At 42.1% G+C, this 57,671-nt stretch carries 57 protein-coding genes, 1 other RNA gene and 2 pseudogenes (1 of these 60 running past the window's edge); 41 read left to right on the top strand and 19 right to left on the bottom strand.

Translation table 11 applies throughout. The features are described from left to right. The 7 genes from CVN76_RS17375 to CVN76_RS17345 form a co-directional block, all read left to right on the top strand. Positions 1–539: the 3' portion of an NUDIX domain-containing protein gene (locus CVN76_RS17375; protein WP_100532304.1), read on the top strand. The gene continues 226 nt to the left of window position 1, outside the view; only the last 539 of its 765 coding nucleotides appear in the window; its start codon lies beyond the left edge, outside the window; its stop codon occupies positions 537–539. Between the two features lie 16 nt (positions 540–555). Next, on the top strand, positions 556–1,110 hold the full coding sequence (locus CVN76_RS17370) for a cysteine hydrolase family protein (protein ID WP_100532303.1): 555 nt from the start codon (positions 556–558) through the stop codon (positions 1,108–1,110). A 57-nt stretch (positions 1,111–1,167) separates the two neighbouring features. Then, positions 1,168–2,637, top strand: a complete 1,470-nt coding sequence (locus CVN76_RS17365) for a nicotinate phosphoribosyltransferase (protein ID WP_100532302.1) — start codon at positions 1,168–1,170, stop codon at positions 2,635–2,637. 35 nt (positions 2,638–2,672) lie between these two features. Continuing rightward, positions 2,673–3,503: an ammonia-dependent NAD(+) synthetase gene (gene nadE, locus CVN76_RS17360; RefSeq protein ID WP_198512591.1), complete on the top strand. Its 831-nt coding sequence runs from the start codon at positions 2,673–2,675 to the stop codon at positions 3,501–3,503. 150 nt (positions 3,504–3,653) lie between these two features. After that, the gene (locus tag CVN76_RS17355; RefSeq protein WP_100532300.1) at positions 3,654–4,679 is read left to right on the top strand and encodes a serine hydrolase domain-containing protein; all 1,026 of its coding nucleotides are present in this window, start codon (positions 3,654–3,656) and stop codon (positions 4,677–4,679) included. A gap of 52 nt (positions 4,680–4,731) precedes the next feature. Next, positions 4,732–4,911, top strand: a complete 180-nt coding sequence (locus CVN76_RS17350; RefSeq protein ID WP_100532299.1) for a DUF3951 domain-containing protein — start codon at positions 4,732–4,734, stop codon at positions 4,909–4,911. A 145-nt stretch (positions 4,912–5,056) separates the two neighbouring features. Continuing rightward, positions 5,057–5,353: a hypothetical protein gene (locus CVN76_RS17345; RefSeq protein ID WP_100532298.1), complete on the top strand. Its 297-nt coding sequence runs from the start codon at positions 5,057–5,059 to the stop codon at positions 5,351–5,353. 73 nt (positions 5,354–5,426) lie between these two features. Here CVN76_RS17345 and CVN76_RS17340 read toward each other — a convergent pair whose 3' ends face one another. Beyond that, positions 5,427–5,837: a hypothetical protein gene (locus CVN76_RS17340; RefSeq protein WP_061141446.1), complete on the bottom strand. Its 411-nt coding sequence runs from the start codon at positions 5,835–5,837 to the stop codon at positions 5,427–5,429. Between the two features lie 264 nt (positions 5,838–6,101). On the opposite strand from CVN76_RS17340, the gene CVN76_RS17335 reads away from it, so the two are divergent. Then, entirely contained in the window at positions 6,102–6,350 is a 249-nt protein-coding gene (locus CVN76_RS17335; RefSeq protein ID WP_100532297.1) for a hypothetical protein, read from the top strand. A 194-nt stretch (positions 6,351–6,544) separates the two neighbouring features. Then, a complete protein-coding gene (locus tag CVN76_RS17330; RefSeq protein WP_100532296.1) occupies positions 6,545–6,973 on the top strand; it encodes a YwqH-like family protein in 429 nt (142 codons plus the stop codon). Between the two features lie 535 nt (positions 6,974–7,508). On the opposite strand, the gene CVN76_RS17320 is transcribed toward CVN76_RS17330, so the two are convergent. Next, positions 7,509–7,754 carry a hypothetical protein gene (locus tag CVN76_RS17320; protein ID WP_100532294.1) on the bottom strand — a complete coding sequence of 82 codons (246 nt, stop codon included), beginning with the start codon at positions 7,752–7,754 and terminating at the stop codon, positions 7,509–7,511. A 199-nt stretch (positions 7,755–7,953) separates the two neighbouring features. Here CVN76_RS17320 and CVN76_RS17315 point away from each other — a divergent pair, with 199 nt between their 5' ends. Further along, positions 7,954–8,160 carry a hypothetical protein gene (locus CVN76_RS17315; protein ID WP_198512590.1) on the top strand — a complete coding sequence of 69 codons (207 nt, stop codon included), beginning with the start codon at positions 7,954–7,956 and terminating at the stop codon, positions 8,158–8,160. Positions 8,161–8,317: 157 nt separating this feature from the next. Next, on the top strand, positions 8,318–10,000 hold the full coding sequence (locus CVN76_RS17310) for a hypothetical protein (RefSeq protein WP_157805698.1): 1,683 nt from the start codon (positions 8,318–8,320) through the stop codon (positions 9,998–10,000). Here the strand turns inward: CVN76_RS17310 and CVN76_RS17305 are convergent. Continuing rightward, positions 9,987–10,295, bottom strand: coding sequence for a hypothetical protein (locus CVN76_RS17305; RefSeq protein ID WP_100532291.1), 309 nt, complete (start codon positions 10,293–10,295; stop codon positions 9,987–9,989). The genes CVN76_RS17310 and CVN76_RS17305 overlap by 14 nt on opposite strands. A gap of 255 nt (positions 10,296–10,550) precedes the next feature. Here CVN76_RS17305 and CVN76_RS17300 point away from each other — a divergent pair, with 255 nt between their 5' ends. Next, the gene (locus CVN76_RS17300) at positions 10,551–11,525 is read left to right on the top strand and encodes a peptidoglycan-binding protein (protein ID WP_442857583.1); all 975 of its coding nucleotides are present in this window, start codon (positions 10,551–10,553) and stop codon (positions 11,523–11,525) included. A gap of 768 nt (positions 11,526–12,293) precedes the next feature. Continuing rightward, positions 12,294–13,586 carry an MFS transporter gene (locus tag CVN76_RS17295; protein WP_100532289.1) on the top strand — a complete coding sequence of 431 codons (1,293 nt, stop codon included), beginning with the start codon at positions 12,294–12,296 and terminating at the stop codon, positions 13,584–13,586. Positions 13,587–13,849: 263 nt separating this feature from the next. On the opposite strand, the gene CVN76_RS17290 is transcribed toward CVN76_RS17295, so the two are convergent. The 4 genes from CVN76_RS17290 to CVN76_RS17275 form a co-directional block, all read right to left on the bottom strand. Then, positions 13,850–15,238, bottom strand: coding sequence for a PTS mannitol transporter subunit IIBC (locus CVN76_RS17290; RefSeq protein ID WP_157805697.1), 1,389 nt, complete (start codon positions 15,236–15,238; stop codon positions 13,850–13,852). Beyond that, complete coding sequence (locus tag CVN76_RS17285) at positions 15,235–17,334, bottom strand: BglG family transcription antiterminator (protein WP_198512589.1); 2,100 nt, start codon at positions 17,332–17,334, stop codon at positions 15,235–15,237. The genes CVN76_RS17290 and CVN76_RS17285 overlap by 4 nt, the downstream gene beginning before the upstream one ends. A gap of 48 nt (positions 17,335–17,382) precedes the next feature. Then, positions 17,383–18,867, bottom strand: coding sequence for a xylulokinase (gene xylB, locus CVN76_RS17280; RefSeq protein WP_100532286.1), 1,485 nt, complete (start codon positions 18,865–18,867; stop codon positions 17,383–17,385). Positions 18,868–18,961: 94 nt separating this feature from the next. Then, complete coding sequence (locus tag CVN76_RS17275) at positions 18,962–19,975, bottom strand: zinc-dependent alcohol dehydrogenase family protein (protein ID WP_100532285.1); 1,014 nt, start codon at positions 19,973–19,975, stop codon at positions 18,962–18,964. Positions 19,976–20,253: 278 nt separating this feature from the next. On the opposite strand from CVN76_RS17275, the gene CVN76_RS17270 reads away from it, so the two are divergent. Beyond that, positions 20,254–20,802: a DinB family protein gene (locus CVN76_RS17270; RefSeq protein ID WP_232732305.1), complete on the top strand. Its 549-nt coding sequence runs from the start codon at positions 20,254–20,256 to the stop codon at positions 20,800–20,802. Beyond that, a complete protein-coding gene (locus CVN76_RS17265; RefSeq protein ID WP_100532284.1) occupies positions 20,799–21,023 on the top strand; it encodes a hypothetical protein in 225 nt (74 codons plus the stop codon). The genes CVN76_RS17270 and CVN76_RS17265 overlap by 4 nt, the downstream gene beginning before the upstream one ends. Before the next feature lie 299 nt (positions 21,024–21,322). Here the strand turns inward: CVN76_RS17265 and CVN76_RS17260 are convergent, their stop codons facing one another. Then, positions 21,323–22,723: an MFS transporter gene (locus tag CVN76_RS17260; RefSeq protein ID WP_100532283.1), complete on the bottom strand. Its 1,401-nt coding sequence runs from the start codon at positions 22,721–22,723 to the stop codon at positions 21,323–21,325. A 311-nt stretch (positions 22,724–23,034) separates the two neighbouring features. On the opposite strand from CVN76_RS17260, the gene ssuD reads away from it, so the two are divergent. The 3 genes from ssuD (at position 23,035) to CVN76_RS17245 (ending at position 26,215) form a co-directional block, all read left to right on the top strand. Then, positions 23,035–24,168 (top strand): FMNH2-dependent alkanesulfonate monooxygenase, encoded by a 1,134-nt coding sequence (ssuD, locus tag CVN76_RS17255; RefSeq protein ID WP_100532282.1) that lies wholly within the window; start codon positions 23,035–23,037, stop codon positions 24,166–24,168. A gap of 239 nt (positions 24,169–24,407) precedes the next feature. Beyond that, a complete protein-coding gene (locus tag CVN76_RS17250; protein WP_100532281.1) occupies positions 24,408–24,863 on the top strand; it encodes a GNAT family N-acetyltransferase in 456 nt (151 codons plus the stop codon). A gap of 212 nt (positions 24,864–25,075) precedes the next feature. After that, positions 25,076–26,215, top strand: a complete 1,140-nt coding sequence (locus tag CVN76_RS17245; RefSeq protein WP_100532280.1) for an Ig-like domain-containing protein — start codon at positions 25,076–25,078, stop codon at positions 26,213–26,215. Positions 26,216–26,450: 235 nt separating this feature from the next. Here the strand turns inward: CVN76_RS17245 and CVN76_RS17240 are convergent, their stop codons facing one another. Next, the gene (locus CVN76_RS17240; RefSeq protein WP_100532279.1) at positions 26,451–27,512 is read right to left on the bottom strand and encodes a DUF3900 domain-containing protein; all 1,062 of its coding nucleotides are present in this window, start codon (positions 27,510–27,512) and stop codon (positions 26,451–26,453) included. Between the two features lie 484 nt (positions 27,513–27,996). On the opposite strand from CVN76_RS17240, the pseudogene CVN76_RS32435 reads away from it, so the two are divergent. Continuing rightward, positions 27,997–28,554 (top strand): annotated as a pseudogene (locus CVN76_RS32435) (protoglobin domain-containing protein); the annotation flags it as partial. Between the two features lie 288 nt (positions 28,555–28,842). Continuing rightward, positions 28,843–29,313 (top strand): annotated as a pseudogene (locus CVN76_RS32430) (methyl-accepting chemotaxis protein); the annotation flags it as partial. Positions 29,314–29,546: 233 nt separating this feature from the next. Here CVN76_RS32430 and tatA read toward each other — a convergent pair. Further along, entirely contained in the window at positions 29,547–29,753 is a 207-nt protein-coding gene (gene tatA, locus CVN76_RS17230; protein WP_100532277.1) for a twin-arginine translocase TatA/TatE family subunit, read from the bottom strand. 210 nt (positions 29,754–29,963) lie between these two features. On the opposite strand from tatA, the gene ssrS reads away from it, so the two are divergent. Both ssrS and CVN76_RS17220 read left to right on the top strand, forming a co-directional pair. Further along, positions 29,964–30,151, top strand: a non-coding RNA gene (gene ssrS, locus CVN76_RS17225) — 6S RNA. Positions 30,152–30,415: 264 nt separating this feature from the next. Beyond that, on the top strand, positions 30,416–30,604 hold the full coding sequence (locus tag CVN76_RS17220) for a hypothetical protein (protein WP_100532276.1): 189 nt from the start codon (positions 30,416–30,418) through the stop codon (positions 30,602–30,604). Positions 30,605–30,716: 112 nt separating this feature from the next. Here CVN76_RS17220 and CVN76_RS17215 read toward each other — a convergent pair whose 3' ends face one another. Beyond that, entirely contained in the window at positions 30,717–31,043 is a 327-nt protein-coding gene (locus CVN76_RS17215; RefSeq protein ID WP_100532275.1) for a YnfA family protein, read from the bottom strand. Between the two features lie 341 nt (positions 31,044–31,384). Here CVN76_RS17215 and CVN76_RS17210 point away from each other — a divergent pair, with 341 nt between their 5' ends. Beyond that, positions 31,385–32,338: a DMT family transporter gene (locus CVN76_RS17210; RefSeq protein ID WP_100532274.1), complete on the top strand. Its 954-nt coding sequence runs from the start codon at positions 31,385–31,387 to the stop codon at positions 32,336–32,338. A gap of 35 nt (positions 32,339–32,373) precedes the next feature. Here CVN76_RS17210 and CVN76_RS17205 read toward each other — a convergent pair whose 3' ends face one another. Further along, positions 32,374–33,459, bottom strand: coding sequence for an MBL fold metallo-hydrolase (locus CVN76_RS17205; protein WP_100532273.1), 1,086 nt, complete (start codon positions 33,457–33,459; stop codon positions 32,374–32,376). A gap of 239 nt (positions 33,460–33,698) precedes the next feature. Here CVN76_RS17205 and CVN76_RS17200 point away from each other — a divergent pair, with 239 nt between their 5' ends. Both CVN76_RS17200 and CVN76_RS17195 read left to right on the top strand, forming a co-directional pair. Further along, positions 33,699–34,448 carry a type II toxin-antitoxin system SpoIISA family toxin gene (locus tag CVN76_RS17200; protein WP_100530072.1) on the top strand — a complete coding sequence of 250 codons (750 nt, stop codon included), beginning with the start codon at positions 33,699–33,701 and terminating at the stop codon, positions 34,446–34,448. Beyond that, on the top strand, positions 34,449–34,628 hold the full coding sequence (locus CVN76_RS17195; RefSeq protein ID WP_061141938.1) for a hypothetical protein: 180 nt from the start codon (positions 34,449–34,451) through the stop codon (positions 34,626–34,628). 297 nt (positions 34,629–34,925) lie between these two features. On the opposite strand, the gene CVN76_RS17190 is transcribed toward CVN76_RS17195, so the two are convergent. After that, complete coding sequence (locus tag CVN76_RS17190; RefSeq protein WP_100532272.1) at positions 34,926–35,858, bottom strand: sensor domain-containing diguanylate cyclase; 933 nt, start codon at positions 35,856–35,858, stop codon at positions 34,926–34,928. Positions 35,859–36,304: 446 nt separating this feature from the next. On the opposite strand from CVN76_RS17190, the gene CVN76_RS17185 reads away from it, so the two are divergent. After that, the gene (locus CVN76_RS17185; protein ID WP_100532271.1) at positions 36,305–38,875 is read left to right on the top strand and encodes a DEAD/DEAH box helicase; all 2,571 of its coding nucleotides are present in this window, start codon (positions 36,305–36,307) and stop codon (positions 38,873–38,875) included. Between the two features lie 94 nt (positions 38,876–38,969). Here the strand turns inward: CVN76_RS17185 and CVN76_RS17180 are convergent, their stop codons facing one another. Further along, a complete protein-coding gene (locus CVN76_RS17180; protein ID WP_100532614.1) occupies positions 38,970–39,176 on the bottom strand; it encodes a YqaE/Pmp3 family membrane protein in 207 nt (68 codons plus the stop codon). 196 nt (positions 39,177–39,372) lie between these two features. Between CVN76_RS17180 and CVN76_RS17175 the strand changes: the two genes are divergently transcribed. Next, on the top strand, positions 39,373–40,059 hold the full coding sequence (locus tag CVN76_RS17175) for a hypothetical protein (protein WP_100532270.1): 687 nt from the start codon (positions 39,373–39,375) through the stop codon (positions 40,057–40,059). A 63-nt stretch (positions 40,060–40,122) separates the two neighbouring features. Here the strand turns inward: CVN76_RS17175 and CVN76_RS17170 are convergent, their stop codons facing one another. Then, entirely contained in the window at positions 40,123–40,434 is a 312-nt protein-coding gene (locus tag CVN76_RS17170) for a hypothetical protein (protein WP_100532269.1), read from the bottom strand. A gap of 356 nt (positions 40,435–40,790) precedes the next feature. On the opposite strand from CVN76_RS17170, the gene CVN76_RS17165 reads away from it, so the two are divergent. Together CVN76_RS17165 and CVN76_RS17160 are read left to right on the top strand one after the other, a co-directional pair. Next, positions 40,791–41,177 (top strand): DUF948 domain-containing protein, encoded by a 387-nt coding sequence (locus CVN76_RS17165; RefSeq protein ID WP_061141933.1) that lies wholly within the window; start codon positions 40,791–40,793, stop codon positions 41,175–41,177. 93 nt (positions 41,178–41,270) lie between these two features. After that, a complete protein-coding gene (locus CVN76_RS17160; RefSeq protein ID WP_100532268.1) occupies positions 41,271–41,636 on the top strand; it encodes a DUF948 domain-containing protein in 366 nt (121 codons plus the stop codon). Between the two features lie 179 nt (positions 41,637–41,815). Here the strand turns inward: CVN76_RS17160 and CVN76_RS17155 are convergent, their stop codons facing one another. After that, complete coding sequence (locus tag CVN76_RS17155; RefSeq protein ID WP_100532267.1) at positions 41,816–42,007, bottom strand: DUF3934 family protein; 192 nt, start codon at positions 42,005–42,007, stop codon at positions 41,816–41,818. Between the two features lie 178 nt (positions 42,008–42,185). Next, positions 42,186–43,517, bottom strand: coding sequence for an oligosaccharide flippase family protein (locus tag CVN76_RS17150; RefSeq protein ID WP_100532266.1), 1,332 nt, complete (start codon positions 43,515–43,517; stop codon positions 42,186–42,188). A 343-nt stretch (positions 43,518–43,860) separates the two neighbouring features. On the opposite strand from CVN76_RS17150, the gene CVN76_RS17145 reads away from it, so the two are divergent. Beyond that, entirely contained in the window at positions 43,861–44,145 is a 285-nt protein-coding gene (locus CVN76_RS17145; RefSeq protein ID WP_100532265.1) for a hypothetical protein, read from the top strand. A gap of 196 nt (positions 44,146–44,341) precedes the next feature. Here CVN76_RS17145 and CVN76_RS17140 read toward each other — a convergent pair whose 3' ends face one another. Beyond that, a complete protein-coding gene (locus CVN76_RS17140; protein ID WP_100532264.1) occupies positions 44,342–45,778 on the bottom strand; it encodes an amino acid permease in 1,437 nt (478 codons plus the stop codon). A 362-nt stretch (positions 45,779–46,140) separates the two neighbouring features. Further along, a complete protein-coding gene (gene rocF / locus CVN76_RS17130; protein ID WP_100532262.1) occupies positions 46,141–47,094 on the bottom strand; it encodes an arginase in 954 nt (317 codons plus the stop codon). A 929-nt stretch (positions 47,095–48,023) separates the two neighbouring features. On the opposite strand from rocF, the gene CVN76_RS17125 reads away from it, so the two are divergent. From CVN76_RS17125 to CVN76_RS17085, 11 genes are all read left to right on the top strand, one after another. Beyond that, entirely contained in the window at positions 48,024–48,917 is an 894-nt protein-coding gene (locus tag CVN76_RS17125) for a hypothetical protein (RefSeq protein WP_100532261.1), read from the top strand. After that, positions 48,904–49,056 (top strand): hypothetical protein, encoded by a 153-nt coding sequence (locus tag CVN76_RS31105; protein ID WP_157805695.1) that lies wholly within the window; start codon positions 48,904–48,906, stop codon positions 49,054–49,056. Before CVN76_RS17125 ends, CVN76_RS31105 begins: the two co-directional genes overlap by 14 nt. A 103-nt stretch (positions 49,057–49,159) precedes the next feature. Then, on the top strand, positions 49,160–50,779 hold the full coding sequence (locus tag CVN76_RS17120) for an amidohydrolase (protein ID WP_100532260.1): 1,620 nt from the start codon (positions 49,160–49,162) through the stop codon (positions 50,777–50,779). Between the two features lie 102 nt (positions 50,780–50,881). After that, a complete protein-coding gene (locus CVN76_RS17115) occupies positions 50,882–52,114 on the top strand; it encodes a Zn-dependent hydrolase (RefSeq protein ID WP_100532259.1) in 1,233 nt (410 codons plus the stop codon). Between the two features lie 125 nt (positions 52,115–52,239). Beyond that, complete coding sequence (locus CVN76_RS17110) at positions 52,240–52,440, top strand: DUF3311 domain-containing protein (RefSeq protein WP_100532258.1); 201 nt, start codon at positions 52,240–52,242, stop codon at positions 52,438–52,440. Beyond that, entirely contained in the window at positions 52,437–53,921 is a 1,485-nt protein-coding gene (locus tag CVN76_RS17105) for a sodium:solute symporter family protein (protein WP_100532257.1), read from the top strand. Before CVN76_RS17110 ends, CVN76_RS17105 begins: the two co-directional genes overlap by 4 nt. A gap of 61 nt (positions 53,922–53,982) precedes the next feature. Further along, positions 53,983–54,843 (top strand): nitrilase-related carbon-nitrogen hydrolase, encoded by an 861-nt coding sequence (locus CVN76_RS17100; protein WP_100532256.1) that lies wholly within the window; start codon positions 53,983–53,985, stop codon positions 54,841–54,843. Between the two features lie 83 nt (positions 54,844–54,926). Beyond that, complete coding sequence (locus CVN76_RS32425; RefSeq protein WP_157805694.1) at positions 54,927–55,148, top strand: DUF3870 domain-containing protein; 222 nt, start codon at positions 54,927–54,929, stop codon at positions 55,146–55,148. A gap of 271 nt (positions 55,149–55,419) precedes the next feature. Next, complete coding sequence (locus tag CVN76_RS32130) at positions 55,420–55,620, top strand: NlpC/P60 family protein (RefSeq protein ID WP_332850649.1); 201 nt, start codon at positions 55,420–55,422, stop codon at positions 55,618–55,620. Continuing rightward, positions 55,607–55,822 (top strand): hypothetical protein, encoded by a 216-nt coding sequence (locus CVN76_RS32125; RefSeq protein WP_332850648.1) that lies wholly within the window; start codon positions 55,607–55,609, stop codon positions 55,820–55,822. The genes CVN76_RS32130 and CVN76_RS32125 overlap by 14 nt, the downstream gene beginning before the upstream one ends. 68 nt (positions 55,823–55,890) lie before the next feature. After that, the coding region (locus CVN76_RS17085; RefSeq protein WP_100532254.1) for a S9 family peptidase at positions 55,891–57,671 on the top strand (1,781 nt) is incomplete at its 3' end.

The raw sequence follows: 57,671 nt of genomic DNA, 5'->3' as shown, positions 1-57,671 counted from the left end.
ATGAAGCCGCCAAACGAGAATTGAAGGAAGAAACGGGTGTAGCGGGATTCCATGTCGAACATTTCGGTGTTTATGACCGGCCAGGACGCGATCCGAGAGGGTGGATCATTTCCAACGCCTTTTATGCCATCGTGCAGGAAGAGTTTCTCCATCATAGAAAAGCGAGTGACGATGCGGCGGAGGTTGAATTGTTCACGGTGCAGGAAGCTTTGCAATTGGAGCTTGCATTCGACCATGAGTCGATCATCCATGATGCGATGAACTTATTGAAAAAGGAAATGGTGCAAACGACGATAGCACAAAAGTTCCTGCCAGAAGAATTTACTCTATCTGAACTGCAGCGGGTCCTGCTGACAGCAAGAGATGATGCGAAGATTAGCGCGGATTCGCTTTTTTATGCCAAGGCGCCTAAACTTCCGTTTTTGGAGAAAGTTTTGGATGAAAAAGGCATGCAGAAGAAAACAAAACGCAATTCATATCGGCCATCACAGCTTTACCGATTTAATGCAGAGGTTGTCACCGACTCCATTTATTATTAAAGGGGGAATACCTGTAATGGGAAAAAAGGCATTGATCAATATCGATTATACGTATGACTTTGTGGCGGATAAGGGAGCATTGACCTGCGGGAAACCAGGCCAGGATATCGAGGAGGTACTTGTCGGTATAACCAAGGAATTCATCAAAAATGGCGACTACACCGTATTTGCCATTGACTTGCATGATGAAGGAGACCGCTTACATCCTGAAACGAATTTGTTTCCACCGCATAATATTAGCGGTACAATGGGTAGGGACTTATATGGGAAGCTAAAAGAAGAATATGAAGCAAATAAAAATCGAAGTAATGTTCATTATATAGATAAAACACGTTATTCGGCATTTGCAGGAACGGAACTTGATATCCGTCTAAGGGAGCGGCACATTACCGATGTGCATTTAGTCGGGGTGTGCACAGATATTTGCATTTTGCACACGGCAATCGATGCTTACAATCTAGGCTATAATACCTTCGTATATGAACATGCAGTGGCTTCGTTCAACGATAATGGCCACGAATGGGCGCTTGGTCATTTTAAAGGATCTCTTGGCGCAACCATTCTATCATAGCCAACATGCAACAGAATAGAAGGGAAGTATACGCTTCTCTTTTGGGAGGAACTATCCATGGAAAAAAAGTATAACGACGACAGTTACGCCTTACACACCGATCTATACCAAATTAATATGGCCCAAACATACTGGCAAGATAAAACTCATGAGCGAAAGGCCGTTTTTGAGATATTTTTCAGGAAGCTTCCATTTAACAGCGGCTATGCGATTTTTGCCGGTCTTGAAAAAATCGTTCATTACCTTCAAAACTTCTGCTTCTCTGAAAGTGATATCGACTATTTGAAAAACGAGCTGCATTATGATGAAGAGTATTTGGATTATTTGCAAAACATAAGTTTTACAGGGACGATTCGCTGCATGAAGGAGGGAGAGCTCGTCTTTGGCAATGAACCGATTTTACGTGTGGAAGCACCTCTTGGTGAAGCCCAGCTGATTGAAACGGCTTTACTGAACATTGTGAACTATCACACACTCGTAGCTACGAAAGCTTCGCGCATTAAACAAGTCATTGGTGATGAGTCCGCCCTTGAATTCGGTTCAAGAAGGGCACAAGAAATGGATGCGGCCATTTGGGGAGCGAGAGCCGCCTATCTTGCTGGTTTCGATTCCACAAGCAATGTCCGTGCGGGTAAACTGTTTGGCATCCCAGTTTCAGGAACGCATGCCCATTCCATGATCCAGGCTTATAAAGATGAATATACGGCATTCCATAAATATGCCGTTTCCCACAAGGATTGTGTTTTCCTCGTCGATACGTATGACACTTTGCGCTCAGGCATCCCAAATGCAATCCGGGTCGCCAAGGAGCTGGGGAATAAAATCAATTTCATCGGCGTCCGCCTTGACAGCGGCGATTTAGCTTACCTATCGAAGGAAGCGAGGCGAATGCTCGATGCTGCTGGTTTCCATGATGCGAAGATTGTCGCATCCAATGATTTGGATGAATATACGATCATAAACTTGAAGCAGCAAGGCGCCAGAATTGACATCTGGGGCATCGGAACCAAATTGATCACAGCTTATGACCAGCCAGCATTGGGCGCGGTCTATAAAATGGTTTCAATAGAGGGCGAAGATGGGAATATGAGAGATACCATCAAAATTTCTTCAAACCCTGAAAAAGTTACGACACCTGGCTTGAAGCGGGTATACCGGATCATCAATAAAGTGAACCACCACGCTGAAGGCGACTATTTGGCCATGGAATATGAAAAGCCGCAGGATCAGGAAAAACTAAAAATGTTTCACCCGGTCCATACCTTCCTTAGTAAATTCGTCACCGATTTCGATGCGGTCGATCTGCATGAGGATATTTTCCAGGACGGCCGTTTGATCTACGATTTGCCATCCATTGATGAAATAAAGGCTTTCACGAAAAAGAATCTTCAAGTACTATGGCCAGAATACCTTCGTGCACTCAATCCTGAAGAATATCCGGTGGACCTTAGCCAGGATTGTTGGGATAATAAGATGAGGAATATTGATGAAGTCAAAGCAAATGTAGAGAGAATGCTTAAGAAATGATCAATCAATTTTACTAAGAAAGAGGGTCTATGCGAATGCGTCCATTACAAAAAGAAATCGTAACGAAATTGCTAGTTCAACCAACGATCGATCCTGAAGTTGAATTCAGGAAAAGCGTGGATCTTTTGAAAGGATATTTGAAGAAAAATACATTTCTGAAAAGCTTTATACTTGGCATATCCGGAGGGCAGGATTCGACTCTGGCTGGTTATATCGCCCAGATAGCTGTCAATGAATTGAATGAAGAAACGAACGGAAATGAATATAAGTTTGTCGCTGTAAGCTTACCATATGGTGTCCAGGCCGATGAGGATGATAGGCAGCTGGCATTGAAATTCATCAAGCCAAGCCAAACGGTCACCGTCAACATCAAGGCTGCCGTCGATGCATCCGTTCAGGCTGTGGAAGACGCTGTGTCCGAAAAACTATCGCATTTCTTAAAGGGCAACGTCAAGGCACGCGAACGGATGAAGGTGCAGTATGATTTAGCCGGCTTATATAAAGGTGTCGTGCTTGGCACAGACCATGCAGCTGAAGCCATCACAGGTTTCTTCACGAAACACGGAGATGGCGCTGCCGACCTGATCCCATTATACCGATTAAACAAAAGGCAAGGAAAGGAAATCCTGAAATTCGTCGGTGCTCCTGAGCGCCTATATACGAAAGTTCCAACTGCCGATTTGGAGGATGACAAACCGCTGATTCCGGATGAGGTGGCATTGGGCATCAGCTATGACGAAATCGATGATTATCTTGAAGGGAAAGAAATCAGGACGGAAGCTGCCGAAATCATTGAAGGATGGTATACTAAAACCGAACATAAACGCAATGAAGCGATTAACGTTTACGATACTTGGTGGAAATGAAGGCTAGATGAAGCCGGGAATCATCTCCGGCTTCATTGGATGAATATGAAAATCCCGCATCTGTTTTTTTGATACGGGATTTTTTTAGGCACACACCTTCACTAAAACATCAGTATTGAAAAATAATGTACCGACAAAGGGGTGTATTACATGTCCAGCGCTAATAAGGAACTATCTACATTGATTAACAAAGCTAGCAAGGAACTGGAATTCTCGGGTGTAATTGGCGTGAAGGCGGAAGATAAGCTAATCTATTGTTCGGCACACGGTTATTCCAATCGATCGGACGAAATCATGAATACGACGGAAACAAGGTTCGGAATCGCTTCAGGCTGCAAGCTGTTCACCTCGATCGCGATTTGCCAACTGATTCAAAATGGCTTACTCAAATTGGACTCACGATTAAATGAATGTCTATCGTTCGAGTTTCCACATTTTCCCCCACATATAACGATCCATCATCTTTTGACACATACTGCCGGTATTCCTGATTACTTTGATGAAGCTGTGATGGAGGACTTTGAAGAGCTATGGCAGAAAAATCCGATGTACCATATAAAAAAATTAACGGATTTCCTGCCAATGTTTCAGGATAAGGAGATGATGTTCAAGCCAGGGGAAAGATTTCATTATAATAATGCCGGCTATATCTTATTAGGATTGATCGTAGAGCAACAGTCACGACTTGAATTTTCCGAATATATCGATAAATTCATTTTTCAACCCTGTGATATGAAAGGTTCCGGTTACTTCTCCCTGGACAGCCTGCCTAAAAACACGGCACTCGGGTACATAGACGAAGCGGACGGAACATGGAGAACGAATGTATATTCGCTTCCGATCAAAGGCGGGGCGGATGGTGGGGCGTTCATTACGGCAGCGGATATGTTCAAATTTTGGGAAGGTCTCTTTTCCAATCGATTGCTGAATCGAGAATATACCCATGTATTATTGCAGCCCCACATATCGACGGACGCTAAAGGAAATTACTATGGTTATGGGATATGGATCAGCAAGAAAAATGGCGAGACATTCAAATATCACATTATGGGATATGACCCTGGTGTAAGTTTCCATTCAGCCGTCTATCCGGCCCACCGTCTCACCACCGTGATTTCTTCGAATGAAAGCAGCGGCCCATACGATATAGCTTGCTTGATCGAGAATGAACTATAACGGGAGGAAGATTTATTTTTCATATGCATGGGTATTAGGGGGGGGGAAGAGCATGCTGCCTGCTTTATTTTCGATTGCTATAGTTGGCCTTGTCGGGCTCGTTGGCTTTAGAATGGTTTTCAAAAAGAAATCGCCTTCTAACGGGTATACACCTTACGATGATATGGTGATGGGGAGAAAAGATGAAGGAAAAAGAGACCAGCGGGCACAAAATTCAAACCTTGGAGAATGAAGGGCTGGCTGTTTTAAGTAGGCCCCTTGCTATAAAGATGGAAAGGACCGATCAAAGAATTTGTATAGTTAAATAGCTTGAAGTAGAGTATATTTAATATACATGAATCTAACTGGTAGTTTAGGGTGGAGGGTCTTTTTACGTTATGAAGGCAAGATATGAACTGGCAAACATGAACTTAACATTAAGTAATGTAACTTTGCGCAATGCAGCGGATAGTTATGTTCTTTTGAAAGCGGCAGATGAGCAAAAGAATGAAATTACGATTAAGCTTTCCCACGCTCAAGCTGAATTTTTAGAAGCGGAATTACGGGAAGTGAACCGCCGTCGCCGTGAAAATGGTCCTGACCTATCAGGGTACGATCGGGAACATATTGATGACGACGATTCGTTTAATTTATTCAGTATTGATATATTTAATGAAACTGAACCGAAGGAATGAACACGATTATTTCGCCTGAAACCTGTTTTTGGTGTTCATAATCGCCGATAAAGCTAAACAAGGTGACACTTCGTTACCTTGTTTTTGATTGCGTGAGGAACTTTTTTAGCACAAGGAATATCGATGAGGCGACAGCAAAAAACAGGAAAAATACGATAAAGCCCCAAAGGCCTACTGCAGCATCTTGAAATTCCATATTTCCCCTGCTGGTAAGGGCTTGCTGTATTTCGATCGCGAACACCAACACGACCATGACGGTAAAAGTATATAGAAAAGAAAGTATTGTAATCCCAAAGCGCATCCGGGAAATGATGGTCGATAAAATGAATACGAACAAAAAGATGATGATACCGATGATTCCCATGATCCAAAAATGGAGATCTTTGTCCGTTGCATTCGAATGTAACGTGTCACTCACAAAAAATAGGATGAAATCGTGAAGATTATTAACGATTTCTGCTAATATCTCGATGAATTCTTTCATTTTTTACACCTCCAATCCTTAGATTATAGCAGGTTATAAAACTATATAGAAGTGGAAGGTCATGTCATGAAAAAAGCAAGCTGAAATGTTAAACCGCAGTCGATTTGTCTTGGCAGCCAATACATAGTAGAAAGTAGGTGTTTCCTATGAACAATATAATCATGCCCATAGTGATATTAGCGTTACTCGTTTTGGTGGGTGTTTTTATTTATAAGATTATAAAAAAATGAGTGGTGGATAAATTTCAGCGTTGGAGGATAAGAAATGAATGACAAACATATTCATGATGTAACGATAATCGATTTTATGAAAACGGGACATAATACTTGTTTTGTTAAGGTATCCGGTTTTGATGCTGGAATTGAAAAAAAATTTGAAGGCGAAGTAAAGTTTGTCGGTGATGTGCCCTATGGAGATTTGTTACATCCTCAAAGGTCACATTTGTCTGGAAGCTGCAGGGAATTCGTGCGGAGCGTTTTAATGCACAAGTATCATCAAGGGAAGTTCGAATAAACCTTTGATTAAGATTGACAATAAAACGCGTATGAATATGGGGAGCTTTGATGGATATGAAGCCAAATTCCTCTGTCAACCGTCAAAATAGGATATTTTTCCCTATTTAACTCCTGAACTTTAATACTTTATAATCTAACATAAGGAAAATATATAGGTGATAGAAGAAATACACTATTTACGAGGTGAGTTTCATGATTTATGCAGATATTTTGAGTCAAATGCATTCTGCTATCTCCAGTAAAAAGGCTAGTATAAATGAAAAAATTGACCGTCTAGTAAAGGCAAAACACGAAATTATGGAAGAACAAAGTATGTGCCTTAACGAAATCAGGAAAATAAAAACTCCCGAGCTAGGAAAAAGCTGGACAGGGGAGCGCTCGGATAAATTTGAGGAAGCCCGTCAGGACGCTTATCAGGTGATGTTTGGTGTCATACATGACGATTATGATGATTATCAATGGAAAATCGAAGCGATGATCACCAAGCTCAATGCCGAGAATACGCTTCTGAGTATAGCAGGGAATATAGCCCAAGAAGCCGACCACCTTTTAAACAAAGGAGAAGAAGCATTCGAGCAGGTGGAAAGTAAAATTGCCGATTTAAAAAGGCGGTTGTTCTAACAGAATATCGTAGAAAAATTCGCCATATTGATTGATGAACCTCAAAAATCGTAGAAACGCGCCGAATTGGTTGATAAATCTCAAAAATCATAGATAATACTGCCAACTAGGTTCAAATATCCTGAATTTCGGGGTTGAAACGACAGTTTGAGCGATAACATTCCATTTCAGGGATAAACAGCAAGTACCGAAAAAAGTATTTTTAAAATTATGGCTACTTGTCCACACCTTCCATCAGTCCAAGCATATACAATAGTAAGGAGGGTGTTAGGATGAAGACAAATTGTTGTTATGTAGAGAAATGTTATGAGAAAAATGATCCATGTACTGTATGGGTTCCTAGAAAATGCTGCAAATGCAATAAGTGCAAAAACAAACACCGGTATTAATGATAATTGGGTGAAGCAACTGTGTAAAGCAGTTGTGAAGCAGGGACTGTCCGAGAGACTGTCCTTTTTTTATTATGAATCAGGAAAAATGGACGATATCATATGAAGAAGAAAAAACACCCAACCGTGATGACTGAGTGTTTTTTCTAATCTTTTTTTAAGATTTCCTTGCTTTGTTGAATGATCTCTTTATTTTTGTTAATGGCTTCCACATTGTTTAGCTTGACATGGTCGGTGATCAATTCGTTATCTTCCATATATTCAAGCAGCAGTTCGACTGATTTATCCAATAATCTTTCCAAAGGTATATCCCTTTCTTCTGCCAAACGAGTGAGCCTGATATGTAAATGAGTTGCAAGTGATGAAGCGAGAGGATCTCTACCTTGGTCCATGTGCATTCCCCCTTACCATTACTAGTTCCATTATATGACGTCGAGAGCTGGAAGGCAAAGTAAAGTCATTGATCAAAGCTTATTCATATTACGGAGTGGAATTAAGGGGAATGGAATAAGCTTATTAAGATGCAAGGATCTCCTTTTGAAAGATAAATAATGTATAATTAAGGTATGTTTTACATTAGGAGGAATTAAAGTGGACCATGCCAATAGTTGGATAGGGCTTTTTGCAATCATCCCGATATTGTTTTATTTAGGACTTCTTGTTCTCAGTATTTATTTTGTTATAAAGATAATAAAATTCATCAATGCCAAAACTAAATTGGATCAGCAAAGAAATGAGAAGCTGGATGAGCTGATCAAGGTTATGGGCAACAGTAAGGAGGATCGAACAAAACCTTGATAACAGAACGGGAGCACAATCCATAATAGGATTGTGCTTTTTTTAAACCCTATATTGCCAAACTTTATCACTTCCGTTGACTATATAGCGGATGATGAAATAGAATAAATAGGAGTTTTTTAATAATTTTGACAGAGTGAAAGAAGGGATGAGGTCTTTGATTGAATTAAAACTGCAAAATATTTTAAAGCACGTAAAGAGTGAAAATCCCGAAAAAAGGTACGAGGCCCTAAACCAGCTTTTTGAATATAAGCAACAGGATGGGATTGAAGTTCAAATAGGTGTTATTAAGGAAATAATTAAGACAGCGGCATCTGATTTTCCTGAACGTGTTGATCAATGGGACAATCCTTCCTATTATCTTATTGATTTTGTCTGCGATTTTCCGATGCCTGAGGTTGTTGATGGCCTTATTATGCATTTTGACGGACTTGACCTGCACGCAAAAGAACGCGCCATTAATTTTTTACTATCTACAGAAGATGAAGGTATTTTTTACTTTCTTGAAGAGAAGATTATCAGCTTGATAGAGACAGGCGATTTCGTTATACCGATTAAAGAATTATCGTCTTACCCACTCCTTATTAAAAGAATACTGGATCATACATTAGAAAAGCTGCATTCAGACCATTATAAATTCATGATTTATGATCTACTATTGTCACTTAATGTTGCCGGCTATGAACAAGGATATAAAAAAGAAAAGATCCTTGCCTCCCTGCTTAAAGACTATCGAACTGAGAAACAAGAATACTTGAAGTTTGATCAAGAATATTCAACAAAGTTTGTTTATACTGCATGGAAAGACAGCTACTTTGTTGTCCGCAACAGGATGAAGCTGTTCATTGGCTTAATGCAATATTATTATTCACCGGAAATTGGTCTCGAGCTAAAGCAAGCATTGGAGTTCATCGATCCGGTGATTAAGACGCAAGCCTTGCTTGTTTGTGCGGGAAAAAATCTCCCGTATGATGAAGACACAATAGCAGCATGTGCAGACCATATCGAGAGTGCAGAAATGACCTATTGGGAATTGACAGAAAGGAATCTAGAGCACCTGTACCCAATCACTGAAAGTAAACAGCCTCATTTAGCGAAATCAAGACTATTCTTTGCGATTACTAATCTTCCTGAGGAAGATGATGAGATAACCCGCTATCCTGAGGACATTCAGATCATCGATAAAGTGGAGGTAACAAATGCTTACGGGCAGCCTGTCCGCTACTATCTAATGAGTTTTAGTGAACATAATACTGTCTATGCCGGCTGGGCCGGTGGCTATGCACTTGAAGATGGCGATGATACAGCAGAACTATGGGACGGTACATATACCGATTTTGTTGAATTTCATTCAGCAAGCATAGAAAAGCATAAGGAAGAATTCTTTAATAAAAGAGCGGAAGAAAAACACGAACATGAAAACAGTGTTTATTTTGAAAGTTCGCCAAAGCTTAGCATGGGCGCATGGTTCTTTTTGGCGCTTTTAATCACGCATTGGATTAGGGAGGCTTTCAATGGTTTTGAGGGCTCAATCCTGCCTTCCATTTTCTTCACTGTCGCTGGGGGAGCTTTATGCATCTATGAGATGATCAGGAATAAGAAACGAAGAATTTCTATTTTCGGACTGCAGCTTGTGAAAAAAGATGGAGCTAAACAATACAGCATTGGCTTAGATAAAATTAAAAAAATAGAATACAACAAGAAGCATGTCCTCGTCTTCAACAAGAAAAATGATCTCGTTTTCAAATTCCCGCTCAAATGGGTACGCTACGAACTGTTTCACCTCCATATGATGGAACATACCGCTCATTTGAAGGACAGACCTTTTATTCAAACATAAAAAAGATAATGGGAGTGTTGTTGGTTATTAAGCCCGCGGTAATTCCATGCCAAGAGCCAAATAGAAAATGATTTTGCATAAACGCTTCTGGCACTCTCAAACTAACTCCTTGTTCATACGGATAATGGACAAATGGCTCTTGCGCTACCGGATCGTATATAATACATTGCGGCCTATTCCTTACTTTTATACTCAAAATTAATTGCTTTAATATAACACGCAACGAAAAAAAGATCTTCAAGCGAAGATCTTTTTTTTTGCCGTGAATTTTATCGCTTATGTTGACTACTTCCATTTTAAGTATCTCTATAACTTACTTACAAGTTCATTAAAAAGGAAGTCTTATAGAGTTTGCTTTAGAGGGAGGGGATATCGTACGATTTTCCAACCCTATTGTGTATGATGAAAAGCTCGGTCTTTATTTATACATTCATCCTGGAAAAACCAATTGTAAGGATTGATCTGAAGGTAATGGGCATACCCGTGGTTTGAAAATCGTTTTTTTAAAATGTACAAGCATTTCCTGATATGCACCATAACATATTGGGAGGTGATTGGATTGACAGTCAAATTGGAAACATTATTGGAACGATCGGAAAAGAACATGGGCAGAGGAATACACCCAGTCGTCAAGGAATCAGCATTGGAAATGATTAAACGGGCATACAAAGAAGGCATTTTTGTGCAAATCAGTGCCGGCTATCGCTCAATGGAAGAGCAAGCGAAGTTGTATGGTCAAGGTCGCCTAGGATATCGCTTCGGTGGTTTGAATTATAGTGATTTATCAAAACCGGTAGTGACTAATGCGCTGCCAGGTCAATCCTACCACAATTATGGACTGGCCATCGATTTCTTCATCGTAAGCGATGATGGCAAAAATGCGATCTGGACTGTTGATGAAAAATGGAGGCGGGCAGGGGCAATCGGTAAATCATTGGGCTTTGCGTGGGGCGGGGACTGGTCAAGTTTTAAAGATTATCCACACCTGGAAATGACCGGTGGGCTCTCGTATACTCAGCTTCAGGCAGGCTTAAAGCCTAATTTGACATCAAAGGTGAGTGGGACCACACCATCACCAGGGTCAAGTGTGAAACCGGATGTCATCGAAAAAGATCCGCCTGAAAAGGACAGTGGAGATCCAACCATTAAGTCCATCCAAACCACATTGAATAAGCGGTATCAAGCAAAAATCGCGGTGGATGGTTATTATGGGCCGAATACGAAGAACGCGCTGATCAAGGGGTATCAAACGGAATTGAATAAACAATATGGGGCAAAGCTTACTGTCGATGGATTATGGGGACCGCGAACAAGAGCTGCCTCACCTAATGTGAGGGAAGGAGCCCAAGGCAATATCACCTATATCCTTCAAGCGGCACTTTATATGGAAGGCTTCAACCCAAGGGGGATAGACGGTATCTTTGGGAGTGGAACGGAATCGGCAGTGAAAGCATTTCAAAGGTCTGTTGGAATATATGCAGATGGCATTGCAGGAGAAAATACATTTGCCAAATTATTCGGGTGATTTGAGTTCGATTGGTGCCGATCATGCTTATAGTTTATCAAAAAAGTCCATTAGAGGGCTTTTTTGCTGAAGGTTAGGCGGGAAGAGTGCAGGAGCTAAAAGCAAGTGCTGATTAGCTACTGGAATTAGGGGTATGGAAATGACGCTTACCAAGCAAAATAGGCACATGCCGGCTAGAGGTAAATCGATAAAGAAAATGATCGTAAGGCACTATCCGTACCTGAAACAGTGTAAACATCATTCCTAAAAGGTACATACAGAAAAAAGAGTTTTTTGTAGAGGAGGTGGAGGTTGTATCAATTGAACCATATACAAAGGAAGCGCTTTCATTTAAAATGATGTTAATAAAAGTGAAGCCGAGAGGTGTGTGCAATATGGTGAATAAGGACGAAGGAAATTTTTTAAAAGGTCTTTTGTTTGGTACATCTTTAAGCATACCGTTATGGGTCTCTTTTTTTGGATGGATTAAGATAATAATTACCAGATTATTTTAGAGCCTAATGGCTCTTTTTATTTTGTTTCAGGATGTGAATCGGCTTAGTTTTTTCCTTTTCCAAAACCTTGAGTCTTTTTCTGAGAGAGGAAGATTCAGGGTTTTATTTTGGGGAATATCGGAAATGGTCACTTTCGAAATAGTTAAATTTTGTCATGGGAAAAGCGCCAAAGTTGAGAGAAGTGGCGCCTCAATTTCCCTTTGAACGATGCTATACTGATGGAAATGATGGAAGCGCAATCATGCATTTAAATGATTAGGAAAAGGGGATGTTTATGGGTACTGTTAACGGAATGAACCTGACATTTTTAGATAAAATCGGCATTACGAAGTCGCTCGCTTGGGGATACCTTGGAATCCTGATTTTCATGATGGGTGATGGTTTGGAAATAGCTTGGATGAGTGCTTATTTGCAAGGACGTGGAATGAGCGTCGAACAAACCGCTTCTCTTTACACGGCGTATGGAGTTACCGTTACCATTGCTTCCTTTCTATCTGGAGTGCTTGCTGAAGCTTTCGGTCCTAGAAAAATCATGTTTACGGGTTTATTAGTTTACATAATCGGAACCAGTTCTTTCATAGCTTTTGGCCTTTCCGAGTTGAATCAGGGCATGATGCTGCTCACTTATGCTCTCCGTGGGTTCGGATATCCTCTTTTTGCCTATAGCTTCATGGTATGGATCAATTACCGGAGTCCTAAAAATAAGCTGGGAGCGGCAGTGGGGTGGTTTTGGTTTGTTTTTACAGGCGGATTGAATGTGCTGGGTGCTTATTATTCGATATGGGCGATTGAACGATTCGGGCATATTGGCACTCTATGGACATCGATATTCTGGGTATGTGTTGGAGCAATGTTTGCCATTGTCATGAATCGTGACAAATTGGAACTTAAAAGCAGCGGCATGAGTACCCGAGCAAAATTAAAGGAATTGACAAAGGGCTTTACAATCTTAAAAAGGGAACCAAAGGTTGCGATTGGAGGGGTTGTCCGAACCATCAATACGACTTCCCAATTTGCCTTTCCGATTTTCCTGCCGATTCACATGGCCAATTACGGAATTTCCATCAATACATGGCTGACCATGTGGGGGATGATTTTCACGAGCAACATCGTATTCAATGTGATATTTGGAATAGTCGGTGACAAACTAGGATGGCGTAATACGGTAATTTGGTTTGGCGGGGTTTTTGCAGGGATTTCCACACTGTTGTTATTTTATATGCCAATATGGACGAACGGTAATCTTGTATTCGTTTTTATAGCCGGAATGTTCTGGGGGGCTTCGCTTGCAGGTTATGTACCATTATCTGCTTTGGTACCTTCGCTTGTAAAAGAAGACAAAGGAGCGGCTGTTTCTGTATTGAATCTAGGGGCAGGGCTTCCCGTATTTGTCGGCCCGGCGCTTGTAGGTGTTTTATATGAACCGATGGGTGCAAGTGGTTTAATCTGGATGCTTGCGATTTTATATTTCATCAGTGCCATATTGACCGTATTTATCCAATTGCCGGAAAAGGAAAAAGATGAAGCGGAAAAGGTAAACTTGGAAGCAATAGAAAAAACCGTCTAATTCATTCAAACGGCTAAGTAAGTGGACCAAAAGGGGTTCGAAATGGAAGGATTCGGAACCTCTTTTGGGTTTTACGCGTCCATCAGGATAGGCATGGGAATTGTTGGCTCAACAGTTGGACTAAGATAACAATCAAAGTATTTCTCGGATACAACGTCATGATAGCGTTGTTCGAGCACGTGTATACGGTGAGACCGGCAGGCTTTGTCTGATGAAAATGTAGCAGGTCATCGACGTTTTTATAAACTGCATTCGTGGCGCTATTAATATGATTGATTTCTGTTTTTAATGAGTAAAACGATATCATCATATTCCAGTAAGTTAGATAATGAATTCACCCCTATGATCAGAGTGGATTGATGCATCTGGTTCATTCTTTTTTTTAGTTGGTGCTGAATAATGATCAAATCGGTTTCGGTTGGGATATCATCGATGGAACGGTGTTCGATTTGGATATTCGGCAGCCTGGCTTCCTTCACTTTCCGTCTTAGGATGGCAGCTCCCATTGCGCTTGAAGCCATCCCTCCGTCACAGGAAATCGTAACATGCCGGATGGGTGAAAGGCTATATGGCTGTTCATCAAGAATCATGATGCTTGGACGTTCATTTTTTTCACCAAGCGGAAAGGTGAGGGACTCCATAGGTGCCCCGCTCCGTTTGGCATGGGATCGCACGAGAATAAAGTGAGCAACGATGCATGATACCACGGCCGATAACCCGACTCCTGCTAAAATGATTAATATATCTTTTTGCGGAGCTAGAAACAAGATCAATAGAATGCTGCCGGGAGAAGCTGTGGAAACGAGTCCAACATCAAAAATCTGAAAAAATGAAATGCCAGTGAATCCTCCGGCAATTACTGCAAAGAATAAGGCAGGCTTCATTAATATGTATGGAAAATACACTTCGTGAATTCCTCCAAAAAGCTGAATTCCGGCGGTTCCTCGGATTGATGGCTTTTCTTCCTTGCTTGAAGTCATCAAATAAGCTAGCAGGACACCGAAGCCTGGTCCAGGATTCGCCTCTACTAGAAAGATGATGCTTTTCCCGAGTTCGCGTGCCTGTTGAATACCGAATGGCGCGACGATCCCATGGTTTATGAGATTATTTAAAAACATCACCTTGGCAGGCTCGATGACCAAGGATAAAAAGGGAAGCCACGCTGATCCGACCAGCATGACCAACCCACTATTTATATGCTTGAGAACATCGTTCATCAGGGAGCCAACCAAGTAATAACCGGCTAACATCAAACCTATGCCAAGCAACGCATCAATAAGATTGGCAATCAGAAGTTCACTGCCAATCGGAATATAATCCTGTGTTCGCCGTTCCAACCATGCCGAAAGCCAACCGATTGGCGGACTGAATATTATCGCTCCAATGATCATTGGCATATCGGAAGCCATGATGAGCCCGATCATGGCAACATTAGCAACAATGCCCCCGCTATGGCCGCCATATAGTTTCCCACCTGAATAGGCAAGCATGAGTGGCAACACATATCGATAAATCGGATCGATAAATTGACTCAGGACAGCATCGGGCTTCCATCCATTTGGCCCAAACAAAATATTCAAGATGCCGGCAGCGATTATGATGGAGATATTCTGAAAAACAATTGAACTATATATGCGTCCTATGCGATTCATCTTTGTTTTCCTCTTGCATAAGATAAAATCCTTTCCTGGTAAGCTTGCTGAAAATGCTCTCGCACGGCAATAAGAGCCCATTCCTTGTTGCCGGAAGAGATGGCTCCTGCTAGCTCATCATCAAGAAGGCCGCTTATTAACTCCCCTAAAAGCGGAAAATGCTCACGCGGTGCATCGGGCGGTGCTGCCAATAATAACAAGGTATCGACGACTTGCTTTTTTCCATTTTCAGTATGCCACGGCATTGCTTCCTTCAACGAAATAATGTTGACGAAAAGGGTCCTGACAGCAGCCGTACGGCTATGCAAGATCCCAATTGAACCTATGGCAAAGCTGCCTTTCCGCTCTCTTTCCTCAAATGCTTCAATCAGCCCTTCGGGGGAGATGACGGCATGCGATCTTGCGACAAAGGCATGAAGCCACGCAAGCTTCTCCTTTGTTGGAATCGCCTCCATCCATGATAATCCTCTCATCACTTGCGCGAAGGCCTCTCCATAGTGAGCGATTCCCCTAAGAGAAGAGTTTTCTGACGGATGATCATCTAATCGAGGCCTTTGTGTGCTGCTTTGTTGTTTTTTCAATTTCCCTTTTATTTTTTGAACATCATTGTCGCTTAAAATGGGAGATACGACGACAAGGCGTTCTTCCGTGATGCCGGGTATTTGTATCGTTGATACGATTGCATCGACTTTCCAGTTGTTTTCCAGCCAACCCGGCAGTTCACTAAGCGACAAAACCTCTGACACCTGAAGGCCAGGGATTTCTTGCTTTAATCGGGATGCAAGTAAGCGGGAGGTGCCAAATCCACTGGCACAAACGACTGCGACGCGCCCTTTTAGATTTTGCTGATTTATTAGTGCTGCACCCACGTGTATGGCCATATAAGCAATTTCAGCGGGAGGTATCGTAACGCCAAGGTAATTCGAAAGTGATTCAGCACTTTTCCGGCTTGCTTCATAGACATCGGGATAATCTCTTTGAATTTGGGAAAGAAGCGGGTTATGAATGGGCAGACCGTTGCGTATCCGGTTTAGTGCAGGGTAGAAGTGCTTGAGCAGTCCTTCACTTAACATCGGATCCGTCAATGGCTCATTTAGTTCCGCTTTCACACCTTCGATGAAGATCCTGATTAAATGTGTGGTTTCCTCTTCTTGAAACTGTTCAAGCGGGAGATTAGGCTGGACCCCGTATAAATGAAGGATCAAATAATTTATTTCCTCTTCCGGTAGCTGGATATCCAGTAATTCCTTTAATCTTTCTGCTATAAAATAAGAAGAAGGGTACAACTCGATTAGCTTACGGTCGGCCACCACATGATCATTGTTATTGTCCTTGTGACGCTCGACAGCAAGGGCTAAGTGAAGGGAAACACTGATCCGGTCCCGTTCGTTTGAAAACAGGGAAGGATGACGTTCAGCTGCTTCCGTTAGCACTTTCCCGACTGCATGAAGAATATCCAAATCCAACAGGTCCAAATACATGGATGGGATATGTTTTTCAATCTGCCAATCTTCTTTTTTTCCTGATTTCAATAAATCAAACACGGCCAGCCAATTCTCTGGCAGTGTTTGATTATTTACCATCGCAGTAATGGCAGCTCGTAATTGCTTGTCCTCCCCAGATATGAAAATACCGAGCCCAGGCTTACGAACCAATGTCAAATGAAATTGGTTCAACCAGCCTTCCAGCTCTTGTAAATCATGGCCGATCGTCGCTTCCGTCACATGATACTTTTGGCTGAATACGAACATTTTGGTTGGTGTCTGATCCCGTAACAAGTCACAGATAATTCCGAGCTGCCTATCTTTTGGAGAAAAGGAGGTCGATTGATGGGCCTTCACCAGTTCTTCTGCAAGAACCCCTTTACATTCCTCATCCCCAACCAAGCATATTCCGCTTCGAAACTGTTTCATGATCTTCAGTCCATATGACCGTACAATCGGCTTTAACTGGGCTATCTCACGCTGGCAAGTCCGTAAACTGATATCGAGTTCCTCAGCCATATCTTTCGGCATTATCGGAAAGTCGCTTTCAAGTAGACGGTCGATTATCATCTTTTGGCGGCTGCTAATAAATATTTGCGTTTTCTCTGCCATCCTTAACACCTCATTTCTCATCAAGCATGTCCCAGCAATTTATATGTACTAAAACAAAGGATTCATCGCGTGTGCAATGGATTGATAGCGGGCAAATTGGGCGTCGTACACATGTTGGTTTTCCCGATTGCATGCAATCCGATTGACAACCTGATCAAGCATGGGTAAATCGGTGACCGCCTTCCATACTCCGTTGCCAAGTCCAGCCAGAATGGATACACCATAAGCCGGGCCTTCACGTTCCACATGAACCTGAAGATGCTTCTGGTATACGTCAGCAAGCACTTTTGTCCAAATGGGGTTTTTAATGGCACCGCCCGTGACCGTCCAATCCGCCACCTCGATCCCAGCTTTCTCCATCATATCCAATACATCTCTTAAACTATAACAAACACCTTCTATCACGGCACGTGCCATGTTTTTGCGATGATGTCCATATGTTAACCCGAAGAAAACGCCTTTCGCCTGGGGGTTATTCAATGGTGACCGTTCTCCATTCAAATAGGGGAAGAACAATAATCCATCTGCACCAGCTTCAACTTGCTCAACACCATCAAGCAAATCGTCATAGTTTTGCTTTTCAAAAGTATCTCGCAGCCACTTTAAAGACATGCCTGCCGATAATGTCGTACCCATCGCATGCCACATTCCAGGCAAGCAATGACAAAACAAGTGGAGGGTGCCGGCTTGATCTCTTGCCAGGTCGGGCAATTCGTTCAGGGGAACGAAAACGGTCCCTGATGTTCCGATACTGATGCTCCCTTTTCTTTCCGTTATAATTCCATTTCCCAGGGCAGCGGCTGCATTGTCACCGGCTCCGGCTACCACCGGGATTCCGATTGGCAATCCAGTTACCCGTGAAGCTGTTTCGCCAATGGTTCCGACCACTTCCTGACTTTCCGATACAGGAGGAAACCATTCCGAAGAAAAGCCAAGGTCTTTGATTATGTCCCAAGCCCATTCTCTTTTCTGGACATCCAGCAAACATGTCCCACTAGCATCGGTCACATCAGCTGAAAACTCTCCGGTCAATTCATGGACGATATAATCTTTTGGCATTAAGACCTTCTTTATCCGGGAATATTGATGGGGTTCATTTTTTTTGAGCCATAATAGCTTTGGGGCAGTAAAACCAGGTAGAATCGGATTTCTCGTCGTAGTAAATAAGCGATCAGACCCGATGATTTCTTCGATTTCGCCGCATTCTTTTAAAGTTCTTCCATCATTCCATAAAATCGCTGGCCGGATAGGCTGATTCCGTTCATCTAAAATGACCAGGCTATGCATTTGCCCAGCTGCGCCCACCGCCCGAATGTCTGCCGGATCAACGCCGTTTTTCCATAACCTATGCAAGCAGGCTATGACGGACTCCCACCAAAGGGAGGGAGATTGCTCACACCAGCCGGGTTGAGGACTTTCAAACGAATAAGATACATCGGCCGAAGAGACGACATGTCCCTTATCATCAATCACCACAGCCTTCGCTCCTTGCGTGCCAATATCAATGCCTAATAATAATGTTGGATTCATCATTTTTTTCCTTTCCGCTGTTTAGTGAAAAGCCGGTCAGCATCGTTTGGGCAAGCAGAGATGAACTGCCCAAACGATGGCAAGGACCGGCATGTCGTTATTTATCAATTTCTACCTGGACTTTAAATTGACTGCTGCTGCGATTTCCTTGTAAATAATCAATCGTTTCCTCAAGCGACAGCTGATCGGAAATAAGGGGCTTTAATTGGATCCGGCCTTCCTTGACCCAGTGGAAAGCAGGGATGAAAGTGTAGTTGATTGCCATGGAACCTAAAATCGTCCAATCATTATTATACAATTTAAATGGATCGAGGGAGACCTTGGCATCTTGGGCAGTCACGCCAAACTGAAGGTATTTACCGGTTTTTCCGATGTAGTCAAATGCCCGTTCGATGACGGAAGGGATTCCGGTAGCATCAACAACAACATCGAAACCATGCGGGTATTTTTCTTGATTAAGCTCTGTTTCCATTTCGTGGCTGAGAACCCCTTTTGTAGCTCCCCACTCGATTCCCATATCCAACTTTGCCTGATCAAGATCGACGACGACAAGCTCTGAAGCACCGGCCATCTTCAAGGATTGAATCAATTGTTGTCCCATTGCGCCAGCTCCAAATAATAAAACGCGTTCCCCCACCTGGAGATCGAGCCGGTTCATGGCATGCACGACACAGGCCATCGGCTCGATGAAGGCAGCTTCTTCAAATGAAAGGGAATCAGGTAATTTGACGACATTTCGAGCCGGGACTTTTACATATTCAGCCATGCTGCCATCAGTGGTATTTCCGAGGGCGCCCCAATTAGTACACTGATTACCGCGATGGGTTAAGCAATATTCACATTCGCCGCAAAATAAAGAAGGATCAGCGGTTACGCGTTCCCCTACATGAAAGCCTTTTACATTTTCTCCGATTTCATGAATGACACCAGAAAATTCATGTCCTGGAATGATCGGATAGGGAGACAGGAATTCCCCTTTGTAAATATGGATATCGGTGCCACATATACCGGTATGCTTCACTTTGATCGTTACCTCGCCGGAATGCGGTACAGGATAAGGAACTTCCTTCACGACTGCTTTATAAGGCTCTTCAATCACTAATGCTCTCATTTTCTTTCCTCCTAAAATGTTTTAAAGATAATTGATGTTGATGTAACATGAATCCGTTTTCATATTATCATTCTAGCAATCTTGTCCATCGGATTGCACAAGAAGATTCCATAAGTTTGTCACTTGTAAATGGACAAATTTTATATAATGCCCAGCAAAGGAGACAAAAAAATCATACACCTACTTCATGAAACATATATGATAAATGGATAATTGTGTTAATCTTGAAGTAGCTATGGAACAATTTCCGTAAATTATAGGTGAAAGGAGAGAGGAGTTTGGGAGCATCGGAAATGATAGAAGCCTATAAAAGTGATGTGCAAAACTATTCCATCGAGCAACTGCAATATATAAATGCCAAGGGGGTTTGGTCCATCTGTCAGATGTACGACCATTTAATAGCCGTCGCCCATGAGTATCTTGATAACGTTGAACTTTGTGCGAAAGCGGAAGCGGAGCAGGCGCTCGGGAAAACGGAATTTGGTGAGCTGTTATATCAAAATGGCGGCTTTCCTCCGATTAAGATCAAGTTACCGTATGAAATGAGCGCCCCGCCAAATAATCAAGATAGTATGGAAAGGCTTACAACAAGGCTGGATCATGTAAGACACAGATTGCAGGAATGGGAATGGAAGGTGGGTGCGATCAACCCAAACCTCAAAGTGAAGCATGGGGGCTTCGGCTGGCTGAATGCGCAGGAATGGCATGATTTGGTCGGCATGCATTTCCGTCATCATTTGCGCCAAAAGGCCGAACTGGAACTCAATATTGAAAATGGAAAAAAAGAGAATATACAAAACATTGATAGCGAGGATGGGCAGCAATGAATATACAAACGAATCAACTATCCATTAAACTAAAGATTAAAAACAGGCGGAATTTTAACCTTCAATCTCATTTACATGAAATGTGCGATTACAGCAAGGAATATGAGCATGATATCGTGGAGGTTCAAAAGGTCAAGATGATAAACGGAGGGAATTATGAAATTATCATCAGTATTACAAGAGATCTGGATTGCCTAGGTGAACCAATGGATCGTTATTAAGCCTATATAGACATAATAGGCGGGCGGAAGGTGGAGGATGAAACAAAGGAAAAAGCCAAGGCGCTCCTCTTACCGTGGCCTAAAAGGTTAGATAGAATGAATAATGTAAGTATACCCCCTCCAAGGTTCAAGATGATTCATAAGTGAATGGTTTTTTGCACCGAACGAATTTTGGGGGAAAGGTGAGGAAAAGGTGCGTCCACAAATTTTTCCTCACCTCTTTTATACAGGAAGTGCACCTATTGGATATTCGAACTTTATGGAAAATAAGACAAATAGAATCAAGTTTAAAAGAATAACTACAAGGAAACATTATTTTTACGTTCACTAAGATCTTTAATAATACGATTGTATTTTTCGTCCGAAAGTTTATAGAATAATGCGACAACTGCAATGGTAGCCATGGCCAGAGTGCTTGGATAGATAAACATTAACCCTCTAATACTTTGCTGTACATCTGCAGATTGAACCGCATTTGGCACATAACCGACCAAACCTAATACAAGCCCGGGAACGAAGCCTGCAATTGCTTGAGAAAGCTTACGACAGAAGGTGAAGAACGAATAAACAACGCCCTCGGATCTGTTACCGGTTTTCCATTCTCCATATTCGACAGCATCAGAAACTAAAGCCCAGTTTAAACTGTTTACAAATGAACTTCCAAAAAAAGCAAAGCAGGCTAGGATAATGAAAATCACGGCGTTATCTGCAAAAATATAAGCTGAAATGTCTCCTACGGCCCATATGGCGCAACCTACTATATATGTAAACTTCTTACCAACTTTTTTGACCATGAAAGGGACGAGTGCAACGCCAAAGAACACGCATCCAATACTAAAAAAGCCCATATAAGGTACAATAGAAACGTTTTTCAATACATACTGACAAAAATAAACCTGAACAGCAAGTTTGACGTTAAAAGCTGAAAAGGTAAATAAATTTACTAAGCACAGAACAAGTAAAGGAGTATTTTTTAGTAAGCCTTTATAACTGTCAATCAACTTGACCTTTGTTTTCTTTGGTTTTTCGTGCACATATCTTTCTTTTACATTGGCATAACCGTAAATTTGCAATAAGACACCTAAGAAGGCAAAAACGGATACAGCCACTACATAACCAGTAGATTCACTATTGAACATGAATACAATAGGCATAAACCCTACAGTCGTAATTAGAAGTCCTAAATTTGAGCCCGCTTGCCTAAATGATGCCAATTCCGCCCTTTCCACGGGATCTTTCGTCATAGCGGGCACCATTGATCCATAAGGAATATTTGAGATGCTGTAAATGGTTCCGAACGCCATGTAGGTTACAAATGCCCAGATAGTTTTTCCTGTCAGCGAGAAATCCGGATTAGTAAAACTGACAATCGTTATTAAAGCAAGTGGAATCGCAGCATACAGGATGAATGGGCGAAATTTACCCTTAGGCCCAATATTCTTTCTGTTATCAATCCATGTGCCGACCGTGATATCCGCGAATGCATCCCAAATTTTCGTTATCAAAAAGACTAAACCAGCTGTTGCGGAAGACAAACCCAGTGAGTCCGTATAAAACTTGAGCAAGTAAATTTGACCAAGATCAAACAAGAAATTATTACCTACATCTCCTAATCCGTAAGCAATTTTCTCCTTAAGTTTAAGCTGTTTAGATGTATTGACCGATTGTATCCCCGTATCATTAACTACTGGTTGTGCCATAACTTCTCTCCTTAGACTGTTTGGATTTTCTTTTTCTTCCTTCTCTATTTGCAACAGAATAAAGAACCCTTTGGTTGTCCAATCGGAAGTTCATTTTATAATAATTGCATTATTCCGATTGAAATGCAAGGATTTATTAAATTGTTAATTCTAAAAATATTGATAATTTACTATATTCGAATTATTTATTCCTTGAATGGCTATCAGATTAGTGTATAATGTGATTGGATTATACAATTGCAAACTAATGTTTCCAAAGGAACGTAAGAGGAAACAACCGGTGGATTATTTCAGTACAGGAGGAAGATAAAATGAATGTGTTTTGGTTTATTCCAACAGGCGGGGACAGCCGCTATTTAGGGACATCAAAAGGCGGGCGTGATGTGGATTTCGATTACATGAAACAGCTTGCGCAAGCCATTGACTCTTTAGGATATCAGGGAGCTTTACTACCAACTGGACGATCTTGTGAAGATGCATGGGTAACGGCATCTTCGTTATTATCCGTCACTTCACGCATGAAATTTCTCGTAGCTCTTCGTCCAGGACTCATGCTGCCGTCCGTCGCAGCCCGTATGACGTCAACTTTTGATAGACTATCAGGGGGACGTCTCTTAATCAATGTCGTTTCAGGAAGTAATCCCGCCGAGCAAGTTGGCGATGGTATTACGGTTGACCATGATGAACGGTATGAACTGACAAATGAATTTTTAGACGTATGGCGCTCCCTATTGGCAGAGGAAGAAGTTGAATATGAAGGAAAACACTTACATATTGACGGCGGGCGTCTTATTTTTCCACCGGTTCAAACACCTCACCCTCCTATCTATTTTGGCGGATCCTCAGAGAAAGCTCTTTCTGTAGCCGCTAAACACTGTGATGTGTATTTAACATGGGGGGAACCCGTTGATGCAGTAAAAGAAAAAATCAATAGAGTAAAAGCACTGGCTGAAAAAGAAGGACGTACCCTAACCTTCGGCATTCGTTTACATGTCATTGTTCGTGAAACGGAAGAAGAAGCTTGGCAAGCAGCCAATGAATTAATTAAATATGTGGATGACGAGACAATTGAATCCGCACAAAGGGAATTGAGTAAACATGTTTCAGAGGGGCAACGTCGTATGCTAGCACTTTCTAGTGGAAGTAAAGACAATTTGGAAATCAGCCCTAACTTATGGGCGGGTGTCGGTCTAGTACGTGCTGGTGCTGGGACGGCATTAGTCGGTGACCCGATAACGGTGGCCGAACGCCTGAAAGAATACCAAGCCGTTGGCATCGACACCTTCATTTTATCTGGGTATCCACATCTGGAGGAAGCCTATCGTGTAGCCGAATTATTATTCCCTCATTTACCTATGAACTCGATTCAGGAGAGGGAGCAAAAGCAAGCTGCTAAATTTAATCACGGAGTGGTCATTGCAGATAGCATACATCCAACTAAATAGCCTATCAAAAACGCTCATAGAATCAGGGTCTCGACAATTATGTTGAGGTCTTTTTTCTAATAGGTCCAAATTACATATCGGTTTGTCCACTCCATCCAAGTACCCTTTCTTATCCTCAATAATTACGCGGATAAGAAAGGGTAAGGTTCACGTGCTTCTCATCAATAAGCAACCGATAATACGTTAAAGTAATGAGCCAGGGCACCATTTTCATCGTAAAGAATAGGGAGGAGATTTTTATGGAAATTAAAATAGATGATTTGACTGGATCTGAAGTGATTGCACTGGTGAGCGAGCACCTCCATGGTATGACCCTGCATTCCCCTCCAGAAAGTATACATGCCCTAAATCTTGAGGCATTGAGAAAACCAGAGATTACATTCTGGAGTGTATGGGAGGGAGATCAATTAGTTGGATGCGGGGCACTTAAAGAAATTGATGGTCAACATGGAGAGATAAAATCAATGCGAACATCTTCATCACATCTAAGAAAGGGTGTGGCAAAACAGCTACTTGAATACATAATTGAAGTAGCCAAGCAACGTGGCTATCGGCGCTTAAGTTTGGAAACGGGATCGATGGATGCTTTCGAACCAGCAAAAAGACTTTATGCAAGTATCGGATTTCAATATTGTAAGCCGTTTTCCGATTACATCGAGGACCCAAATAGCGTATTTATGAAAAAGGAATTATAAGTTTTCTTCTAACTAAAGAGTGATTTTTTACTAACCGGATCTCAATAGACCTAATAGGAAACCCAGCTACCTGTGAAGGTAGCCGGGTTTTATAGCGGGGTGTGAAATAGCACGTAAAAATATCCATATAGAAACTTATGGTAATTAAGGTGCTTTTGTATTAGTATAAGTGAAGTGAGTGGTTCTTTATAACGAATCCAGGAGGGGCTATTGTGCGCAATAAAGGTATTTTGTCATTGGTTGCGGTAGGTCTATTTGCTTCGTCATTGTCTGTAGGTGTTGTTAAGGCAGAAGGAAACGAGAACGAATTGGTAAGAAAAGCTCTAGAAAGTCAAAATGAAAAACCACTTGAAAAAAGATTCATTGAATCTAAGACGTTTAATCAACTGGAAAGAGAAGTAAAAGGTTCACAAGCGAAATCCGTTGAAGGCTTTAGGAAAATGAGCAGATCTTCCAGCGATGAAGACTATATTTATGAAACCGAGTACAATGACGACTTTGGCTCAGCAGACAATTCGTCATTTGAAAGAACAACAATCGGTCAATTGCTTCCTTTATATGATGTAGACTTTTCCAAAGTGGTCGTTCCTAGCGATGGAGTTTTGTTAGTAGCAGGATCAGCATCCTCATATGCCATTGACCTAGGGTTTGCAGCGGTACAAAAAGATTATGTTGATAATAGCAACTTGGAATACTTAGGAAACAAATACGAAGAAGACGTTGAATTAAGAGCGTATGACGTCAAAAAAGGCACATACTACATAGGCGTTTACGACCAGGATAATGATTACGATCTTGACGATAATACAGAAGATGACATATATGCTATTGCAACAGGATTTGTGGACGATGTTGAACCATCGAAGCCAACTGTAAATAAAGTTGACAACAATGACAAAGTAGTGACCGGAAAAGCAGAGGCCAGTACTACTGTTACTGTTAAAAATGGAAGTAAGGTGTTAGGTTCTGCAAAAGCAACATCCAAAGGGACATACTCTATAAAGATCGCCGTTCAAAAAGCAGGCACGAAATTGTCCATTTCAGCTAAAGATAGCGCAGGGAATGTAAGTTCAAGTGCATCGGTAACTGTTGCTGATGTGGTCGCACCTAGCAAGCCAACAATAAAGAAAGTAGATGACAATGATAAAGTCGTTACCGGGAAAGCGGAAGCAAGTTCAACTGTAACTGTGAAGGCAGGAAGTAAAAACCTCGGTTCAGCAAAAGCAAACTCTAAAGGTAACTACTCAGTCAAGATCAAAGCACAGAAAAAAGGGACCACGCTTACTGTAACTGCAAAAGATAAGGCCGGGAATACCAGTTCCAAGGCCACGACTAAAGTTGTAAAACACTAAGTTCCATAAAAGAGTCGAGGATAATTTCCTTGGCTTTTTGTTTTTCTTTATATAGGTGTTTTCTTATAACAAAAAAGGAGAAAGTAAAATAAAAACCACTACGCTTTTTTGATAGCGAAGTGGTTGGATGAATAATGGAAAGCTATTAACTGATTTTTTCTTGAGAATTAATATTTATAATATTCACGTAGTGGTCATTTAACGTTTACAACTTCCTCGAAAATCCCCAATTCCCTCAAACCTTCCTACTAATCTTCTCCACAATCTCCATCAAATCATCCGGCCTGTGAAATTCAATCGGCGACACGCCTTTATCGAACTCTATCGTATCGGATTCTATCATCAATACATACTTGCCGTTAATCTTTCCTAAATGGATGCTCTCGCCGAAATCGGCTAACAGTCCTTTGATGGAAGTACTGCCAAGCTTCATGCGCAGTTCGGCTTCAGGTGTATGCTCGACAATCTGGGCTGTGGCTTCGACGACCTGATGGGTTTCAAGACGTTCCTGGATTTCCCGCTTATCACTTGTTTCCCAGATTTCCAGGTCTTGTTCAAATTTGTGCAGTTCGTCACTGTTTTCTTCGAATTGGGCGGATACATGTTCATGGACCATATGGATGACCTGGTTTTTCATGATTTCCGGCATCGATTCGCCATATTCGACGAACTTCAGGAAGTCCTCGAAGTAGCGGGCATGTGAGGCCTGGTGGATTTTCAGTTCTGCTTCTTCAACCATTCCTTCTTCGGGCATGTAGGGGTATTGAATCGATTTCATATTTTTTGTGGTGATGGCCATTTCGACGTGCCTGATCAAGGTGCGTTCGTCCGAAATCGAAGCGACCTTTGGTTCGAAATCACATTTAAGCAAGAAAACGAATGGTTCATCGAAATACTTTGTTAATTTGGCGGAAGCGATGAGGAAAACACCGCCTCGGACGGCACTCGTATCGATATATGAACGTGTGAATTGTTCATTTTCCGCCTGGAATTCTTCTTTAGTTTTGGCATAGCGTACACGGCTAAATGCATTGTAATTAGGGTTCGAATCAAGTGCATGTCCTTCCTCGACAATGAAGGTACCAATTTTTGTCGGTACTTGTTCCGTTTTTGGATGACGGTCCACTTTTCGCTTGGAAATCTTCATCAATTCCCCATCCAAGAAATCCTTAAGCGGACTTTCTTCGTATTCAGCCGTATCAAGCGTTTGAAAATGTTTAAAACGCTTATCGGCCTGATCGCCCTTTCCTTCGACTTGAATTAAATAAAAAGACAGATAGGTAATCGTAAAATCCATGCTTGTCACCTTTTCCAATTAGTATATATACTTCCCGTTCTTTTCTTATGACTTAATAAGTATAGAGATGTACGGTGATTGCGTCAACATCCTGCAAATTCTTGAATGATTCGGGCCACTACTATTTATCAAGACATTGAAAGTGGAATGAAACAAGTCAGAGTACGAACATTTTAATACAGTGAGCAATCGGAACGCTAAGTATGGGTGTATGCAGAGTGGAATGGAACGGATAAAGGTCAAATCTTCCGATACTGTCGACACTAGAGGATGCGTTCTTTATTTTTACGCATAGTGAGTGGAAAGCAACGGACATGATACAGTTAGTCTCCGAGTTTGTATGTGCCCCTCAAACATTCACATAGTGGTTTTTTGTTATGGAGCTCATTGGTTATGGGTGAAAAGTACTTATTTGTTGGCGATTTTATCAAATTTATTAAAAAAATTGGGCACTATGTCGAAATAATAAATAGTGGTAGAGAAAATGGGAGGCAATTTAGTGATGAAAAGTAGATGGAGAAGCAGGCGGAAATTAGAGACCATAGATTACTCGCAATTCAAGGAACAGGTCGGTATTAATATTACCGAATATCCGGGTGTATTGACGCAAGTGGACATGATTCATCTAACGATTGCAGACTTATGTATCATTCGTTCCATGCAGGAGGAAGTAAAAGGTCATTTGACCGAAATTGTCGATAATTTCTATAGAAATCTGGAAAATGAACCTTCATTAATGAAAATCATTTCTGATAATAGTTCCGTTGAAAGGCTGAAAAAGACCCTGCATCGACATATGTTTGAAATGTTCAGCGGCACGATCAATGATGCGTATATCAAACAGCGCTATGTGATCGCACACGTGCATGTCCGCATCGGACTGCAGCCAAAATGGTATATGAGCGCATTCCAAGACTTACTGCAATCAGTAATCATTCATGTGCTTTCCAACTTAAAGGATATGGACCAATATCAGAATAACATCTTGGCTGTCACAAAAATCTTCAATTTAGAGCAGCAAATCGTTTTAGAGGCATATGAACTTGAAAATGAGAAAATTCGTCAAGAAAACCTGGAAGCAAAAGAAACGATAAAGCGGCAGGTGAACCATAATGCAGAAGAGTTGGCAGCGATCAGTGAAGAGACTAGCTCGGCGACTCAATTGATGGCAAATAAGGTCTCTGAAATTCATGGTTTCACCGAGAAGGGATCAGAGATCGCGATTCAGGCAGAGGGGAAATCGAATGAAGGAGTGGCGCTGTTACAAGGATTAGAGAAAAGATTGATGAGAACGCAGGAGCAGATGCAGATCATTGCCAAGGATATGGAGCAGCTATCGAAAACTTCCAAGGAAATCGAACGGATCGTCACGATCATTACAACCATTGCGGAACAAACGAATTTGTTAGCGCTGAACGCAGCGATTGAAGCGGCAAGGGCAGGTGAAAATGGTAAAGGATTTGCGGTTGTAGCGGGTGAGGTAAGGAAGCTGTCGGAAAATACCAAGGATTCCGTCTCGGAGGTCGTGAAGCTGGTTAGCGGCATAGCTCATTTTACAGATATAATGAATGCATCGATTTCCTTGGTTAGCGGGGAAATCACGAAAGGTACGAAGCAAGGGGAGGAAACGGGCTTGTTTTTTACCGACATCGCCAAGGCCATGCTTTCGGTAAAAGAGCAAAATATTAAAACAACCAAGGAGATGACAGAACTGAGTGCGATATTCGATGAAATTAATGAAGCGTTCAATCAAGTTGCCGTTTCCTCAGATCAATTGACGGAAATGACCATGAACCTGTAAGGAGTTGTGTATTTCAATAATCAACTCGCTAGAATATCCGCAGAAAACATCTCAAAAAAAGGTTGGCAGAAAAAGAAATACTTGAAAACAGCAGCGGTTAATGTTATATTAATAAAGCGATGAGCTAATTTGTGTAAGCCGCAGAACAAGCTTTTAGCTAAACGTCGGGATGTGGCCTGACGGTTCTACGCCTCAAACGCATCAAAGACGCCTGCTGCGTGCAGGCGTCTTTTTCATTTGGCCGATTCTTTCCTAGCCGTTTCGACATCTTCTTTGAATTCCTCTTGAATTTCTTCCGTAATCCCCTTTGTTGCATTCTTGAACTCCCTGAGGGAGGTGCCGACTGCTCGTCCGATTTGCGGGAGCTTATTCGGTCCAAAAACGACCAAAGCTAGCAGTAGAATCACTATTAAACCGGGAAAACCAATGTTTGAAAGCATGAAAATCACTCCAATCGAATCTGTTAGTTAATATTATAGACCCCTGATATGTATTTGCAAAGGCTATTTACTATTTATTGTAAAGATTCAAGCCTACAGATTAGGCTAGCGATTAATCCTTTGTGACCGGTCCTTCAATAGTTAGTGATAATTTCCTTGCTAAGGAATGAAATAACTTGCAAGTATTAAGGAAATTATGTATTATAACTATACAAGCTGCGTTGTTCGTAATGATAATTAAGTTTTAACCTTTAAGCTGTAATAGGGAGTTTTACATCGAAACAGGAATGTTATGCCTCGTCACTGACCTGGACAACAGGATTGTTTCTGCAAACACCCACTTTGAGGAGTGGTGGTTTAAAACTTTCTTACTTGAATACGGCAATGGCGGCTTCCTAACATTAAATGGAAACCAGTTCCTTATGGGAACTGGTTTTTTGTTTTGTTCAAGATGATCGGAGATAATGAATTACAATTGCTATACCATTTGATGCGAAAAACTGATGAACCATTTTTAGGGGCTTCATTGTTCATAATTTCGTAATACGTATTGCTCCAATATCTTAAGAAAAAATGTTAGAATGAGTGTACGGATAATTAATTCCTCCTTGAAAAGGGAGGGAAGCAGTAATTAATCTCATCTTTTGAGAGGAGTCACCACGTTGAAAATTTTAAAACATTTAATATTTTGGCTATGCATGATCGGGACATTATTCTCAATGGTTTATTTCTTTGTAGCGGAAATACCGTTGTACATTAAATTGTTAGGCGGAGCCATCATTCTTTATCTTGCTTATGATTTATATACTGAATCAAGGGAAAGAAAGCGTAAGGAAGCAATGGAAGCTTAATGCATAAAGTCAAAATCCCTCAAAGAGGGATTTTTTTGTTGGCAGGATAGGAAGGTATGGACAATAAGCTGGCTCGTATAGTGTGCTTGTTCTTTTTTTCGTCCGTCATTTTTCAGTGCCTGGGAGCCCAGAGGATGACTGAAACACCGACTAAACAGATGGCAGCCCCAATCCAATCGAATGCATCTGGCGTTTTCCTATCGATGCCCCATCCCCATAATATCGATAAGACAATGAAAACCCCGCCATAAGCGGCGTATACACGCCCAAAGGTAGGAAACGTTTGGAAAGTGGCAATGATGCCGTATAACACCAGCCCGAAGCCTCCAAACAAACCTAGATAAATGGATTTGCCCTCTCTTAACCATTGCCAAATAAGATACCCTCCGCCAATTTCAGCAAGGCCGGCCAATAGGAATATTCCGATCGTTACTAACATCTATGTATCCCTCGCTTTCTCGTTGAAATTTTACCATATTTAACAGGCTCTTATAAAAAAAATGAGAATCACCGTTGGGCAACAATGTACAGCATGAAATCTATCCTTGCCAAGATTATTGGAACCTCCAAATAGATGCTGATGACGGATAGCGAGCAAAAAACTCTCCAGGTGGCCCATGGGCTTATATGTAATGGAAGGAGAGTGTGAAATCGAGAGTGGAGTGTTTACAGTTTAAAGGGACACATCCCAAAAATACGCTTCATTTGGGTTGCGATGGAGATGCAAGGGGTACTATACCTAAAACGGAACTATCGTAATCTAGTTGAGGAGTTGAAACCATGAAATCCCGAACATTTGCATACATGCTGGCGATAATACATGCAAGTATAGTCGGCTTATCTTTTTTATTCACGAAGATGGCCATTGCTGAATCGAATCCGCTGGATACATTGGCATTCCGATTCACCGTCTCATTCGTCATCATTTTATTGCTTGTCGCCTTGAAAGTCATTAAGGTGAATTATACGTGGGAGTCGATAAAGTACCTGATTCCTCTTTCATTATTATTCCCGACTCTTTTCTTTGCGTTTCAAACTTTTGGGTTAAAGTATTCACAATCGACGGATGCTGGAATTTTATCTGCCTTTACCCCGATTCTAACCATGATGATCGCTGGATATTTTTTGAAGGAGAAAACCTCTTTATATCAAAAGCTTTCAATTGTTTTATCAGTAATGGGAGTCATTTTTATTTTTGTGGTGAAAGGGAGTACCATCAATTTTTCCGATATGCTTGGAATGATATTGATACTGCTATCCTGCATTGCCACCGCTTGTTATACAACGATGACACGTTCACTCGCCAAGGACTATACACCAGGTGAAATGTCCTTTTTCATGATGGGAACGGGTTTCATCATTTTCAATGCTGCCGCGCTATTTTCCCATCTGAAGCAAGGTTCGATGGATGAATTCCTCTCACCATGGTCAAGCATGGAATTCATCAGCTCCATTTTGTATTTGGGAATATTGGCTTCCCTGGTTACCTCGTTATTGTCGAATGCGATTTTAACAAAAATCAAAGCGTCGCAAATGAGCGTGTTCGCCAACCTCTCCACAGTTGTCACGATTGCTGCAGGAGCGATCATCTTGCATGAAAAGATCACCATTTATGATATTACGGGGTCGATACTGATCATTTTAGGTGTGGTTGGCACGAATTACTTTGGAGGGAAGATAGAACCTTCCTTAAAATTGAATTTCGGATATAAGCAGGAACGAAGTGTGAAATGAAAGAAATGGTCCACCCCAATTGGGATGGACCATTTTTACTTCCACCATTCTGTTTGCGGGAATTCTTTTGCCCCGATCTGTACTGGTTCTCCCAGTTGCGGGGTACAGATCTGAACGTCAAGTTCATTGGCGGCTTTGGTTACCCGTACGATCGGATCTGTCCAATCATGAAAGGAGAGGGTGAATCCAGCCCAATGAATCGGGATCATCCTTTTTCCTTGTACATCGATATGTGCTTGAACCGTTTCTTCAGGCATCATATGAATCGTGGACCAGCGTTCATCATATTGGCCGCATTCCATCAAGGTTAAATCAAATGGCCCGTATTTCTCGCCGATTTCTTTAAAGTGGGTCCCATAGCCACTATCGCCGCTGAAAAATATGTTTTGCCGCTCACCACTGATCACCCAGGAACACCAAAGCGTGGTATTGCCATCCGTTAAACTCCGTCCGGAAAAATGCCTGGCAGGAGTACAGACTAAATGTAAACCCTTGAATGAAACCTCATCCCACCAATTATGTTCTGATATCAATTCTTCGTTAACGCCCCAGCGCTCCAGATGTCCCCCGACACCTAGGGGAACGATGAACTGCCCAACCTTGTCTTTCAATTTCTTTATTGAGTGATAATCCAAATGGTCATAGTGGTCATGCGATAGTAAAACGGCATCGATAGATGGCAGCGAATCCAGGTCAACGGGCAGCTCGCCGCTAAACCGCTTGTTGCCGAACCAAGGAAAGGGAGTGGGGGCCTTGCCGAACATAGGGTCCACCAGGATCGTTTTACCATCCAATTCCAACATGAAGGCGGAATGGCCAAACCAGGTAATCTTATTGGAATCTTCAGCGGCCGTCCCTTTTGTTCCAATCGTGATAGGGGTGTCTGGCCTTTTTTTCGGATTGCCTCTTATGTAATCCCGTAATATGGAGCCAGTATGCTTTAAACTCATCGCTTGACTTGTGGGGACCTGATTCTGGAATTTCCCATTGGCAAAATTATCTTTCTCATTGAACATTCTCACTTTTGCTTTCGTCGTCTTTTTCCCTAGTGGAGGATAAAGCTTAAGGAAAAGGAACAATAAAATAAAAGCAGAAACGATGATTTTTACAATTTTCAGCATGATGATGTTCCTCCATATAATCAAATATTTTTGTTACTTATCATATCACAGAATAACTAAGGTTATTTACTAAGATGTCCCGTAAATATCCACCCTTGAGAAATCGCTCTTTATAAAGTGAAACTTTAGGGGAATGGCATAAGTTTCATAAACTCCAGGCAGGGAAAAGAGGTAGATGAAATGAATAATATAGAGAGAGAAGATATATAAACGGCGTATGAGGGGCAGGGGGATAACGGTTGTTAATTTTTTTCAGAGTCTTTGTCTGGGTGGTGTTTTTTGCTTTATTGGCCTATGTTATCTTGTCTTGGAAATATAAAGACAAGGTAAGTAAAAAAATCGAAGCGATCCGAAAAACCTGGTATATCATTTTTATACTGGGAGCGCTGATTTATTGGAATTTCTATCCGATGAGTATATTCAACGAGTGGAAAAACTTTTTGATCATGGCAGTTGTATTCATTCTGATTGATATGTTTGTGTTCTTGAGCATGTATATATCGAAAATTGGCGACAATGAATTGTCCTACGCAACTAAAGCTGTTGCGGAAAGCGACAAGCTTTTAACGGACAATAGGGAAAAGGTCAAAAATATGTTTCACTTGTTAAAGAAAGAAGGAATACCTGAATACTATCAAACGAATAAGGAGTATCTGGCTTATTTGAGCATTCTCCTTCAAGCTTACGCTGCAAAGGAAGCGATGAGCGTGAACATTCTTCCTTTCAAGACGGAACAGGACAAGCAAATGGTGATGACTGGGCATCCTAACTTGAATGGCAGCACCATTCGTGCTACATTGGAAAGAGAAGATACGTATTATAATGATGAAGAAAAAATGGCACTCCAGCCAGTAAGCATTTTGATGGAACCATATATCCTTGACGTTAAATCGGAAAGCTTCATTTCAGAAGTCGATTGTTTGTTGATAGCATTACTGATCATGATGTTCGATATGGTCATAAAACAAAATCCAGGTGGTGAAGGTTAGATGAGCATTTATGATAAAGTCGGCAGTGAAGTTTCGGTTGCTGTAATCAAACCACAGGTTAAGATACCCGATGTTGGGTTAAGCCCGCATACGAAAAAAGTGATGAAACAGAACGAACGCGTTATCCTGAAAGATAAAGAAAAGTCGGCACGCTTCAGCCGCTTAAAAAGTGTTTTATAGGAATTAGGGCGGGGGGTTTTTCCTAATGCCTTATGATATTTGTGAAAAACCCGCATATACTATTCAAAACTAAAGAATAGGAAGGGTCTTTCAGAATATGAATAAAAAACCCGAGAGAGTGAACATCCCGGCCCCCTCCGCTTCACCATCCGAGCAACGGATACATAAAGATAATGCTGAATTGCTGAAGCTTTTACAAAGATTGAAAGCGAAACGATGGATTTTTTTAAGGTAACTGAAAGCCAGTCTCCAAGGAGAACTGGTTTTTTATTTTCCCGGCCGGAAATGATCGTCAGCCTATTGACGCGACTTTTTTTCCTTATACATGCTACGATCGGCCTTTTTTATCAGTGTCTCCATATTCATCCCATCATGAGGATAAAAGCTCATCCCTATACTTGCGGTAATAAAATAATCATTTCCATTGATGAGGATGGGCATCGTCGATATACGATTCGATAAAAACTCGGCACTGCTTTGCGTTCTGTTGATTAAATCCTCACCTTGCGATGGCTGAAGTAATACAATGAATTCATCACCACCAATACGGCAGATGTGACTGTCCTCCTGTACGTTTTGCAGAAGGCATTCAGCCGTCAGTTTAATGACCAAATCCCCAACATCATGGCCAAAGGAGTCATTGAAAATTTTAAAATGATTAAGATCGATGTAAAGAATCGCCATTTCAGCATTCCGTTTATCTTTATTATAATCGAAATAATGATATAGAAAGTTCCTATTATAAAGACCTGACAATTCATCCCTGATAATCCCATCTTCAAGTATGAGGGTTTGACATGCTAAAGAGGCGAGGGACTTAATCAGGATAGAATCATATTCTTTAAAATCGTAAGGTTCAATATCAAAGGCACATAAAGTCCCAAGCACCTTGCCGTCATATAAAAGCGGGGCGCCCATGAAACAACCATTGCCAATGTACTTCGTTATAGGATGGTCACGAGTCAAAGCGTGTTCGGCTAAATTAGGAATGACAAGAGGCTCGGAGCCATTTTCGGCGACCAATTTGCAAAATACCATATTATAAGGAAGAACGTCACCATCACAAATTAAGCTTGCCTGTCTATTGAAGGATTTGATCGCGAAACTTTCCGTAGGGTGTAATATTGACAGGTAGAATGTGTTGACCTTGATCGTCTTTGACAAAAGTGCCAACAATTCTTCCGCGATGCAGTCGAAATTTTTATAGTAATTGATATCCTGCTGTATCATTTCCAGACTCCTTTATATGGATAATCTAATTAGCTTTCCAAAAATTTTTGCTATTGAACGGCAAAGATACAAAAGCGGAAACGTGACAGTTGTCCGAATTTCCACTAAACTCGAATAAGAGCCCGGGTTCGTTCTGATTGGGTATATTGGAAGGCCCCTATGTTATTTTTCGGCGATTTATCGATTTCGTTAAATGTGTAAATGCACAATTGGCACATTAAACGAATTATACTGTAAATGAATTGACAAGAGTGCCATCGACCGCTAAGAAGCATTCAATTGGGCTGCCGCATATCATCGGTTATGCCCCCTTGAGGTTACTGAATCTTGGGAGAGGACTGAATGATGGCGGTAAAAGGCTAGATGGCCCTTATGTAAAAAAATGTTTTGGAGAGGATAAAAGGTAATCGTACCGTACATACAGGAACATTCAAAAGGGGATCATTATGGGTAAATTAGAAAGTATATATCCTATAGCTATAGAAAATACGAAGGAAAAAATCATTCAGGATATGAATTTTTATTTGGAGAGCAAAGAGACATTGCCTTCGTTTGTAACATATGTATCAGACAGATTATCCTTCATTGAGCAAATCTGGCTTAATGTTTGGTTGAATAAAGCATCGAATGATGTGCCGAGAAGGGAAAAAAAGGTGTTTCTAAACGAAAGGGGCTTCATTACCGAAGGCTCGGATCATAAGCTGATCAACAGTATGTTCCGTAATGAATTAAAAGCGTACCGACCATTTGACGCATTATCGTGGATGAGCGAAACCTTCGCGGAAAAGCAGGCTGATTGGGAAAAGAGATATAGAGAAGCGCGGGGGGATTTTTTCAAGAGGCAGGAAGAACAACGTCTCGCAAAGCAACGGTGGAAGATACGCATCCGACTGCAAGATGAGGCTAACTCATATTTTGAAGAAAGCTCACTTGTTTTATATTTGCATGTCAGGTCATATATTGCTGGGGTTTTGGCAAAGGATCTTAAAAATAAGCCTAAATTCCAATATGTCGATCCATACCTGCTGGAAGAAAAATTGGTAGAAGAAGGCGGGTTCCAAGCAAATGAATATTTGATGGTCACGGACTTCTTTGAAGAACTGACAGGAGATATCCACTCCTTGTTCGATTGGGGAAAGAACCGTTTTGAATATGAAAATTACTTTTATCGATATGAGAGATTAGTTTCGGATTTGATACTGAAAGTCGCCCCTGAAAAATACATGAATCATTTGCCTGTTCACTTGCATCATGATTTTTTGGAGTCTTATGGGGAAAGGCTGACCGTTCACGCCCTGCAAGATATCTTGAGAGATGAATTGGCTGATTTGTCCCAGGCCTGTTTCGATGAACTTCAAGAAGAATATGTTTCAGATTTATTGAACCTCGAGGGAATTCCTTTTGAAGAAACAGTTCATGAGGAAATCTTCGAAAAAGACGAGGCGAATAGAGAAAGAAGAAAAGCTGAAGCAATTGCCGAACAAGCCAAAAAACAGGCAGAAGAACAAAGGATGATCAATGACATCATTGGCAAGGCCTATACTCCATCATTAGGAAAAAAGGTCAGCTATATCTTGCACATCGGAGAGACCAACACCGGCAAGACACATCAGGCATTGCAAAAAATGAAAGAAGCAGAAAGCGGTTTATATCTGGCTCCCCTAAGGCTGTTGGCGCTAGAAGTTTTTGATAAATTGAATGCGGATGGTGTACCTTGCTCATTAAAAACCGGTGAGGAAGAAAAGGCTGTCATGGGCGCAAAGCACACCTCCAGTACCGTTGAAATGTTCCATGAAAAGGATTACCACGAAGTGATCGTGATAGATGAAGCGCAAATGATTGCCGATAAAGATCGAGGCTTTGCCTGGTTTCGGGCAATAACGCAAGCAAATGCGAAAGAAGTGCACATTATCGGAAGCAATAATATTAAAAAGATGCTGTTGAATCTTCTGGATGAAGCGGAGTTGGAGCTCCTTGAATACAGACGGGAGATACCGCTTGAGGTGGAACAGCGTGAATTCGAATTGAAATATACGAAAAAAGGGGATGCCCTCATTTGTTTTTCGCGAAGGCAGGTATTGGAGACGGCATCGCGTTTGAAAGAGAGTGGACATAATGTCAGCATGATCTATGGCAGTATGCCACCTGAGAGCAGGAAACGGCAAATAGAGCTTTTCAATCGCGGTGAAACATCGGTTGTAGTTGCTACAGATGCAATTGGGATGGGTTTGAATTTGCCTATCCGGCGCATTGTCTTCCTTGAGAATGAAAAGTTCGACGGGACCCGAAGAAGGAGACTGACGTCACAGGAAATCAAACAAATTGCAGGCAGAGCGGGAAGAAAGGGCATTTATGATACGGGCAAGGTCGCCTTTACGGCAGAAATCAAAATCATGAATAGATTGCTTGAACAAGCGGATGAACCAGTTCAAACCTTTACGATTGCCCCAACCTCTGCCGTATTCGAGCGTTTTCAAAAGTATTACCGGAACATGGGCACTTTTTTTGAAATGTGGGAGCGGTTCGAGCCCCCTAAGGGCACGAAAAAGGCTTCACTATCGGAAGAAAGGGACCTGTACGAGCTGATAAAGGATACCCATATCGAAGTTCGTTTTTCTTTGATGGATTTGTATGGCTTCCTGCATATCCCTTTTTCTGCCAAGGAACCGAGTCTCATCAGGCAGTGGCTGGAGACTGTCGAGGCGATAGCCGAGAGCCATGATCTTCCTGAACCGATCATCAAGACTAGAAATTTGGAGGAGTTGGAGCTTTCTTATAAGGCGATTGGCCTTCATCTCTTATTTTTATATCGGGTAGGTAAGAAGACTGAAGCCGTATATTGGGAGCGTATCCGTGAAGAAATCAGCGAGGGCGTTCATGATCAATTAAAGGATGAAATGTTGAATTACCAGAGAAAATGCAAACGCTGTGGAAAAAAGCTACCGGATGACTCACGTTTTCATATATGTGATGCTTGTTATCATAGAGGCCATAGGAAGACACATCGGTTGCATTGATCCTCTTCCTCAGGTCGTCCGGAGGGGGACAACGCAAAATGACGTACGCCAAAAGTGTACGTCATTTTGCGTTGAAGGATGTAATGGGCAGTGCCTAATCATTTCGTTTCGCTTTGGCTAATAGGGCTGCTTGCCGCTTCAATCGATTATCCGCCTTCTTATCATGCACCACAAAAAAGGCATGGATCAATCCGGGAATGTAGAAAAAAAGCGTGAGAATCAAATTGATCAGAGCAGAAATGGGTTTACCCGCCATCAATACGGCCAATGGAGGGAAAAGAATCGCGATTATATAGAGAATAATGAACACGCTCCAGTTTTTATTAATTGCCAAGCTGCTTTAAGGGTTGTATAGCATTCCGTTTTGTCATTGCGATGATATATATATGCTTGAGACCCACATTCATGCCAGAGCGAGTCTTATGAATTCAGTAAAATCCTTTCACCGATATGACGGCTCATGTGTTAGAATTATCAGAAAACGAATCGGGGTAGGGATGTTCATGAGAAAAAAGATCGCCTGTTTGCATGCACACCATTCAAATATAGAATACATAGAAAAAGCGTTTTCGAAATTCGATATGGAATGGCTTCATTTCGTAGATTCAGGATTGATGCATCGGGTGGCATCAGATGAAACGTTTACTTTTTCGGATGCTTCAAAAAAGGTGAAAGAACAGATGGAATGGATGGCCGAATGTAATGTGGATGCCATCCTGATAACCTGCACGAACTATATTGCTTTTTTAAACGAAGAACAGCTATCGCTGTCTATCCCCATCATTAAAATCGATGAACCATTTTTTGAGCTGGTTTGCCAAGTGCAGCAGCCGCAAGTGATGCTATTCACGAACCCTGCTACGGTCGAAGGAACCATGAAACGTTTAAACGCCCATTCAAGAAATTATGGGGGCGTCGATGTTGAAATCATCATCATCGAAAGTGCCTTTGATTTGATCATGCAGGGTTTGAGCGAGACATATAACCAGGAGATCGTAAATCGCTTATTGCAATTGAATGAAGAAAAAAGACAGATCTCGGTGGCTCAGTTATCAATGGTCAAGGCAGCGATGAGCTATGAACGTCTGACAGGAGATGCCATTATAAATCCGCTGCAGGCATTAGTCGACTTCATGGCCACTCGACTGGATCTAAGGCCCTCAATTGAAAAAGAGCACATTTGAAGGGTCAGTTGTTAACTAATAGGATAAGGCCTCCCTGTATTGTAAGGCCGAGACAGGGGGGCTTCATTTATCCTTATTTCGGATTTGTTCACGGATGGTTTCAAGTTCATCCAAGGATAAAACCGTCAGGGAATTTCTTATTTCCTCCTCCACCCTTTTCCGATCAAGCTCCCTATATTCGTTCCACCAATCCCGCAAACCCTCTGTGTTTTCAAGAAGATATTCAATATCGATTTCTTCTTGCTCGTCATCTGATAAATATTTCATGACCGCTCCCAATAATCGATTGAGTTGGGCTATTTCATGTTCCACAACTGGTGAAGCGGCATCTTTCTTTTTCTCAACATCTTTAGCTGGTACATTTCGCGTGGCCATAGTAACCTCCCATTTTAGTAATAGTGTGCCTGAAAGAAAGGATTTCACAATCATTTTTTTAAAACCTGCTTATGGCAGGGGGCAGTCCTTTAAAGGAAAGGGGCTAATAATTCGTTATTATTATTCCAACAAAAACCTCGCTAGAATATATATGTTATCACATCAATCCACAAAATCGCTTTTTAAACAAGTCGGCAAGTAGGTAGGAGAACGGGCATGTTCGGCATTCATCCGACCTTTCACCCTTTATTCGCTTGATGGAGGCAGGAAATGCTAATAAAGGGTCTGGACAAGCAGGGACTTTAGGGAATGAAAAAAGGGGGAGGAGCATAAATTGAATGGAAGGGAGTGGATAGATGAAAATGTTCATCAAATTAAGTGTGGCCAGTGTCTCCGGTGCGGTTGTCTATTTAATTTATACTGTTAACCAGACGTTGCGAAAGGGCATGGGGACGCTGGAGGAAACAAATAAGACATTGGAAGAGGTAAGAAATGCCGTACATGGATTGACGCATGAGTCCAAACAATTGATCCACTCTGCAAATCAAATAACCGCAGATGTAAAGGGTAAGATGGAAAATGTCGACCCTCTGTTGGAAACTGCTCAAGACGTAGGCGAAATGATTCATAATGTAACACATTCAATGAAGGAGGCCAGTTTGAATGATTCCAAAGATCGTTTAAGCACTCCTACAGCCCCGCCACAAGCGGAAGCAGAGGGCGTTCAAATCAAAATTAAATAAGTTGGTCAATTAAAAACACAAGTCACCCCGGTATCCACTCAAATATCCAAACCAATTGCATCAACACTTAAAATTAGAGGGGGAGCTTTTATCATGATTATCCAATATAGTGTAGCCGCGATCGCTTTGGCGTTCATATGGCTCGTCGTTTTTTTGATCGGTACTCTTCAAAAAGGCATGGTGACGATAGGTGAAGCCAATAAAACATTGGTTGAAGTGAGAAATGCCATCCACGATTTATCGGGTGAATCGAAACAATTATTGCAAACGGCAAACGACATCACCGACGATGTGAAAGCGAAAATGAAAACCGTCGAACCGCTATTGGATTCCGCTCAGGATGTTGGGGAAGCGATTCATTCGGTGACGGACTCCGTCAAAAAAGCCACAAACGGATTTCGGACAGAGCTTTCACCGAAAAAAATCAAATCAATCAAACCGAAAAGTCAAATCAGGTAATGGGAACATAAAAAAACACGAAAGACACTACCGCATGGGGAGTGTCTTTTTTTTAAGTATGTATGATAATGGACGTTTACCTTGATGGTTCCTCGAGTGAAATATCGGACCCAAGTCTCATACAGATTTCCAACCTCCTGTATGAGAATATGGAACATCAAGCTGTCATGAAGTTGTCTTTATTTATCCGTTTTTTCACCATTGGGGTTGCCTGCAGATTTAGAGTCGTTGGAATGCTTGACTCCTTTACTTACATAAGGTTTTGCGCTTTTTTTCTTGTTGGCGCCCGTTTTCCAGCGATTCCAGCCCTTCTTGCCCGTTCCTGTCCCTGTGCCTTTACCCGTACCGCTCTTAGCCTTAGCTTTACTCATGAAATCACTCCATTACTATATGTATGGTTTACTTAAACCATTTTACTTGATTATTACCCAAGTATGTTGAAATATACAGCAACCAAGGTGATATGTACAGGGAAAGGCTCATTTTTTTAACCTGAACCTTCAAAACGGCAAGCTGGATGATCATGAGGGAGTGCCTTGATCAACCTTCTCACTTAATGGACATCGATCTGGATTTCGTTAAGAAGATGCTTATCCCGATTTTTTTGCAAATGGTCAAGTAATGCATGAACGTTAGCAAAACAGCTCCTGTATTCATCCCTAATATGATTCCTCCCATATTAAGTGAAGCTTGGGAGCCAAGGATGTACATCATTAAAAAGGCGACGATATGTGACCAGACCGTGTGAATGAAAGCATCTTTCACCAACCCTAAGCCAATGAGATAGGCTTGCATGGGAATGACAAAGAAATGAAAGAGAAAGTAAGGACATAATAACTTCAAATAGTAAGTTGCAGAGGTTGAAGAAAAAAAGAGTGAGGTCAATGGTTCGGCAAAGAAATAAATGAAACACACCGCAGGTACCCCATACAATACGGTAAAAGACATCGATTTTTGCAATAATACCCTCAACTTTTCCTTGTCCTGATTCTTGTACGCGTTCGAAACATTCGGGATGAGCATGATCATCAGGGAATGTGCGATAAAGGCCGGGAAAAACCCAATGGTCATCGCAACTCCCGTGAGCATACCGAAATGCTCCGTAGCCACGACGGCCCCGAATCCAGCCGAAAGAAGTGCTGTATGAATCAAAAAAGGCTGAATCGCATTCGTTATCGCATGGAAAATCCTTAACCCCATGGTTGGCAGCGATACCGCCAATAATGTCTGCCGGGCATGCTTTCCACTTGTTCGTGTGTTCGTTCCGCGTCCCATGATCCTCATTTGCAGAATCAGAAGATTCACCAAGTAAAGAAAAACGATGAACTCACTGCCAATCAATACGAAAAAGGCCATTAACAGCGACTTTTCTTGATTGAAATGGAATAAGTTGAAAATGAAGAAAAGCAAACCAAATTGAATGATGTCTTTTAAAAAATTGGAAAAGGCGATTTTCCCCATTTGTTGGACACCCATGAAATACCCTCTCGCGATGGAAGAAAAGGCGACGATAGGGATCAAGATGATGAGCAGCCATTTAATATAGGGGTGATAACGGTCCATGACGGATGAAAAAGAAAGGATGAAAGGCATGACCACACACATGATCAAGACGACGACTGCAGCCATTTTAAGCGCATGGATGATAAGGTTATAATGCATGTTCCGTTTATTTTCTGCAACGAATTTTGATATGGAAATATGTAATTCAAGGCTGGCGATCACATATATCAAAAAGAAAATGGGCAATAGGGACATATATAATCCCATGCCCTCCTCGTGTAATTCCCTGGCTAGGATCATGTTCACCAAAAACTCGATACATTCACCGAAAAACGCTGCAATAATCAAGATGAGCGTTCCCTTATAAAAAGACTTCATGTTGGCCCACTCCTAACAAGGTGTTTGTATATAGATATGAGACATGCCATGGAATATTCATAAGGAACTCCGTCCGAGGAGATGCATTCCTGAGTCATCGCCCTGAAGATCCTGACGCTCATGAACCGAAATATTAAGTAAGAATCATGAAAGGAGGAGACTTCACTTCCATTCTCCATCATCAACTAAGCGCTTCCTTCATCCTTTTTTTTCTACAAAAAATAATGGTGCCGCACTTGTGTCAGATAATCTATTCCATTCGGGAAAGCTTTATAGAAGTCTTTAATTTCGCTTTGTAATTGAAGATTTATTTTGCTATCCTGTAGCAGAGGGGATGATCAATATGAAGTTCACATCTATAAGTCCAGCAAACATAGATGAATTGTGCATTGCGTTTGAAAGCTGCCTTACGAGGCATGACATCACATTTAAATATGTCGACATGAGGGAAGAGAATGGGATCATTTCGTTCATATTTTGCAATGACCCGGAAGAAGCAAGGTCTGTCGAATTGGAAAGCGGCCGCTTCATAGGATTGGAAACGGATTACATAGCCAAGGAAATTTTGGAGCCCATCCTGCCGAGGTTGAAAGAATTTGCACAAACTAAAAATCATCGATTCGGATGATTTTTTGGAAGTGAATTTAGATGAAGCTTAAATTCACCATCCTATACATGCTATCATCCGCCAAATCGGGATATTCAAAAAGAAGAAGCAGCCTTATGTGTGGAACAGCAGGCTGCTTCTTCTTTTTGATATGGGAAGCGGATGGGGAAAGTAGTGATCAATCAATGGTTGACCTCTCTCATTCGCTTTAGTGGTGTTAAATCACCATTTTTTTACCCTCGGCCAATTGCACTTCCTGTTGAGAAGTAGCCGCTTCCTTGGATTTCTTCACTTTAAAGTGGTACACCGCATAACAACCAATGAAGAACGCTCCGCCGCAATAGAGGGCCATGCGCTGCTCGGGAACAAATGCCAAACTGATCATGACGATGCAGTTAGCTATTAAAGCAAGTATTGGAATGATCGGGTATAGCGGCACTCTGAATTTGAGGTCTTCTGCCTTGCCGCCTTGGCGGACATAGGCCCTCCTAAAAGCGAGCAGGCACGCGGCAATGGCTATCCAGCCAATTTGAGCCCCAAGGCCTGCAAGGGAAAGAAGGAAAACAAATACCGTTTTTGCAGCGATGACGCTTGAAAGTAAAGACAATCCAGCGATGGCTAGGGTGATGAGTAAAGCATTGAGAGGAACCCCTCTCTTGTTTACCATACCGAGCTTCGGACTGGCCATGCCTTCCCTTGATAGCGAGTACAGCATTCGTGTCGCTGCATAAAGGCCGGAGTTCGCGACTGACAATAGTGCGATTAAGATGATGAAGTTCATGATATCAGCCGCATAGGGAACGCCTATACTATCCAGTACAACAACGAAAGGACTTTCAACGATTCCTGCTTTTTCCCTTGGAATCAGCGCAGAGAGTACTGAAACAGAAAGGACAAAGAAGAAAAGGGTTCTCCAAACCGTTTGTTTAATGGATTTAGGTATGACCTTTTCCGGATTTTCACTTTCTCCAGCAGCAATTCCGATCAACTCTGTGCCCTGGAAAGAAAAGTTCACGGTAATCATCGTGATAAGCAGGGCGGAAATGCCGTTCGGGAAGAGGCCTTCATTGAAAAAATTCGAGAAAAACGGCGCTTCTTGGCCACCCTTCATATCAATAAGACCAAACATGGCGGCACCGCCAACACCGATAAACAGGATGATGGCCAATACCTTTATGCTTGAAAAAACAAACTCCGATTCGCCGAAGGCTTTGGCCGATAGAGCGTTGAGCATGAATATGAGCAACGCGAAGATCGCACACCACATCCACACGGGTGATTCAGGAAACCACCTTTGCATAAGCTGTCCTGCTGCCAAAAATTCCAAGGCAACGGTAACGGCCCACCCTAACCAGTATAGCCATCCTATGGCAAAGCCGGTTCCAGGACCGATGAATTTGGTCGAGTATGTTTGAAACGAACCGGCTACGGGCATCGCAACGGATAGTTCACCTAGGCACAGCATGGTCAAATACATGATTAACCCGCCGACTATGTAAGAGAGGATCGCACCAAGCGCTCCTGCTTCATGAATGGTGTAGCCAGATCCAAGGAAAAAGCCCGTACCAATACATCCCCCTATTGAAATCATGAATAGATGTCTTGCTTTCATGCTCCGTTTTAATTCATTTGGTTGATTTTCTGCTGTTTTCATTGAAAAACTCCTTTACCTGATGGGTGCAAACGGTTTCATTTATGTTAGAACGGTATTAGGGAATATGTGTTTTTCCATGCACATGTGTAAAAGCTTGATTTTGAATCTAAGTTGCTGTTGAATTCCCTCGGATAAGAAATCACTTCTACATACCGGGCAATGTGAACAGTGCCGGTGCAGAAATAATTTCGATAGTGCCGATCAATAAAGAAAAGGAAGCCAAGCGTCAGGAAATCAGGGATGGTAAACTTGCTCCTTTTATGCTCATCCATCAAGCATTCTTACGAAGCATGGGCTTTTTCAATGGAGAATCCATGAATGAAAGCTTAATATATTCCTAGCTTGTCTTGCATTAATGGCCTTTATTTTACATCGGCCAGTATATCAGCTGTGACAAAATGATCCTCTGCTCCATATAATAATTTTTCGCCAAGAAGTGAGCCCATTAGAGCAACTGCCACTTCAGCCGTTTTATTATGCTCGTCCAAAATTGGATTGATCTCGACAAACTCTGCTGATGTGATGATATTAGCTTCAGCCAGCATTTCCATCGCAAGGTGGCTCTCGCGGTAGCTGATTCCTCCCATAACCGGTGTCCCCACGCCAGGTGCATCATCCGGATCAAGTCCATCAAGATCTAAGGATAAATGTACAAGATCCGTGCGTTCCTTCAGGTAGGCTATCGATTCTTCCATCACTCTTGTCATGCCCATTCTATCAATCTCATGCATGGTAAAAACTTTAATTCCTTTCTCTCGAATCAACTCTTTTTCCCCTTGGTCCAAGGAACGGGCCCCAATGATGACGATATTTTCCGGTTTGACTTTCGGGGAATATCCGCCAATGTTAGTAAGGGCAGGGTGTCCAAGTCCCAAACTTACTGCCAGCGACATCCCGTGTATATTTCCCGATGGGGAGGTTTCCGCCGTGTTTAAATCTCCATGGGCATCGTACCAAATGACTCCTAAGTTCTCGGAATGCTTGGCTAAACCTGCTAACGTGCCAATGGCTATGCTGTGATCGCCACCTAATACTAGTGGAAAGCGATTCGATCGGATGACTTCATCCACTTTTTGGCTCAGTTTTTCATTGCCTTCCGCTACATCTTGCAGATTCTTTAAATTTGTATCTGAGTCACTTTGTGCTCTTTCTTGTATCTCTACTCTTATATCGCCTTCATCATGAACAGTATAGCCAATGTTCTCAAGTCTCTCGCTCAACCCTGCATATCTAATGGCACTTGGCCCCATATCGACTCCTCTTCTTGTCTGGCCAAGATCCATCGGGACTCCAATTATTGATATTTCTTTTTTCATGAATGATTCTCCCCTTTCAGTTTTCTCCCCTAGTATAAGGGTAAAAGGATGGATGACTCAACTCGACATTTTTTTGAATATTTATACGATTGGGAAAAGGATGACATCCATAAGCGGAATTGCCTATTTTCAGTTTAAGGAAAACATGGAAATCTGCATGGCGTAATGGACAAAATCAAGGGGAAATCCCACTACTAGTGGGCCTGGAACTTCCAGGATGATTGTTTCATTTTATTCCAAATTAGAAGGAAGATATCGAATTTCCAGAGTCCGTGTCCTACATTTCAAGTCAACCTTTATTCAGGAATTGATACACTGATTGATCAAAAGGGTGGAAGGATTTTCAAATTTTATCGGAATATAGTAAGAATGAAGGGGAAAATGTGGTTTTCTGCGATATTTCGCTTTGCTGGCATAATGAATTTGGTGAATTTTTTCAATAATGGATCAATTGGAAAACTAGAATTGAACGAGATGCATTCATGCAACAAAGTAAGGAATGCTAGGTCGAGCAGAAGAATAGAAGCTTTAGGTCGGTTGCAGTCTGTGAAATTCTGCTCAAACTAACTGTATAAAGGGGTAGTGCTCCGATAATCTCAAAAGTTGTAAGATTCGCCTATTTTTTCGCCTTTGAGAAGGGGCGATAATGCTGAAAGTGAGAATGAAGTACTGTTGGCCCCTTTGAAGTCACCGGCGAAGAATGAAAGATTTTCACAAACGTCGCAATAAATTGCGCTCCCTGTGTTCAATGAATAAGAAAGAATTTCCTTTATGTTTCTTGTTAGTTTATGAAAAAAATATTTTTTCCTTTCCTATGAGACGCAAAGTCAATTTTCCAAAACGACCTCCGGCCCAATTTCCATTACCACATGATTAGAATACTTTGATACAATATTTTAATGGAACGTACCGTAAAGGGAGCGATGTACTTGGAAAGTTTTCAAAGGGATATGAATCATGATCGAGATGAATTAAGAAAGATAAGGTGGAAACAGCATCGTCTTCAGGTTACACAGTTATTCGAAGCCGTTCTTTCAAAGGAACCGATGGTTGAAAAAGTGGCGATCATCGGTGCTGGGAATTGCGATGATCTCGATCTGGAATATCTTGTCGCCCGATGCCAATCGATTCATTTATTTGACATAGATCAGGAAAGTATGGAAAAGGGTATAAAAGGCTTGCCAGAGCTTGCCCGGAAAAAAATCCAGCTTGTAAAAATCGATGTTACTGGTCTCGATACAATCGGTTTTGATGGTGATTTATCCTTGATGTTGGATCGAGGTGAAAAGGCAGGGGTAGTCATACAGTATGTAAAAGATACCGAGAGTCGGTTAAACCAGCTTTCTGAACAACTTTTCGCTGAGTATTCTTTTGAGTTTGACATTGTAACGACCTCTGCCATTTACACTCAGCTTTTTTATAATTGGGCCATGGATTTGCTTGCTGAGCATGGCGACAACTATCAGGAAAACGATGTTGAACTGATAAAAGAAGCATTCTTGGATTTAAGGGATGAGATCGTACGTACACTGAGTCACTCCCTGTCCAAATGTATCAAGAAAAATGGGTTTTATCTTACATGGACGGATATTTTGAAAATCGAGCCCGAGTATAGCGATGCCATCAAAGGAGGGATTAATGCCGTTTTTACCTTGGCAGCCAATGTAGGCTATGGGGCGTCATTGATAGGTCTGAAAGCTTTTATGGAAGAAGTCGATAAAAGGGAATTAACTCTTCGATATTGGTCATGGGATTTTAATGTCGATAAACGGTATTTGACGATTGGGGCAATCGGGAGGATATGTGAAAGTGAGAAGAACTAAAAATGGATTTCCAGGGGAAATAAGCACATCTGCGCATATTTCCCTTTTTTCTTATTTAAAAGAAGATCTGACACAAGTAGATGAAAGGTATAAAAAATCGATTGAAAAATTAACTATTTGTCTAATGATTTCCCAATAAAGAATGGATAGAATGAATCTACGGAATCTGAATATTCAAACACAAAAGGGGAAGGTGTGCTCTAGAAAATTTTTTGTTGAGTAAATATGAAGGGGGTGGGCGCTTGCTAGCTGATATCGTGTTCGTGAACGGTGAGGTCATTACAGTTGATCGGAAAAATTCAGTAGCCGAGGCCATGGCAGTGAAAGGAAATCTAATCTCTGCGGTTGGAACCAATCAGGAGATGAAAGCTTTTATCGGAGAAGATACGAAAGTGGTCGATTTGCGGGGGAAATCATTACTTCCAGGGTTCATAGATTCCCATATTCATCTTATATTGTACGGTGTCAATCAGTTGGCAGTAAGCTGTAAAGCGGATCATATCAAATCAGTCGCTGATTTGTTAAATGACTTGAAGAAGCAAGCAGCATCCATCCCAAACGGTGAATGGATCCGCGCATGGGGATTCAATGAAACCGCGGTGAAAGAAAAGCGATATCCAACCATCGCTGAGTTGGATGCCATATCAGAAAACCATCCGATCATGGTAACCAGAACATGCAGCCATATAAGTGTGGTGAACCGGAAGGCGTTACAGATAGCAGGAATTGATGAGAGTACGGTGAGCCCGCCAGGTGGAATCATTGAAAAGGATGAAGGTGGGGGGATCACTGGCAAACTTATTGAAACGGCACATATGATGATCGCCGAACGGGCTGGTTATACGGAAAGGGAACTGGAGAAGGCAGTAAGAATCGCTTCGGAACATTTCATTGCCGCAGGGATAACCAGCATTCACGAAGCCGGTGCACATGGACCTGACAGTTTGCGAATCATGCAGCAAGCGGTTAAACAAAACGATATCAGCGTCCGCATTTATGCGATGATCGGTTCACTGAATAAATCGCATGAATTCGTCAACAAAATGGTGGCTGCGGGGGTCGTAACCGGAACTGGGGACGATAGATTCAAAATCGGTCCGGCAAAATTGTTTACGGATGGCAGCAGCACGGGTCCGACCATAGCCACTAGGGAGCCTTATTCAAGCGATCCCGGCAATTTCGGCATCCTCTATTACACGGAAGAGGAAATTTATCAGGTGTTGGGTGAAGCACATGCCAAAGGCTATCAAATCACCGTGCATGCCCAAGGTGACAAAGCGATAGACATGTATTTGAACTGTGTGGAAAAGGCTTTGAAGGAATCACCAAGAAAGGATCATAGACATCGAATCGAGCATGCAGGAATATCTACGCCCGATTTGCAGCGGAGGATGAAGCAACTCGGAATCATCCCCATTCCCAACCCGCCATTCCCTTTTGAATTCGGTGATATATATATCGAACATTATGGTGAGAGGGTGAATTATATGTACGCCGCCCGTGATTATATCGATAACGGCATACTGTCTGCTGCTGGTTCCGATGCGCCCGTTACGGATCATAACCCTTTATTGGGCATACACGTAGCAGTAAATAGAAGAAGCAGCTCCGGTGCAAACATAGGCACGGCACAATCGATACGGGTATTGGAAGCGATCAGGCTATATACGTGGAATGGAGCTTTTGCTAGTTTCGATGAAGCGATCAAAGGCAGTATCGAGGTAGGGAAGCTGGCCGACTTAGTCATCCTGAATGATAGCATTTTGAAGGTCAAGCTCAATGACATAAAGGAATTGAAAGTGGAAACAACGATTTTAAATGGAGAAATACTATATAATAGCGAAACTTTGGTAGGAATATAGAAGAGGGAAATAGCTTTACAACCAAGACCTTCACTTTCGATTTTGTAAATGCGCGCATGAATGATGGAGCATGTAATGTAATCATGAAGGGGGATATTCGCTATGAAAAAACAAAAGGTAATAATCAATGGGGATAGGCTGAGCCGCACGCTTGAGGAATTCGCCGATTTTGGACGCACGGAAAACAACGGAGTTACACGGTTATCCCTTTCGGAGGAGGATCGGCAAGTCCGTGACTATTTTTGCTCCTGTTGCAAGGAATTGGGGATGACCATTCAGATAGATGATATGGGGAATATTTACGCTACCTTGGCCGGTCTTGAAAACAAACCGCCCATTGTGATGGGGTCACATATGGATACCGTTAAAAAGGGAGGCCGGTTTGATGGAATCTTGGGCGTGGCTGCAGGACTCGAGGTCGTTCGGACTTTGGTGGAAAATAATCTCCAGCCTAAAATCCCGATAATGATCGTCAATTTCACAAATGAAGAAGGAGCCAGGTTCGAACCTTCCATGATGTCATCGGGCGTTCTTTCCGGTAAATTCGAAAAGGCCCTGATGCTGCAAAAGACGGATAGTGAAGGGACCACCTTCGAAAACGCTTTGCATGAGATTGGCTATGCAGGGGATGAAGCGGTGCGTTTAAAAGAAGCGACTGCATTTTTAGAGTTGCATATCGAGCAGGGCCCCATCCTGGAGCGAGAATCTTTAACGATCGGAGTCGTTGAATGTGTCCTGGGGATGGTGTGCTATGATATTGAAGTCACCGGGGAGTCCAATCATGCCGGAACCACTCCGATGAATATGAGAAAGGATGCCTTCTTCACTGCCAATACCTTGATCATGGAGGCCCGGCAAAAGTTAGCGATGCTTCATGACGAGTTGGTATTCACGATGGGAAGAGTCAATGTTCTTCCTAATATCCATACGGTCATCCCCAATAAAGTGGTGTTTTCATTAGAGGCCAGACATAAAGATCCGAAGGTCATCAAACAGGTTGAGGAAATCATTGCAGGTTTTGCAACAAATGGCTCAGAAAAGGACTGCGAGATCAAAGTGAAAAAATTATGGGACAGGAATACGGTTTGGTTCGACGAATCAATTTGTGATTTGCTTGAACAATCGACCATCTCGCTAGGCCTGCCTTATAAAAGGATGGTTAGTGGAGCCGGACATGATGCCCAGTTTATAGCTAGTTATATCCCGACAGCCATGATTTTCGTTCCAAGCATCAACGGAAAAAGCCATTGTGAAGAAGAGCTTACTGCTTGGGAGGATTGTGAAAAAGGAGTCAATGTCCTATTGGAAACTATCCTTACGATTCAATCCAAATGAGAGGACGGCCCAGCCAAATCCTTTGACAGACAGAAATGCTTACCTGCCATCAGTTTGGAGGGAATGCCCGCTATGCTGATGGCGGTTCATCCATGCCAGAATACCTATTACAGGGAGGGTACAAGTTGAATGCTATCAAACTATTGCTTTTTGTTCCATTCTTAGGGTTCCTTGGTTTATTGCCTTTTGCCAATAAAGTGGAGCCATACATATTGGGAATGCCATTTTTGTTATTCTGGGTCGCTTTTTGGATGGTCATGGCATCAGTGATTTTGATGATCGTCTATAAGTTCGATCCTGATAATGAAGGGAGTGATCTCGATTGAACATTTCGTTACTCATCATTTCCTCCTTCTTGTTTTTAGCTCTCTATTTGGGGATCAAAGCAAGAAAAGGAAAGGATATGGATATGGAGCAATTTGCTTTAGGAGGCAGGGGCTTCGGAACCTTCTTCATTTTTTTGTTGATAGCAGGTGAAATTTATACAACCTTCACATTTCTGGGCGGAAGCGGGTGGGCTTACTCCAAAGGGGCTGCGGCTTATTATGTACCTGCTTATATCTTTTTAGCTTACGTCCTCTCATATTGGCTCGTCCCTAAAATCTGGAGATATTCAAAACAACATTCGATCATCTCCCAGCCTGAGTATTTTGCCTCTAAATACAAAAGCCAATCAATGGGAATGATCGTAGCGGTCCTGGGTAGCTTAGCCCTTGTTCCGTATATTGTCATCCAGCTTAAAGGCTTGGGCATCATTGTTTCAGAAGCATCATATGGAGCCATCTCCCCGGTGGCGGCAAGTGTCATCGGCGCCATCGTGGTTACGACATATGTCATGATTTCAGGCATCCACGGTTCAGCATGGACGGCGATCCTTAAAGATTTCATGATCTTGGTAGTAGTGATATTTTTGGGGATTTACATTCCTTTTCATTACTTCGGTGGCATTCAGCCCATGTTCGAAACGGTACAGGCCGCTAAACCGGAAATGTTAATTTTGGCAGATCAAGGGTTGAGTCAATCCTGGTTTGTTTCTACCGTTTTGTTGAATGCACTCGGATTCTATCTTTTGCCACAAACTTTCATGGTCGTATTATCGTCGAATGGGGAGAGAACGCTTAGGAAAAATGCGATCGCTTTACCATTGTATACACTATTATTGCTATTCGTCTTTTTCATAGGCTTTGCCGCTATCATGGAAATCCCTGGACTGCAGGGGGCAGATGGGGATCTTTCCCTGTTAAGGCTGGCGATTCAAACCTTCGATCCATGGGTGATAGGCCTGATTGGAGCAGCAGGCTTATTGACGGCGCTTGTTCCAGCCTCAGTGATGCTAATGGCTGCCTCGGTTGGTCTGACAAATAGCTTTTTCAAAGTTCTGGTCCCTGCTGCATCTGAAAAGCAGCAATTGGTCGTCTCAAGAATGATCATCATAGCTATCTCCATCATTGCTTTAATTGTAACGATAACAGGCGGAGAAGCGCTCGCCATCTTGAATATCATGTCATATAGCCTGATAACCCAGCTAGCACCTGCCTTGTTTTGCAGTTTGCCAAAAAACAATATCATCAACAAATATGGTGCGATGGCAGGGATCCTGGCAGGTGTACTGATCGTATTGTATGCCACGATTGCCGATGTGAAAATAGCAACCTTCTTGCCTGATGTGCCTCACGTAATCAATGATATCAGTACAGGCGTCATAGCCTTGTTTTTAAATTTGCTAGTAACGATCATCGTAAGTTCATTGACTAAGCATATGAATATAAAAGGGACGGAAGTGGAAAATTTAAATAAAATTTCCTGATCGTTTGTGGTCACCTGTGCAGGAGCAGGGAAAAGACTGACGGAGACTATGGAGGTGCTTCGTGAAAATCAACATATCGGCTTGCCAATTCAAGGTCGAAAAAGTGTCGACGTTCCTTGAATTTCAGAATCAAGTAGAAGACTTGATCAGCCAAGTGCCTGAAGACTCGGATTATATCATTTTTCCTGAACTGTTTACCATCGGCTTAGCAGCGACACATGAAGGAATGGATGAGACATCCGTAATCAAGATTGCTGAATATGCGAATCAATATAAACATCTTTTCAGAACGATATCAAAAAAGAGGAAGCAAGTGATCATTGCTGGTTCACATTTGGAAAGACGGAAAAATGAATACTACAACATAGCCTACATTTTCGACAAGGACGGAACATGTGCCGAGCATAAAAAAACTCATATCTTTCCTGCCGAAGCAAATTGGCAAACTTCCGAAGGAGATGATCTGGATGTGTATTCCATCGGGCCTGTCAAGATTGGAATAGCGGTTTGTTATGAAGCGGAAATTCCCGAAGTTTCAAGAATATTGGCCATGAAGGGGGCAGACATTATTTTTTGCCCATCATATACGTTTACGGAGGCAGGTTTTTGGAGAGTGCGCCATTGCGCGCAAGCACGTGCAATCGAAAATCAGGTGTACTTCGTTCATTGTCCCACTGTAGGTGAACCGGGGGTGCCGCTTCCGAGTGGATATGGCCGTGCCAGTATTCTTAGCCCCTGTGATAAAGCCTGGACAGCCGATGGAATCGTAGCCGAGGCAAAAACGGCCGGACAAACTGTCATTACCGGCACGGTGGATATGGAGGAACTTTATCGAAACCGTAAAAGCGGTGCAGCTACCACTTTCACCGATCGTGACCGCCGCAAAGACTTGTATGCTAAATATGAGCCATATAAAGGCTGATTGTCTTTTTGTAATCAAAAAGGACTGAATTTTCGAAATATATTGCCGGATGCGCCCATTATAATATATGTAACCATTTCATCTTGTACCATATAAAGAGCGACCTTATTTATGGCTGTTATGATGTCTGTAATGGCAGGAGGAACAAAATTGTCGATGTGGAATGCTCGACCACGCTATCGCTCACAACGAGGTTCATTCACTACTTGTTATCGGGTAAATCCATCCTTCAAACCGATGAATTGGAGGAAGAAATCAAGAGACGGTATTTTGGCTCTTCTCAGAAGGCACTGACTGTCGCCTAAAGGAATGCGAGCATTAAATATCGGCAACTTCATCAGCTATAGCCGCTTCTTTTGTTATTCGCAAATGAAATCCAGCTGTTAAAAAGGGCATCAGCTCTCTTTGGCAGCTGGATTTTTTTTGTAGTGTTTTGTATCGGTTCATTGTCTGTGAAATGGTTGAGTAAACAAGACGTTTCCATTCATAAAGTAAAGAGTCGAATACCTTACCGTACAGGGGAGGGCATTTCACAATGGGTTAGGCATTTCTCGGACATCCCACCTATGTGCTGGGATGTCCGGGTTTGGCTTCGATTGCTCGGGCTTCACCTATTCCATGTATCATGCCAATGGAACTACGATTCCAAGGGACTCTTCATTCAGGCTCAACACGGAATTAAGGTCGAACGAGAGCACCTCCAACCAGGCTACCTACTATTTTTTGCCCATGATAACGGAAAGGAAAGGTCCATCATGTCGGCATGTATATCGGTGACGGCAAAATGATCCACTCTCCAAGTAGCTCTACATACGTAAGGATAGATAAAATAAGCACATCGGGATACGATTTGAACCTGACGGGGCCAGAAGGTATATCAATTGATCTAATCAAACAGGGCGAACGCAAATACCGAATGGTAAATGAGGGAAGCAATCTCCTGGTTGATTCGAGTTATAGTGGGGATGGCACCGAATAATCCGTACTTAAAGGGAAATTATGGTATAATTATTATGGAGTTATCCAATAAAAAAGGGGGGTTCAATCATGATCACATTTCCAAAACCTGATGTTGAGCAATTTTTACGGACATTTTCCATTGGCGATTTTATCGTAAGACCTGATGAAAAACAGTTGGTTTTCAGTACGAATTTGAGCGGCAAGTACAATCTATGGGGGATGGATTTACCCAATACGTTTCCATACCCGCTTACATCCATCGATCAAAGCTGCCAGGAGCTGTTATTTGATAAACAAGGTCGTTTCATCATAGCCGGTTTTGATCAAGACGGGAATGAAAACACCCAGTTTTATGGGATCCCCTTGAGGGGAGGAACCATGAAGGAGATCATCAACCATGAAAACACCCGGAATTTCATGCCGATTTTATCGAATGACAGCCAAAGGCTTTATTACACAACGTCGAGAGGAAATCCGTCCTTTTTAAATTCCTATTGCTTGAACCTGGAATCAGGACAGGAAACCCAATTACTCGAGGGGGAAGATGCGGCAACCTATATCATTGGTTTCAGTCCTGATGAAAAAACCTTTCTTTATCACAAGCACTATGCAAATACATATTCCCTCCTCTATGCGAAGAGTGGAAGCTGTGAGATTTTGCTTACACCTCCATCCGAGAAACAACATACAGTCACACACGGTGTTTTCGTCTCGGATTCCCTGATTTATTTATTGACGGATTATGATTCGGATTACACTTACTTGGCCTCTTTTAATCTAGATACCAATCAATTTACGAAAATAAAAGAATTGAAGAGTGAAAGCTTTACGGCCCTTAAATATAATGAAGAATTACAACTGTTATTTGTTGCGAGCGAGAAAGGAGTAGTCGATCATTTATATGAGCATGATCTGAAAAATGGGGACTGGACGAACATCCCCATTCCATGCAGTGTCATTCAAAAACTTGAGGTTGCAAGATCAGGTGCACTCTACTTATCTGGCATGAGCGCAACCAAGCCTCATAATATTTATAAAAGAACGGATGATGAGTGGGAACCATTGACTGCCTACACGGTCCCAGGTGTCGAGACCACCGAATTGGTGGAACCGGACATCATTACCTATCCTTCCTTTGATGGCTTGGAGATCGAATCGTTATTTTTTCGCGCAAATAAGGAAAATGATACTGGCGAAGTCATTTTCTGGCCTCATGGCGGTCCTCAAGCCGCAGAACGCAAATTTTTCAGAGCATCATTTCAGTTTTTCCTGAACAATGGATATAGTATTTTCGCACCGAACTTTCGCGGCTCCACTGGATATGGCTTACAATTCATGAAAATGGTAGAAGGAGATTGGGGACATGGACCGCGCCTGGATAATATAGCCGGTCTGGATTGGCTGATTGAACAAGGATATGCCCGAAAAGGGAACATACTATTGATGGGCGGAAGCTTTGGCGGGTATATGGCATTGCTGCTACATGGCCGTCATGCCGAGTACTTTAAGGCGGTGGTCGATATTTTTGGTCCATCCAACCTATTTTCCTTCATCGAATCCGTTCCTGAAGACTGGAAGCCAGTCATGGATCAGTGGGTTGGGAATCCGGAAAAAGATCGGGAGAAATTAATCGAGTACTCGCCTATTACCTACCTGGATTCCATGACCAAACCCATGCTAGTCGTACAGGGGGCGAATGATCCGCGTGTCGTCAAAAAGGAATCCGATCAAATCGTGCAAGCCTTGAAGGACAAGGGAAGAGCTGTCGAGTATATGCTCCTGGAAGATGAAGGACATGGTTTTTCAAAAAAGGAAAATGAAATGGCCGTCTATCGAAAAATACTATCCTTCTTAAACCAATATACAGC

The sequence above is a fragment of the Bacillus sp. mrc49 genome, from assembly GCF_002803435.1.
Note: the sequence above shows the minus strand (reverse complement) of the source record. Positions and strands in the feature narration are given on the sequence as shown.

Coding starts and splice junctions, on each gene's coding strand:
- CVN76_RS17370 (WP_100532303.1), top strand. CDS start 556: ATGGGAAAAAAGGCATTGATCAATATCGATTATACGTATGACTTTGTG.
- CVN76_RS17365 (WP_100532302.1), top strand. CDS start 1,168: ATGGAAAAAAAGTATAACGACGACAGTTACGCCTTACACACCGATCTA.
- nadE (WP_198512591.1), top strand. CDS start 2,673: ATGCGTCCATTACAAAAAGAAATCGTAACGAAATTGCTAGTTCAACCA.
- CVN76_RS17355 (WP_100532300.1), top strand. CDS start 3,654: ATGTCCAGCGCTAATAAGGAACTATCTACATTGATTAACAAAGCTAGC.
- CVN76_RS17350 (WP_100532299.1), top strand. CDS start 4,732: ATGCTGCCTGCTTTATTTTCGATTGCTATAGTTGGCCTTGTCGGGCTC.
- CVN76_RS17345 (WP_100532298.1), top strand. CDS start 5,057: ATGAAGGCAAGATATGAACTGGCAAACATGAACTTAACATTAAGTAAT.
- CVN76_RS17340 (WP_061141446.1), bottom strand. CDS start 5,837: ATGAAAGAATTCATCGAGATATTAGCAGAAATCGTTAATAATCTTCAC.
- CVN76_RS17335 (WP_100532297.1), top strand. CDS start 6,102: ATGAATGACAAACATATTCATGATGTAACGATAATCGATTTTATGAAA.
- CVN76_RS17330 (WP_100532296.1), top strand. CDS start 6,545: ATGATTTATGCAGATATTTTGAGTCAAATGCATTCTGCTATCTCCAGT.
- CVN76_RS17320 (WP_100532294.1), bottom strand. CDS start 7,754: ATGGACCAAGGTAGAGATCCTCTCGCTTCATCACTTGCAACTCATTTA.
- CVN76_RS17305 (WP_100532291.1), bottom strand. CDS start 10,295: ATGGAAGTAGTCAACATAAGCGATAAAATTCACGGCAAAAAAAAAGAT.
- CVN76_RS17295 (WP_100532289.1), top strand. CDS start 12,294: ATGGGTACTGTTAACGGAATGAACCTGACATTTTTAGATAAAATCGGC.
- CVN76_RS17290 (WP_157805697.1), bottom strand. CDS start 15,238: ATGAATCGCATAGGACGCATATATAGTTCAATTGTTTTTCAGAATATC.
- CVN76_RS17285 (WP_198512589.1), bottom strand. CDS start 17,334: ATGGCAGAGAAAACGCAAATATTTATTAGCAGCCGCCAAAAGATGATA.
- xylB (WP_100532286.1), bottom strand. CDS start 18,867: ATGATGAATCCAACATTATTATTAGGCATTGATATTGGCACGCAAGGA.
- CVN76_RS17275 (WP_100532285.1), bottom strand. CDS start 19,975: ATGAGAGCATTAGTGATTGAAGAGCCTTATAAAGCAGTCGTGAAGGAA.
- CVN76_RS17265 (WP_100532284.1), top strand. CDS start 20,799: ATGAATATACAAACGAATCAACTATCCATTAAACTAAAGATTAAAAAC.
- CVN76_RS17260 (WP_100532283.1), bottom strand. CDS start 22,723: ATGGCACAACCAGTAGTTAATGATACGGGGATACAATCGGTCAATACA.
- ssuD (WP_100532282.1), top strand. CDS start 23,035: ATGAATGTGTTTTGGTTTATTCCAACAGGCGGGGACAGCCGCTATTTA.
- CVN76_RS17250 (WP_100532281.1), top strand. CDS start 24,408: ATGGAAATTAAAATAGATGATTTGACTGGATCTGAAGTGATTGCACTG.
- CVN76_RS17240 (WP_100532279.1), bottom strand. CDS start 27,512: ATGGATTTTACGATTACCTATCTGTCTTTTTATTTAATTCAAGTCGAA.
- tatA (WP_100532277.1), bottom strand. CDS start 29,753: ATGCTTTCAAACATTGGTTTTCCCGGTTTAATAGTGATTCTACTGCTA.
- CVN76_RS17215 (WP_100532275.1), bottom strand. CDS start 31,043: ATGTTAGTAACGATCGGAATATTCCTATTGGCCGGCCTTGCTGAAATT.
- CVN76_RS17210 (WP_100532274.1), top strand. CDS start 31,385: ATGAAATCCCGAACATTTGCATACATGCTGGCGATAATACATGCAAGT.
- CVN76_RS17205 (WP_100532273.1), bottom strand. CDS start 33,459: ATGCTGAAAATTGTAAAAATCATCGTTTCTGCTTTTATTTTATTGTTC.
- CVN76_RS17195 (WP_061141938.1), top strand. CDS start 34,449: ATGAGCATTTATGATAAAGTCGGCAGTGAAGTTTCGGTTGCTGTAATC.
- CVN76_RS17190 (WP_100532272.1), bottom strand. CDS start 35,858: ATGATACAGCAGGATATCAATTACTATAAAAATTTCGACTGCATCGCG.
- CVN76_RS17185 (WP_100532271.1), top strand. CDS start 36,305: ATGGGTAAATTAGAAAGTATATATCCTATAGCTATAGAAAATACGAAG.
- CVN76_RS17175 (WP_100532270.1), top strand. CDS start 39,373: ATGTTCATGAGAAAAAAGATCGCCTGTTTGCATGCACACCATTCAAAT.
- CVN76_RS17170 (WP_100532269.1), bottom strand. CDS start 40,434: ATGGCCACGCGAAATGTACCAGCTAAAGATGTTGAGAAAAAGAAAGAT.
- CVN76_RS17165 (WP_061141933.1), top strand. CDS start 40,791: ATGAAAATGTTCATCAAATTAAGTGTGGCCAGTGTCTCCGGTGCGGTT.
- CVN76_RS17160 (WP_100532268.1), top strand. CDS start 41,271: ATGATTATCCAATATAGTGTAGCCGCGATCGCTTTGGCGTTCATATGG.
- CVN76_RS17155 (WP_100532267.1), bottom strand. CDS start 42,007: ATGAGTAAAGCTAAGGCTAAGAGCGGTACGGGTAAAGGCACAGGGACA.
- CVN76_RS17150 (WP_100532266.1), bottom strand. CDS start 43,517: ATGAAGTCTTTTTATAAGGGAACGCTCATCTTGATTATTGCAGCGTTT.
- CVN76_RS17145 (WP_100532265.1), top strand. CDS start 43,861: ATGAAGTTCACATCTATAAGTCCAGCAAACATAGATGAATTGTGCATT.
- CVN76_RS17140 (WP_100532264.1), bottom strand. CDS start 45,778: ATGAAAACAGCAGAAAATCAACCAAATGAATTAAAACGGAGCATGAAA.
- rocF (WP_100532262.1), bottom strand. CDS start 47,094: ATGAAAAAAGAAATATCAATAATTGGAGTCCCGATGGATCTTGGCCAG.
- CVN76_RS17115 (WP_100532259.1), top strand. CDS start 50,882: ATGAAAAAACAAAAGGTAATAATCAATGGGGATAGGCTGAGCCGCACG.
- CVN76_RS32130 (WP_332850649.1), top strand. CDS start 55,420: ATGTCCGGGTTTGGCTTCGATTGCTCGGGCTTCACCTATTCCATGTAT.
- CVN76_RS32125 (WP_332850648.1), top strand. CDS start 55,607: ATGTATATCGGTGACGGCAAAATGATCCACTCTCCAAGTAGCTCTACA.